The 57671-nt window shown below is 67.2% G+C and carries 47 protein-coding genes (2 of these 47 cut by a window edge); 24 read left to right on the top strand and 23 right to left on the bottom strand.

Annotated elements, in window-relative coordinates; all coding sequences use genetic code 11:
* On the bottom strand, positions 1 to 444 hold the 5' end (the start) of the coding sequence (locus ABZS69_RS46365; RefSeq protein ID WP_355384740.1) for a plasmid pRiA4b ORF-3 family protein. It extends 765 nt beyond the left edge of the window; 444 of the gene's 1209 nt are visible here — the first part of the coding sequence; it begins with the start codon at positions 442 to 444; its stop codon lies beyond the left edge, outside the window.
* Positions 445 to 666: 222 nt separating this feature from the next.
* On the opposite strand from ABZS69_RS46365, the gene ABZS69_RS46370 reads away from it, so the two are divergent.
* The gene (locus ABZS69_RS46370; protein WP_355384743.1) at positions 667 to 1836 is read left to right on the top strand and encodes a hypothetical protein; all 1170 of its coding nucleotides are present in this window, start codon (positions 667 to 669) and stop codon (positions 1834 to 1836) included.
* Positions 1837 to 1933: 97 nt separating this feature from the next.
* Here ABZS69_RS46370 and ABZS69_RS46375 read toward each other — a convergent pair whose 3' ends face one another.
* The 3 genes from ABZS69_RS46375 to ABZS69_RS46385 form a co-directional block, all read right to left on the bottom strand.
* The gene (locus tag ABZS69_RS46375) at positions 1934 to 2359 is read right to left on the bottom strand and encodes a hypothetical protein (protein WP_355384746.1); all 426 of its coding nucleotides are present in this window, start codon (positions 2357 to 2359) and stop codon (positions 1934 to 1936) included.
* Between the two features lie 621 nt (positions 2360 to 2980).
* The gene (locus ABZS69_RS46380; RefSeq protein ID WP_355384749.1) at positions 2981 to 3355 is read right to left on the bottom strand and encodes a transposase; all 375 of its coding nucleotides are present in this window, start codon (positions 3353 to 3355) and stop codon (positions 2981 to 2983) included.
* The gene (locus tag ABZS69_RS46385; RefSeq protein ID WP_355384752.1) at positions 3352 to 4428 is read right to left on the bottom strand and encodes a hypothetical protein; all 1077 of its coding nucleotides are present in this window, start codon (positions 4426 to 4428) and stop codon (positions 3352 to 3354) included. Before ABZS69_RS46385 ends, ABZS69_RS46380 begins: the two co-directional genes overlap by 4 nt.
* Before the next feature lie 474 nt (positions 4429 to 4902).
* Between ABZS69_RS46385 and ABZS69_RS46390 the strand changes: the two genes are divergently transcribed.
* A complete protein-coding gene (locus ABZS69_RS46390) occupies positions 4903 to 5226 on the top strand; it encodes a hypothetical protein (RefSeq protein WP_355384755.1) in 324 nt (107 codons plus the stop codon).
* 399 nt (positions 5227 to 5625) lie between these two features.
* Positions 5626 to 5937, top strand: coding sequence for a hypothetical protein (locus ABZS69_RS46395; protein ID WP_355384944.1), 312 nt, complete (start codon positions 5626 to 5628; stop codon positions 5935 to 5937).
* A 290-nt stretch (positions 5938 to 6227) separates the two neighbouring features.
* Here ABZS69_RS46395 and ABZS69_RS46400 read toward each other — a convergent pair whose 3' ends face one another.
* From ABZS69_RS46400 to ABZS69_RS46410, 3 genes are all read right to left on the bottom strand, one after another.
* Positions 6228 to 6680 (bottom strand): alpha-L-fucosidase, encoded by a 453-nt coding sequence (locus ABZS69_RS46400; protein WP_355384758.1) that lies wholly within the window; start codon positions 6678 to 6680, stop codon positions 6228 to 6230.
* Positions 6681 to 6691: 11 nt separating this feature from the next.
* Positions 6692 to 6910 carry a hypothetical protein gene (locus tag ABZS69_RS46405; protein WP_355384761.1) on the bottom strand — a complete coding sequence of 73 codons (219 nt, stop codon included), beginning with the start codon at positions 6908 to 6910 and terminating at the stop codon, positions 6692 to 6694.
* A gap of 87 nt (positions 6911 to 6997) precedes the next feature.
* Positions 6998 to 10432 carry a ThuA domain-containing protein gene (locus ABZS69_RS46410; RefSeq protein ID WP_355384767.1) on the bottom strand — a complete coding sequence of 1145 codons (3435 nt, stop codon included), beginning with the start codon at positions 10430 to 10432 and terminating at the stop codon, positions 6998 to 7000.
* Positions 10433 to 11033: 601 nt separating this feature from the next.
* Between ABZS69_RS46410 and ABZS69_RS46415 the strand changes: the two genes are divergently transcribed.
* The 4 genes from ABZS69_RS46415 to ABZS69_RS46430 all read left to right on the top strand — a co-directional run bounded on the left by ABZS69_RS46415 (position 11034) and on the right by ABZS69_RS46430 (position 18776).
* Complete coding sequence (locus ABZS69_RS46415; RefSeq protein WP_355384770.1) at positions 11034 to 15422, top strand: ThuA domain-containing protein; 4389 nt, start codon at positions 11034 to 11036, stop codon at positions 15420 to 15422.
* A 456-nt stretch (positions 15423 to 15878) separates the two neighbouring features.
* On the top strand, positions 15879 to 16349 hold the full coding sequence (locus ABZS69_RS46420) for a hypothetical protein (RefSeq protein WP_355384773.1): 471 nt from the start codon (positions 15879 to 15881) through the stop codon (positions 16347 to 16349).
* A 70-nt stretch (positions 16350 to 16419) separates the two neighbouring features.
* Positions 16420 to 17043, top strand: coding sequence for a CAP domain-containing protein (locus ABZS69_RS46425; RefSeq protein WP_355384776.1), 624 nt, complete (start codon positions 16420 to 16422; stop codon positions 17041 to 17043).
* Between the two features lie 203 nt (positions 17044 to 17246).
* Entirely contained in the window at positions 17247 to 18776 is a 1530-nt protein-coding gene (locus ABZS69_RS46430; protein WP_355384779.1) for a sigma-70 family RNA polymerase sigma factor, read from the top strand.
* A 134-nt stretch (positions 18777 to 18910) separates the two neighbouring features.
* Here ABZS69_RS46430 and ABZS69_RS46435 read toward each other — a convergent pair whose 3' ends face one another.
* The 7 genes from ABZS69_RS46435 to ABZS69_RS46465 form a co-directional block, all read right to left on the bottom strand.
* Positions 18911 to 23536, bottom strand: coding sequence for a ThuA domain-containing protein (locus tag ABZS69_RS46435; RefSeq protein WP_355384782.1), 4626 nt, complete (start codon positions 23534 to 23536; stop codon positions 18911 to 18913).
* A 95-nt stretch (positions 23537 to 23631) separates the two neighbouring features.
* On the bottom strand, positions 23632 to 24465 hold the full coding sequence (locus ABZS69_RS46440) for a sugar phosphate isomerase/epimerase family protein (RefSeq protein ID WP_355384947.1): 834 nt from the start codon (positions 24463 to 24465) through the stop codon (positions 23632 to 23634).
* A 75-nt stretch (positions 24466 to 24540) separates the two neighbouring features.
* The gene (locus ABZS69_RS46445) at positions 24541 to 25749 is read right to left on the bottom strand and encodes an ABC transporter substrate-binding protein (protein WP_355384785.1); all 1209 of its coding nucleotides are present in this window, start codon (positions 25747 to 25749) and stop codon (positions 24541 to 24543) included.
* Positions 25736 to 26686, bottom strand: coding sequence for an ABC transporter permease (locus ABZS69_RS46450; protein WP_355384788.1), 951 nt, complete (start codon positions 26684 to 26686; stop codon positions 25736 to 25738). Before ABZS69_RS46450 ends, ABZS69_RS46445 begins: the two co-directional genes overlap by 14 nt.
* The gene (locus ABZS69_RS46455; RefSeq protein WP_355384791.1) at positions 26683 to 27696 is read right to left on the bottom strand and encodes an ABC transporter permease; all 1014 of its coding nucleotides are present in this window, start codon (positions 27694 to 27696) and stop codon (positions 26683 to 26685) included. The genes ABZS69_RS46450 and ABZS69_RS46455 overlap by 4 nt, the downstream gene beginning before the upstream one ends.
* Positions 27697 to 29127, bottom strand: coding sequence for a sugar ABC transporter ATP-binding protein (locus ABZS69_RS46460; protein WP_355384950.1), 1431 nt, complete (start codon positions 29125 to 29127; stop codon positions 27697 to 27699). It lies immediately after the preceding gene.
* Positions 29128 to 29129: 2 nt separating this feature from the next.
* Positions 29130 to 30224 (bottom strand): Gfo/Idh/MocA family oxidoreductase, encoded by a 1095-nt coding sequence (locus ABZS69_RS46465; protein ID WP_355384793.1) that lies wholly within the window; start codon positions 30222 to 30224, stop codon positions 29130 to 29132.
* A gap of 130 nt (positions 30225 to 30354) precedes the next feature.
* On the opposite strand from ABZS69_RS46465, the gene ABZS69_RS46470 reads away from it, so the two are divergent.
* The 5 genes from ABZS69_RS46470 (at position 30355) to ABZS69_RS46490 (ending at position 34772) form a co-directional block, all read left to right on the top strand.
* Positions 30355 to 31536, top strand: a complete 1182-nt coding sequence (locus tag ABZS69_RS46470; protein WP_355384796.1) for an ROK family protein — start codon at positions 30355 to 30357, stop codon at positions 31534 to 31536.
* A 129-nt stretch (positions 31537 to 31665) separates the two neighbouring features.
* Positions 31666 to 32817 carry an inositol-3-phosphate synthase gene (locus ABZS69_RS46475; RefSeq protein WP_355384799.1) on the top strand — a complete coding sequence of 384 codons (1152 nt, stop codon included), beginning with the start codon at positions 31666 to 31668 and terminating at the stop codon, positions 32815 to 32817.
* Positions 32814 to 33674 carry an SCO3242 family prenyltransferase gene (locus ABZS69_RS46480; protein WP_355384802.1) on the top strand — a complete coding sequence of 287 codons (861 nt, stop codon included), beginning with the start codon at positions 32814 to 32816 and terminating at the stop codon, positions 33672 to 33674. Before ABZS69_RS46475 ends, ABZS69_RS46480 begins: the two co-directional genes overlap by 4 nt.
* A complete protein-coding gene (locus ABZS69_RS46485; protein WP_355384805.1) occupies positions 33613 to 34125 on the top strand; it encodes a TIM barrel protein in 513 nt (170 codons plus the stop codon). The genes ABZS69_RS46480 and ABZS69_RS46485 overlap by 62 nt, the downstream gene beginning before the upstream one ends.
* Before the next feature lie 416 nt (positions 34126 to 34541).
* A complete protein-coding gene (locus tag ABZS69_RS46490) occupies positions 34542 to 34772 on the top strand; it encodes a hypothetical protein (protein ID WP_355384808.1) in 231 nt (76 codons plus the stop codon).
* A 647-nt stretch (positions 34773 to 35419) separates the two neighbouring features.
* Here ABZS69_RS46490 and ABZS69_RS46495 read toward each other — a convergent pair.
* From ABZS69_RS46495 to ABZS69_RS46505, 3 genes are read right to left on the bottom strand one after another with little or no spacing between them, the layout of a single operon-like run.
* Positions 35420 to 36487: a LacI family DNA-binding transcriptional regulator gene (locus tag ABZS69_RS46495; protein WP_355384811.1), complete on the bottom strand. Its 1068-nt coding sequence runs from the start codon at positions 36485 to 36487 to the stop codon at positions 35420 to 35422.
* Between the two features lie 49 nt (positions 36488 to 36536).
* The gene (locus ABZS69_RS46500) at positions 36537 to 36872 is read right to left on the bottom strand and encodes a hypothetical protein (protein WP_355384814.1); all 336 of its coding nucleotides are present in this window, start codon (positions 36870 to 36872) and stop codon (positions 36537 to 36539) included.
* Between the two features lie 4 nt (positions 36873 to 36876).
* Entirely contained in the window at positions 36877 to 37935 is a 1059-nt protein-coding gene (locus tag ABZS69_RS46505; protein ID WP_355384817.1) for a DUF6772 family protein, read from the bottom strand.
* A 437-nt stretch (positions 37936 to 38372) separates the two neighbouring features.
* On the opposite strand from ABZS69_RS46505, the gene nikB reads away from it, so the two are divergent.
* The 9 genes from nikB to ABZS69_RS46550 all read left to right on the top strand — a co-directional run bounded on the left by nikB (position 38373) and on the right by ABZS69_RS46550 (position 47082).
* Positions 38373 to 39296, top strand: a complete 924-nt coding sequence (gene nikB, locus ABZS69_RS46510; protein WP_355384820.1) for a nickel ABC transporter permease — start codon at positions 38373 to 38375, stop codon at positions 39294 to 39296.
* Positions 39297 to 39298: 2 nt separating this feature from the next.
* Positions 39299 to 40228 (top strand): ABC transporter permease, encoded by a 930-nt coding sequence (locus ABZS69_RS46515; RefSeq protein ID WP_355384823.1) that lies wholly within the window; start codon positions 39299 to 39301, stop codon positions 40226 to 40228.
* An 80-nt stretch (positions 40229 to 40308) separates the two neighbouring features.
* On the top strand, positions 40309 to 41232 hold the full coding sequence (locus ABZS69_RS46520) for an ABC transporter ATP-binding protein (RefSeq protein WP_355384826.1): 924 nt from the start codon (positions 40309 to 40311) through the stop codon (positions 41230 to 41232).
* Positions 41216 to 42229: a dipeptide ABC transporter ATP-binding protein gene (locus ABZS69_RS46525; RefSeq protein ID WP_355384829.1), complete on the top strand. Its 1014-nt coding sequence runs from the start codon at positions 41216 to 41218 to the stop codon at positions 42227 to 42229. Before ABZS69_RS46520 ends, ABZS69_RS46525 begins: the two co-directional genes overlap by 17 nt.
* Positions 42226 to 42876: a histidine phosphatase family protein gene (locus tag ABZS69_RS46530; protein ID WP_355384832.1), complete on the top strand. Its 651-nt coding sequence runs from the start codon at positions 42226 to 42228 to the stop codon at positions 42874 to 42876. The genes ABZS69_RS46525 and ABZS69_RS46530 overlap by 4 nt, the downstream gene beginning before the upstream one ends.
* A 15-nt stretch (positions 42877 to 42891) precedes the next feature.
* The gene (locus tag ABZS69_RS46535) at positions 42892 to 43716 is read left to right on the top strand and encodes a hypothetical protein (RefSeq protein ID WP_355384835.1); all 825 of its coding nucleotides are present in this window, start codon (positions 42892 to 42894) and stop codon (positions 43714 to 43716) included.
* Complete coding sequence (locus tag ABZS69_RS46540) at positions 43713 to 45224, top strand: ABC transporter substrate-binding protein (protein ID WP_355384838.1); 1512 nt, start codon at positions 43713 to 43715, stop codon at positions 45222 to 45224. The genes ABZS69_RS46535 and ABZS69_RS46540 overlap by 4 nt, the downstream gene beginning before the upstream one ends.
* A gap of 101 nt (positions 45225 to 45325) precedes the next feature.
* The gene (locus tag ABZS69_RS46545; protein WP_355384840.1) at positions 45326 to 46477 is read left to right on the top strand and encodes a phospholipase D-like domain-containing protein; all 1152 of its coding nucleotides are present in this window, start codon (positions 45326 to 45328) and stop codon (positions 46475 to 46477) included.
* Positions 46478 to 46707: 230 nt separating this feature from the next.
* The gene (locus tag ABZS69_RS46550) at positions 46708 to 47082 is read left to right on the top strand and encodes a helix-turn-helix transcriptional regulator (RefSeq protein ID WP_355384843.1); all 375 of its coding nucleotides are present in this window, start codon (positions 46708 to 46710) and stop codon (positions 47080 to 47082) included.
* Between the two features lie 25 nt (positions 47083 to 47107).
* Here ABZS69_RS46550 and ABZS69_RS46555 read toward each other — a convergent pair whose 3' ends face one another.
* Together ABZS69_RS46555 and ABZS69_RS46560 are read right to left on the bottom strand one after the other, a co-directional pair.
* The gene (locus ABZS69_RS46555; RefSeq protein WP_192787173.1) at positions 47108 to 47698 is read right to left on the bottom strand and encodes an ATP-dependent Clp protease proteolytic subunit; all 591 of its coding nucleotides are present in this window, start codon (positions 47696 to 47698) and stop codon (positions 47108 to 47110) included.
* On the bottom strand, positions 47695 to 48321 hold the full coding sequence (locus ABZS69_RS46560) for an ATP-dependent Clp protease proteolytic subunit (protein ID WP_355384846.1): 627 nt from the start codon (positions 48319 to 48321) through the stop codon (positions 47695 to 47697). Before ABZS69_RS46560 ends, ABZS69_RS46555 begins: the two co-directional genes overlap by 4 nt.
* A 307-nt stretch (positions 48322 to 48628) precedes the next feature.
* On the opposite strand from ABZS69_RS46560, the gene ABZS69_RS46565 reads away from it, so the two are divergent.
* Positions 48629 to 49036: a UTRA domain-containing protein gene (locus ABZS69_RS46565; RefSeq protein WP_355384849.1), complete on the top strand. Its 408-nt coding sequence runs from the start codon at positions 48629 to 48631 to the stop codon at positions 49034 to 49036.
* Between the two features lie 527 nt (positions 49037 to 49563).
* Here the strand turns inward: ABZS69_RS46565 and ABZS69_RS46570 are convergent.
* A complete protein-coding gene (locus tag ABZS69_RS46570; RefSeq protein WP_355384852.1) occupies positions 49564 to 50685 on the bottom strand; it encodes a hypothetical protein in 1122 nt (373 codons plus the stop codon).
* Between the two features lie 917 nt (positions 50686 to 51602).
* Between ABZS69_RS46570 and ABZS69_RS46575 the strand changes: the two genes are divergently transcribed.
* Complete coding sequence (locus tag ABZS69_RS46575; protein WP_355384855.1) at positions 51603 to 52334, top strand: integrase core domain-containing protein; 732 nt, start codon at positions 51603 to 51605, stop codon at positions 52332 to 52334.
* A gap of 376 nt (positions 52335 to 52710) precedes the next feature.
* On the opposite strand, the gene ABZS69_RS46580 is transcribed toward ABZS69_RS46575, so the two are convergent.
* The 3 genes from ABZS69_RS46580 to ABZS69_RS46590 form a co-directional block, all read right to left on the bottom strand.
* Positions 52711 to 54021 carry an FAD-binding protein gene (locus ABZS69_RS46580; RefSeq protein WP_355384858.1) on the bottom strand — a complete coding sequence of 437 codons (1311 nt, stop codon included), beginning with the start codon at positions 54019 to 54021 and terminating at the stop codon, positions 52711 to 52713.
* 63 nt (positions 54022 to 54084) lie between these two features.
* Positions 54085 to 54513 carry a DUF4267 domain-containing protein gene (locus ABZS69_RS46585; protein WP_355384861.1) on the bottom strand — a complete coding sequence of 143 codons (429 nt, stop codon included), beginning with the start codon at positions 54511 to 54513 and terminating at the stop codon, positions 54085 to 54087.
* A 35-nt stretch (positions 54514 to 54548) separates the two neighbouring features.
* Positions 54549 to 55187 (bottom strand): hemerythrin domain-containing protein, encoded by a 639-nt coding sequence (locus ABZS69_RS46590; protein ID WP_355384864.1) that lies wholly within the window; start codon positions 55185 to 55187, stop codon positions 54549 to 54551.
* A gap of 117 nt (positions 55188 to 55304) precedes the next feature.
* Here ABZS69_RS46590 and ABZS69_RS46595 point away from each other — a divergent pair, with 117 nt between their 5' ends.
* Positions 55305 to 57671: the 5' portion of a BTAD domain-containing putative transcriptional regulator gene (locus ABZS69_RS46595; protein WP_355384867.1), read on the top strand. Its footprint extends 882 nt past the window's final position; only the first 2367 of its 3249 coding nucleotides appear in the window; the start codon lies at positions 55305 to 55307; its stop codon lies beyond the right edge, outside the window.

The raw sequence follows: 57671 nt of genomic DNA on the forward strand, positions 1-57671 counted from the left end.
ATCCGCGACGGGCACCGGTCCGCCGTGCAACCTACGCTGCAGCGCCCGCCAGATGAGCGCAAACTCCTCGCCGACCAGGGACGAGTACCAGTCGTTCTTGGGGAAGAGCGCCTGGCTCATCTTCCCCAACGCCATGAACGACGCCTCCCACAATCGCTTCGGGGCGTTCAGCAGTGGCGCCGCCTTCTTCACCGGCAGCAGTCGTCCCTTGACCGCCCTAACCAGCCCGGTCGCTTTGGCCCATTCCACGATCAGGTTCAATTCGGGCAGTTCGGTGCTGCTCTGCGTCCGGAACACCCGGTCGCCGATCTTGGGGTCGATCTCGTCGCCGGTCTTCAGCAGCGCCACCAGCGTCCGCGCGTCCGACAGCGTCAGTTTCCCTGTCTGGGTCAGCTTCCGGCCTTCGCCCACCCACTCGGTGAACGCTCGCAACTCCCCTTGCATGGCGTTCAGAGTATGGCGCGGCGTTCGGCCTCAGCCGCCCGCGCCGCGCGAACGAGCCCTTCCTGGCCCATGAGCACCCTAGGATCGGGTGCCGTGGCGAAGAAGCGTAAAGCGAAAGCAAACCCCACCCGGGGAGTCAGCGGTCATCCTGCCCGGCGCGCGCTGCAACTCGCCGCCCGTCAGCCCGCACCCGATCCTCGTGCCGGGCTGCTTGAGTCGCTGTTGGGGACCGCTGGGAATCAATGGTGGCCGGACTCCCAGAATGCGATCATCGAGCGCCTCGCCGACCTGCCCGCCCACTCGCCTCTGCGGCTGGAGAACGCCGTCGTCGACCTGGTCGGGGAGGAGCTATGGACACGTACGCAGACCGAGACCATGGGTTTCCACTGGGACCAGTACCTGGCCGCTCTGGCTGACCTCGTCCGCGACGAGATCCAGCTCGCCGCGCGCACCGGCGGGCAGGTGGGTGACCTGTGGCGGATGCTGCACGGGCTCGCCGCGATGACCCCGCCGTCCAGCGGGCAGATGCTGCGCCGCGATCCCGACCTCGCCGTTCGCGAAGCCGTCGAGGACACCACGGCGGCCTTGGCGAAGGCCGGCATCGCTCCCGGGTGGCCGAGTGACGTTCTCCGGGCCGCTCCAGCCGGGGAGCCACTGCTGCTGGCTGACGCGTACGGCTCGCGGTACGCGCTCCTGGCCCCCTTCGCCTGGGGCGGGCAGGACCCGCACTGGTACTGCTGGGACATCGACCACTGCACCGGAGACCGGGTCGTGCACGCCGGCGTCTTCGGCTCACCGCAGGAAGCGTTGGCTGAGTGGCGGGCCGCCGTCGGGACGCACGCGGCACCCGCCTTCGCCCAACCGGCTCCGTGCGACCAGGCCACCGCCCGCGACCTGCTGGATCCGCTGTGCCGTTCTGATCTCGTGGGCGCCCTGCTGATCGGCGGTGAGTCGAAACAGCTCATCGCCGAGCATTTCCGCCTGTGCCAGCGCGCCCGCTCGCTCTGCGAGTCGTTCGCCGTCGTTCCTGAGCCCCATCCTCAGCAGGACCTGAACCCGATCATCGACGACTTCGCCGCCTGGCTACGCGATCGAGGTGACCGCAGCCCCGAACGGGAAGATGTCGCCACGCTCGCCGACAGTTGGTCCCGCCTGTCCGGGCCCGGCTACTATGCCTGCTCCCCGCATCGGATCGAGCACGCCGTGATCCTCGTCGCGGACGGGTACATCGAGAAATACGCCGAGGCCATACTCGATCTGCTGCCGCAGTGGGTCGAATGGTGCATCGAGCGCACCGGCCTGACCGGCGAACTGGCAGAGCGATCCCGCCGGGCAGCCGCGAACAACCGGTGGGACGGATCCGACAACATGGACCTGCGCCGCATCGAATAGGGCGGGCCGTTGCGCTTTCCGCGTGATGTGGTTCAGGGACTGAGCGGCGGCAAGATGGTTGGTCAGGGCCTGATCGCCGAGGAGCAGAGACGCGTTCTCACGGGTTTGCGCCTTCCGGTTGAAAGTTGCGCGAGCGTGGGGTGCTGGCTGTCACGAGTGCGTTCAGCAGGCGGCCGAAGGCGCTCAGGCCGGCGCATTGGATCAGGCGAGCGTAGGTGATCGGCTCCGTGCCGGTGTGCAGTCTCTTGGGGAATCGGCGCATGTTCGAGCCATGCCGTAGGTCGGACTGGACAGTGAGGCCGTGAACAGCGTGCAGCGGGGTTACATCGGTTTCGGGGTGAATCATGACGGCGATCGTGTTGTGAGGGGTGCGTTGCCGGTCGAGGTAGCACGTGATGTGGCTGTCAGGATGACTTAGTTCGCAGTAGTACTTCACGAGGTGAGTGAGGGTGAAGCCCCGGTCGTCGGCGACATCGACGAGGCTCTGCTCGAAGTCCGTCAGGGGGTGCCTAGCGAGGTCCATTCGGCCTCCTCTCAACAGTCGCCAGGCTATCCATTATGGTCGTTCGGGTTCCTGGGGTGAGGGATGCCGCCGTGCTCGGCGCGTGCTCGTACGCCCCGTCACACGTCGTCAGGACCCGGCACTGCCTGACACGCAAAACGCGCTGAGGCGGCACGAACCATCACCCAAAGGCACAGGGCGGCACTTAAAGGTCTTGCTTCTAATCCGATGGCCGCAGTGCTCGCAACTCCGATGTCTGCGCTTTCGAGATGAGTCGAGACGAAGCTTGATCTAGTCTTTACGTTCGATCGCGCTGGCGGCCAACGCTTGATTTATCGAAAGCAGCGCGTTGTCAATGATTTGCTGAACATGTACAGAATGCCTTGTCTCGAACTTTGGTATGGCTCGCGCACGGATTCCGTGGACTTCGACTGCCTAATCCGACGGTCGCAGGTCCGAATCCTGCGGGACGCGCTTTGATCATGTTCTGGCCTGTGGTTATGCGGAATCGGACGCGTTCTAGAATTCTCGTCTAGCGGTTACGCGCTCCGTGCGTGCTCGCACGCACCAAATCCGCACACACCATGATCGACATCGGCCTTCTGGGGTGAAGGACCCTGCTGGTTAACTCGTTTCAGCCGGTCAGGGTTGGTTCGAGTCGGGCCAGCTGGCTGGTCCGTTTCGTTCCAGGGAGGGGCGGTTCCACCAGGCGTCCAGGCGGATCAGATTGACCGCAATGGCGCAGACGATGTGTTCGAGACGGACCTTCTTGATGCCGCGGTATCGGGCGCGGCGTAGGCCGGTGACGGCTTGATGGATGGTGGCCTCGATGCCGCACCGGAGGGCGTAGCGGTCGCGCCAGACGGGGGTGGTCTGTTCGGCGCGGGCGGCGTCGAGGGTTTCCTGGATCGCTCGTGGGTGCAGGGTGAGGTGGCGGCCGCTGCGCTGGGCGCTGGTGCACAAGGTCCGTACCGGGCAGGGGCGGCAGACGTTGAGCGGGAAGGCGGCCACGATCATCGGCTGTTGCTTTTGCTGGTGCCCAGAATGCTGAGCACGGAGGAGTTGTTCTTGCCGTAGGTGGGATCCTCGTAAGCGGTTCCCTGCTTGGTGGACGCGAACGGGAACTCGTCACACTGTTCCCACTTCGTCTTGTCGGGTTCTCCTGTCACCTGCCGGGGTCGCTGGTCGAAGAACTCGTCGCAGACCTTGTCCTTTGCCTTGATGTTGTCTTTGTATCTGTTCGTGTTGGTGTAGATCCGCTCGAGCGGCTTCCCTTCCGGAGTGGAGTGGCTGGCATTCCAGTTCCCCCGAATGCGTTTAGCTCCGTCCGTCTTGAGGGGCACGGTGTCCTGCGGTTTTGTGAATGCGAGGTTAATGTGCCTGGCCACGGCCCCGTTGTTCAAGTCGGTGGTGGACATGCGGTAAACGCGGCTAGAGCCGTAGAAAACGCAGCCACCGGCGTAGTTTCCGGCCACGGATCCCATCGGGATGTTGTCACAGCGCACCTGCGGTGCACTGTCCCGCAACTGCTGGTTCCCAGTGGTGAGCCAGGTACCCTCACCCCAGCCCGCGACCACTTGCTGGTCACCGTTCCCCGATGTCAGCGGGTTGTTGTAGATGAGCCACGGCATGATGGTGCAGCGACTCGGGCTTCCGTTCTCCGAGTGGAAGATGAAGACGTCGTCCCCATCGTCTATCCATTTCTTCATCCTCGCGGTACGGGTGAGCCCACCGTTGTCGCCGGAGGAGTAGATGGTGGAACAGGCTGTTGACCCGCCGGTGACCTCAAGTTCGAGCTTGAGCGTGTTGTCGAGGTCTTCGGGGTCGGTGTTGTCGAGGCCGAGAAGCGAGTTGAAGAAATCGTCGTCCTCGGTCCAGAAGTTGTCAACTCTGGTCCATACCTTGATGTCTCGGGGACCTCGTCCGCTGCCGGCCCCACCCACGACCGATAGGCCGCTGCTGTCACCGAGATAACTATGCATGACCACGGTCATGTCAAAGTTCAGGAAGTCGTCGACATTTTCTACGGTGACCTTGCAGTCGCATTTCTTGTCGCGTTTCTCCGTCTTCTCGTAGATGACGAACAGCATATGGCGGCTCCAGCAGCCCCATACGGAACGAGCTTGTCCCAGCCTCGGCCGGTGTTCCACGTTCCGCTCTCCCCGACCCGATTGTCGCGTTCGGCCTCGCACTGTTCGAGCGTCATGTGCTCGTAGTCGAAGCCTGCCGCCTGTGCCGTCGAAGCCCGAGCGTCGGCCTTGGCCGGTGTCTCGGGGGGTTGCGGGTTCACTAGTTGGTTCACTTGTGCCGCGGTCAGCGCCTGCTGGTAGACGCGTGTCTCGTCGAGACCCTCTCTGTCAGACTTTCGTGAGACCCGGGGACGAAGTAGTCTTCTGTGATTCAAAGAGGGCGAGAGCGGTATCTTTCGGACAGTGACAGTGACAGTGACCTTGACCGTGGCCGAGCTTCGCAGGGATCTCACCGATGATGGTGAGGTGGGCAAGGGTGACTGACCTCGATCGGATTGGCCGAAGCGGCGCTCGTTCACGCCGGAGTACAAGGCGATGGTCGAGGTCTACGGCGCGGCGACCGAGCCGGGAGCCAAGGGTGCGTTACTGCGCCGTGATGGGCTGTATCACTCCCACATCATCGAGTGGCGCAAGGCCCGCGATGCGGGCGCGTTGAACGCGCTGGCGGCCAAGCCGTCTGGCCCGAAGACGCGCAAGAGCGAGGCGGAAAAGGAGAACGAGCGGCTGCGGGCGCGGGCGGAGAAGGCCGAGCGGGAGCTGGCCAAGACCAAGACCGCGCTGGAGATCATGGGAACAGCGCACGCGCTCTTGGAACTGCTCTCCGAGAGCGCGGACAGCGACGCGCCGCCCAGAAAGTGATCGATGAGGCGTTCATCGCGCTGGAGCCCGTGCTCGGCGTGACTGCGGCGTGCGCCCTGTCAGGCAAGTCGCGGGCCACCGTGCACCGCCACCGCCATCCACGGACGGTGGTGCTCGGTCCGCGCCCGACGCCCACGCCGCATCCGGCGGCGCTGAGCGAGGAGGAGCGGGCGCGGGTGCTGGCTGTCTTACGCTCGCCGCGGTTCGTCGACAAGGCTCCGGCGCAGGTGTGGGCCACGCTGCTGGACGAGGGCGTTTACCTGTGCTCGATCTCCACCATGTACCGGCTGCTGCGCGAGTGCGGCGAGCTACGCGAACGCCGACGCCAGGCCACGCACGCGGCCCGGGTGCGGCCCGAACTGGTCGCCCGCGCGCCGTCGGAGGTCTTCACCTGGGGACATCACCAAGCTGAAGGGAGCGGTCAAGGGCGCCTACTACGACCTGTACGTCATGCTCGACAGCTACTCTCGCTACGTCGTGCACTGGGAGGTGCATGCCCGGGAGAGTGCGGAGTTGGCCGAGCAGTTCGTTGCCTCGGCCGTCCGCGCCAACGGCGGCCAGGCACCTGCGCATGTGCCCACCACAGCCGACGCCCGCACCGTCCGCCACGTGTCCTCCGGATCCGCCGGTGGGGCCGGTGCTGAGCGAGTTGTCGGTCACACCTTCCGAGCTGGTGTCGGGCACGCTGGTCGCCTCCGTACTCGATCCTAAACTCCAGGCATTCGTCGCGGACCCACAGGACCTGCCCGTCGAGGGTCGAAGTCGAGGTGGAGCACGACCCCGCAGCCCCCGCGCAAGGGACCGGCCAGATCTGGACCGGCGCGGTGGACAACGTCGAGTCCGCCACACAGGCGATGATCCAGATTCCCGCCGGGACGCTGTCCAACGAATGGCAGGTCCGCTGGCGGGCGCGCGCCACGGCCGGTGGCACGGCCTCGGAATGGACGGCGTGGCAGAACTTCGCGGTGATCGACGGCCTGGCGCCGCTGCCTATCGCGGAGCTAAAGGTGGATCCCTCGACGCAGAACAACGCGGTGACCTCGTCCCTCACCCCGGCCCTGCTCGCCCGGGTGGACGACCCGATGAGTGATGACGAAGTACTTCTGCCCCGCGGTCTTCGCCGCGCTGATGACGGCGTTGGCGTCGAAGTCGGACGGGTTGAACGTGGTGGCCTTCGTCTCGTACTCGACCCACGGGATGGCGCAGTTGCGCTTGATCCATTCCGCGTCGCGGCAGGCCGTGCCGTCGGGGCGCCGGTACTCGCCCCGGTAGGCGCTGTAGAGGCCGAAATGCATGAACATCCCGAAGTGCCCGTCCCGCCACCACTGCGTGCGTGCCGCCGTGAACACATCATCCGGCGCGTAATTGTCGCCGGGTTCCGCCCAGACGGGCTCAATGGTCAGCGCGAGGGCGGAGCAGAGGATCAGCGAGCTCAGCATGGATCGGAGTCGCATGGTCTACCTCCCTAACGGGGTTTGATGCACTTCGCTGTGCTCTCTTGCCTGGCGATGGAGCAGTACAGCTGCGGCAGCGTGTCCCCGTCGACGGTGCGCGCCGCGCCCGCGTACTCGGCGGTGTGGCTGAACGGCTTCGTTCGGGTCGCCCAGAATCGGCCGGTGTCCGACTGCCAGACACGCCAGCCGGCGACCGACGGGCTGGCGGCCGGTGTCTTGCTAGAGGCCATTGGCCGGGAATCAACTCCTGGTCAAGGGGACCCGTACGGCGTCAACAGCGCCGACGGGTCCCATCGATTACGGGCGAGACCGAAGAATCAGCCGACCTTGGTGAGACGGAACTTCTGGTTGTCGGCGTTGGTGCAGTTCCATTGGATGACGGCGCCGCCGTCGGCCTGGGAGACGCCGCTGACGTCGAGGCAGAGGCCGCTCGCCGCGGCGGTCACCTTGTAGGTCCCGTCGCTCGCGACGGGGAAGAACCGCTGGTGGACGAGATGGGCGTGGCCGGGCGGGTGGCAGGACCACTGGACCAGCTGGGTGCCGCCCGCGGTGGAGCCGTTGGGGACGTCCAGGCACTTGCCGCTCTTGACGTTCTTGAACTGGTAGCCGCCCGCGGCCACCGGGATGGCCTGCCATCTCTGCTCGGTGCCCGTGCCCGCGGTCATCTGCACGATCGGCGCGCCGTCGGCGGCGGAGGCGTCCTTGGGGGTGACGTTCTTGCCGCTGTGTTGTGCGGTGATGGTGTAGACACCGGCAGCGGGACCGCCCTGGGTCTCGCCCGCGAACTGGATGGCGTCGAGGTCGAAGCCGTTGTTCTGGCTGTTCTTGAAGACCGCGTAGACGGACTTGGTGCGGACGTCCGACTTCACCGGGACGGCGGCGGTCATCTGGTAGTTGTCCCATCCGCCGGTGTTGTGGACGGGTGCGGTGGCCAGCAGGGTTCCGGTGGGGGAGTCGGCGTGGAGTTCGATGTTGCCGCCGCCGGACGGGCTGGAGATGCGGAAGGCGGCGGAGGTGATGTTGTTGAGGTCCATCGGGGTGAAGGCGATCCAGTCGTTGTCGCTGATGTCGCCGATGCGCTTTCCGCTCTCGGCGCCCGCCTGGTCGATGACGCGGACCCCGGACATGGTGGTGAAGTACTCGGCCTGCTTGCGCTTGGGCTGCAGGACGGCCTTGGCGTATCCGGTCAGGGGGTTCTCGCCCTGGTCGGTGTAGTGGGCGTTGATGGCGTAGTAGAGGTTGGCGCCGGCGGGGTGGCCGCCGATGTCACTGGTAGGGATGGTGCCTTCGCAGCCGGGCTTGTCCACCGTCTCGTGCTCGTGGTCGTCGTGGCCGAGCGCGGGGTTGACCAGGACCTTCGAGCAGTCGATGGTGCCGCCGTCAGGGTCGGTGACCTTGACCTTGTACGGAATGTCCTGGCCGAATTCGATGAGCGTGCCGTTCAGGGGAGTCTCGATGGTCACCACCGGCTTGGAGTTGCCCACGGTGATCTCGACGTTGGCGAAACCTTCCTTGCCTGTGGAGTCCTTCACCCGTAGCTGGGCGGTGAAGCGTCCCTTGGCCTGGTACGTGTGCGACGCCTTGGCCGCGGTGGAGTCGACGGTGCCGTTGCCGTCGAAGTCCCAGGCGATGCTGATCGGGTCGCCGTCGGGATCGGAGCTGCCCGCGCTGTCGAACTCGACCGTCAGAGGTGCGGGTCCGTCCGTCTTCGACGCGGTCGCCTTGGCGATGGGGGCGCGGTCGCCGCCGGAGTAATCGATCCGGTAGAGGCCGGAGTCGCTGTTGCCGCCGCCGAACTGGCTACCCCACTCCAGCAGGTACATCGACCCGTTGGGGCCGAACGTCATGTCCATGGGCTTGGTGAACGAGCCGAGGAACGGGTCGATCTTGAGCACGTTGTCCTGGTCGTCCAGGTGGATGGTCTTCACGAAGTGCCGGGACCACTCGTAGAAGAAGTTCTTGCCGTCGAAGTAGGCGGGGAACTTCGTGGCGGAGGGGTTGGCGGCGTTGTACCGGTACACCGGTCCGGCCATCGGCGCGGCGCCGCCGCTCCCGAGTTCGGGGAAGGTCGGGGAGGTGCCGTAGCCGTACGACATGACAGGCTTCTGGATCGGCGGCAGCTCGGTCAGCCCGGTGTTGTTGGGGGAGTCGTTGACGGGCGCGGTGCAGTTGAACTTGGGGCCGATGACCTTGGTTTCGGGGTTGTAGGGGGCGTAGGGCTGGTTGTCGCCGTGGCAGAACGGCCAGCCGTAGTTGCCGGCCTTCTTGATGATGTTGTACTCGACCAGCCCTTCGGGCCCGCGGTCGGTCGTCGGGCCGCCGCGGTCGGGACCGTAGTCGGCCGCGTGCACGTATCCGGTCTTCTGGTCCACGGTGAAGCGGAAGGGGTTGCGGAATCCCATGGCATAGATCTCAGGCTTGGTCTTGGCCGTGCCAGGCGGGAAGAGGTTCCCGGTCGGGATGTCGTACGTCCCGTCCGCCTTCGGTTTGATGCGCAGGATCTTGCCGCGCAGGTCGTTGGTGTTGCCCGCGGTGCGGGCGGCGTCGAGCATCTGCTGCCCGGGACGCCAGTCGAGGGGTGCGTACCCCTGCCAGTCGGGCGACAGGTTCGGCGGGACGTCGTCACCGGTCCCCAGGTAGAGCGTCCCGTCCGGCCCGAACTCGACCGCGCCGCCGGTGTGGCCGGGCTCGGGATAGGTGCGCTGCCGGTACGCGGGCACCTCGAGGATCTTCTTCTCCGTGGCCAGGTCGATCTTGTCGCCGCTGACCGTGAAGCGGGAGAGGCGGTTGACGTCGGTGCTGCTGCTCTCCGGCGACCAGTAGACGTAGATCCACCCGTTCTGGGCGAAGTTCGGGTCGAGCTCCATGCCGACCAGGCCGTCCTCGCCGCCGGTGTAGGCGTTCAGCGTGGCGGCGGTGACCGTGGTGTGCGTGTCCGGCTTGAAGATCTTGATCTCGCCCTTGCGCTCCACGTAGAAAACCCGCCCATCGGGAGCGACGTCCAACTCCATCGGGTCGGCGGTGTTGTCGTCCAGCGTGATCTTTTCGAAACTGCTGGTCACCGTGCCGCCGCAGTCGCCCTCCACGGTGCCCGCGGCCCACTGGATGCCGCCGAGCACGTGCTGGCGAAAGAGGGACTCGGCGTAGGCGGCGGTGTCGTGGCCCATGGCGGTGGCCCAGACCTTGCCGCCCTCGGCCTTGCGGCACCAGGAGATGGGGTGGTCGGGTCCCATCTTGGAGGGCCCGGGGTCGTAGGTGGTCTCGTCGGCAGAGACCAGGACGTGCACGTTGCCGCGCGGGTTGGGCGAGAAGTTGTACCACTCCTCGGGGCGCTGCCAGCGCAGCGGCAGGTCCTTGGTGGAGGGGTGGACGCGGTCGGTCACCTTGGCGGTGCCCTGCAGCACGCCCGGAGAGTGGGCGGGCATGTGCGCGCCGCCGTTGACCAGGTCGTCCCACCAGGGGAACTCGCTCTCGATGCCCATGTCGAGGGTGTTGTGGATGCCGACGATGCCCTTGCCGGAGCGGACGTATTTCTGTACGGCCTGCCGCTGGGTGTCGTTCTCCCAGACCATGCCGGAGTTCTGCAGCATGATCAGCACGTCGAACGTGGCGAGGTTGGCGTCGTTGAAGGCGCTGGAGTCGTCGGTCTGGACGACCTCGAAGTGGTTGGCGGCTCCGAGATCTTTGATCATCTGGATGCCTGCGGGGATGGAGCCGTGGACGTAGCCGACGGCTTTGGTGAACAGCAGCACGCGGAAGGTGTCGTGCTGGGCGGTGGTGGCGACGGCCGTGCCTGAAGGTAATAACAGCAGGAACGGGGCGATCAGGGCAGCAAGAGCTCGACGCATGGGGGGTCTCCGGGATTCAGGGAGCTCTGGGGAGGGGCTGGCGGTAAAGCGGTGCCGATGATGGCGGATCGCCAGAGATCAGCCGGTTTCCGGCTTATATCCCTCATGTTGCCGGATGTTAAGACCGTCTTATGACGACAGTCAAGCAGAAGACGGAGTGACAGCGGCGTAACTCTGAAGCGTTCGGCGCGATTGGCGACGATCACCGCGAGGCGCACGCATGGTCCAAAAGATCTTGAAAAAGCGCGTAATGGCAGGCTGTGTGAGCACTCCCTTATTGCAGGAGAGGACTGTCCGCGCGGAGTGGGCGCCAGAGGGTACTTATGCGAAGAATCGGACGTTCGTGGCACATTTGCCGATCATCATTCAACTTTCGATTTTTCTCGGCGTAACACACTGGACTTCACTGCATCCTGTGTCTAAATTCAGGTGAAATTCGCCGCAACCTCCTCGTAACGAAGGGATCGCGTGCATGTTTCGCCGCACCTCCCGCTGGCTCGCTCGCTTGAGCGCCTTAGCCCTGGCCGTCTCCGGCATGACGGCCTTGGCCCTGCCGGCCCGAGCTCACGACGCCATCGATCCAGCCGACTACCAGACCGTGACACTGGCCAAAGGCGCCGCTGAAACGGGCGAACCCATGAGCCTCGCCGTGCTACCTGATCTGTCAGTCCTCCACACCTCGCGTGATGGGACACTCCGCCGTACCGACAAGGGCGGAAACACCCAGGTCATCGGCACGCTGCCGGTCTACAGCCACGACGAGGAGGGCCTGCAGGGAGTGGCTGCAGACCCGGGCTTCGCCACCAACAGGACGATCTACCTCTACTACGCGCACAAGCTTTCCACCCCGGCCGGTGACGCACCGGCCACGGGTACGGACTGGAGTGCCTGGCAGGGGGTGAACCGGCTGTCGCGTTTCACCTTGAAGGCCGACGGGACGCTCGATGTCGCGAGCGAGAAGAAGGTCCTGGACGTCACTGCGGATCGGGGCATGTGCTGCCACGTCGGCGGCGACATCGACTTCGATGCCCAGGGCAACCTCTACCTGTCGACAGGCGACGACACCAACCCCTTCGACTCCGCCGGCTACGCGCCCATCGACGAGCGGACCGACCGTAACCCCGCCTACGACGCCCAGCGCACCTCGGCCAACACCAACGATCTGCGGGGCAAGATCCTCCGGATCAAGGTGAATCCCGCCGACGGGTCCTACACCGTGCCGTCGGGCAACCTGTTCCCGCCGGGCACGGCGAAGACCCGGCCCGAGATCTACGCCATGGGCTTCCGTAATCCGTTCAGGATGAGCGTCGACAAGAAGACCGGGGTCGTCTACGTCGGCGACTACGGTCCGGACTCGGGCGGCACCAATCCCGATCGCGGGCCCTCAGGGCAGGTGGAGTTCAACAAGGTCAGCCAAGCGGGCAACTTCGGCTGGCCCTACTGCACGGGGACCAACACGCCCGCGGAGACCTACAACGAATACACCTTCCCCTCCGGGCCTTCGGGCGCCAAATACGACTGCGCAGGAGGCCCGGCCAACAACTCCTTCCGCAACACGGGCCTGGCCAAGCTGCCGGCCGCGCAACCGGCCTGGATCAGGTATGGCGGCGACGCGGGCAGCCCGCCCGAGTTCGGCACGGGGTCGGAGTCTCCGATGGGCGGCCCTGCCTACCGCTACGACCCGGATCTGCAGTCGGAGGTGAAGTTCCCGCAGGAACTGGACAACATGGTCTTCCTCGGCGAGTTCGGCCGTCGCTGGATCAAGGCCGTCAGCCTGGCCGACAACCACATCCTGAACTTCCCGTGGAGCGGCACCCAGGTGATGGACCTGGCCTTCGGCCCCGACGGCGCGCTCTACGTGCTGGACTACGGCACCGGCTATTTCAGCGGAGACGCGAACTCCGCTCTGTATCGCATCGAGTACATCAAGGGCCGCGACCGGAGCCCGACCGCCAAGGCGTCCGCGGACAAGACCTCGGGGCAGCCACCGCTGACCGTCGCCTTCTCCTCCGAAGGTTCGAGCGATCCCGACGGCCAGGCGCTGACTTACGCCTGGGACTTCGGCGACGGCGGCACCTCGACCCAGGCCAATCCCACGCACACCTACACCGCCAGAGGCGAGTTTCAAGCGACACTCACCGTGAAGGATCCGGCGGGAAACTCAGGCACGTCAAGCATGCCGATCACCGTGGGCAACACCGCGCCGACGATCGCTTTCCAGACGCCGCGCGAGGGCCAGCTGTTCGACTGGGGTGACACGGTGCCCTTCAAGGTCACCGTGACCGACCCGGAGGACGGCACGATCGACTGTGCGGCGGTCAAGGTGACCTACATCCTCGGACACGACAGCCATGGCCACGCCATCACCTCGAAGAACGGCTGCGAGGGCACGCTGACCATTCCCAAGGACGGTGAGCACGACAGCGCGGCCAACATCTTCGCCGTGTTCAACGCCTCCTACACCGACAAGGACAAGCTGACCGGCAGCAAGGAGCACATCCTGCAGCCCAGGCACCGGCAGGCCGAGCACTACGCAGCCGCCTCGTCGGGCGTTCAGCAAGAGAACAAGCCGACGGCCGCCGAGGGCGGCAAGACGGTCGGATCCATCGAGAACGGCGACTGGATCTCCTTCAAGCCCTACGAGCTGAGCGGCGCCAAGTCGGCACACTTCCGGGTCTCCTCAGCAGGTGCGGGCGGAAACATCGAGATCCGTACCGGCTCGCAGAGCGGGCCGCTGGTGGGCAAGGTGGCAGTGCCGAAGACCGGCGGCTGGGAGACCTTCACGGACGTGGAGACCGCACTGACCGGCGTCACCACCACGACCGACAGCCTGTTCCTGGTGTTCACCGGAGGCTCGGGCGCGCTGTTCGACGTCGACTCCTTCATCTTGTCGCCCGAGGCCGTGACGCAACCCGTCACCGGAACGATCGGCGGGCCCGGCGGCGGCTGCGTCGACGTCGCGGGAGCGAACACCGCCGACTCCACCAAGGTGCAGATGTACGAATGCAACGGCACGGATGCCCAGAAGTGGATAATCGACAGCACCGTCGGCACGATCAAGGCGCTGGGCAAATGCCTGGATGTCAGGGGAGCCGTCACCGCCGACGGCACCGAGGTACAGATCTACACCTGCAACAACACCAACGCCCAGAAGTGGACCGTGGACGGCACTGCCGGCACGATCAAGGCGCTCGGCAAATGCCTGGACGCCACCGACCGGGCGCAGCTGGTCATCCGCACCTGCGATGGGGGCGCCGACCAGAAGTTCAGCCCGCCCGGCAGCTCGTCCGCCGACGGCGGTGACGTGCTGATCTTCAGCCGCACGACGGGATTCCGGCACGACTCCATCGCGGCCGGCATCCAAGCGATCAAGAACATGGGCTTCAAAGCGACTGCCACCGAGGACCCAGGCGCCTTCACGACGGCGAACCTGGCCTCGTACAAGGCGGTGGTCTTCCTCAACACCACCGGTGACGTGCTGAACGCCGACCAGCAGGCCGCCTTCGAGTCCTACATCAAGGCGGGCGGCGGGTACGTGGGCGTGCACGCGGCAGCCGACACCGAGTACGACTGGCCGTTCTACGGCGAGCTCGTCGGAGCCTGGTTCTCCAGCCACCCGGCGATCCAGCAGGCCAAGATCAAGGTCGAGGATCGGGCGAACCCGGCCACCGCTCACCTGGACACCACCTGGGCCAGGACCGACGAGTGGTACGACTACAAGTCCAACCCCCGCGCCACGGCGCACGTCCTGGCCACGCTGGACGAGTCGTCCTACAGTGGCGGGAAGATGGGCGCCGACCATCCGATCTCCTGGTGTAAGGCCTACCAGGGCGGGCGCTCCTTCTACACCGGTCTCGGCCACACCGCCGAGACCTACTCGGAGCAGGCCTTCCTGCAGCACCTCAAGGGCGGCATCGCGTACGCCATGGGGACCGCACAGGCCGACTGCCGTCCGGAGACCGGTTACACCACCCTCTACAACGGCTCGACCACCGGCTGGGAGCAGGCCGGACCCGGCAACTTCACCAACGCCGACGCCACGCTGACCTCCACGGGCGGCATGGGCCTGTACTGGTACAAGGCCAAGGAATTCACCAAGGGCTACTCACTCAAGGCCGACTGGAAGCTGACCGGAGACGACAACTCCGGGATCTTCATCGGATTCCCACCCTCCACCGATCCCTGGTCGGCGGTCAACAACGGCTACGAGATCCAGATCGACGCCACCGACTCGACCGACAAGACCACCGGCGCCATCTACGGCTTCAAGTCGGCCGACACCGCCGCACGCGACAAGGCGCTCAACCCGCCCGGCCAGTGGAACACCTTCGAGATCAGGGTCGAGGGCGAACGCGTCCAGGTGCTGCTCAACGGCGTCAAGATCAACGATTTCACCAACACCGATTCGGCACGCTCGCTCAAGGACGGGCACATCGGCCTGCAGAACCACGGCAACGGCGACACCGTCTCCTTCCGCAACATCCGCGTCAAGGAACTAGGCACGCCCACCGGCGACACCGTCATCCAGGCGGAGAACTGGTCCCAGGCCAACGGTGTCCAGACCTACCCGCACGCTCCGGCACACGGCGGGATCGTGCTCGGCTACGTCAACCCTGGTGACTGGGCGGCCTACGACGAGGTGGACCTCACCGGCGTCACCTCCTTCACCGCCCGCATCGCCTCAGTCAACCCGACGGGGGGCTTCGAGATCCGCACGGACTCGCCGACCGGCCCGATCCTGGGCCGCGTGACCGTGCCCAACACGGGCGGATGGGAGTCCTACCAGGACGTCTCGACCCCGCTGACCAACGTGCCCGGCAAGACCGTCAAGCTCTACCTCACCTTCGACGGCTCGAGTTTGGACGTGGACGACTTCACGCTTCGCCGCGACTGACTCCGCGACGGAGCCGGCGCAGGCTGACGCGCGGCGCCCCTGACGGTGGCATTCGGTCCCGAGTGCGCCGGCAGGGGCGCAAGCCTCCTCCGGGATGGCACGCCGTTTGCATCGCATCCTCGCTGCCGGTGGCGTCCTCGCGACCGTCGGCCTTCTGCCCTCGGCACTCATCGCCCCGGCTCAGGCCGCCCCTGAAGGGACCCCGCATCCGGGGAGCCGGTCGCCGCCCAGGACGCCTTCGATGTTGTCTCGTTCTGGCTGCGAAGCAACGGCAAGGCCCTCAAGGACTCCGAGGAGTACCACCCGGACTACAAGGTCAACACCCGCACCGCTCGCCTGAAGTCCACGGGTGCTCCCGCGAGCGACGGCAAGCCGGGTGCCATCCCCGCGATCGGCGACGAGCGGACGAAGGCCGCCAAGTCCAAGAACATCAATCTGCCCAAGACCGTGGGCAAGGTGTTCTTCGTCCGTGACGGCAAGCCGTACTGGTGCTCGGCCACTTCTGTACAGTCCAAGTACCGCAACCTGGTCGCCACCGCCGGCCACTGCGCCTACGACACCGACGACGACGGCCATGTCCTCGACCGCTGGGTCTTCGTCCCGGGCTACTACCAGGGCAGGGCCCCGTGGGGTATCTACGCAGCCAAGCAGGCCTTCACCCACTACGACTTCGACGTCTACGAGGACTTCGACCGCGACTATGCGTTCGTCTCGGTCTACAACGGACTCAAGGTCAAGCTGGTCGGCAAGGGCAGCAAGGCAGAGTACGACGCCTATCTCGGTCCGAAGTGGGCCTACAACGGCGAGTGGCGCTACGCCGTCCTGGAGGACGCCGGTCGTCTGGGTGACGCCGTCGGAGGTCAGGGCATGGCCTACAACATCAAGCCAGGCCAGAAGATCTTCGCGTTCGGTTACCCGGCCCGGTGAGCACCCCGACGGCGACAAGCCCTACACCGGCGTCAGCCCCAAGTGGCTCTACGGCAACACCACCAAAACAGTGGTCGACGCCACTCTGAAGATCGAAGAGCAGATCGTTCTCAAGGGCGCGGCCACCTACGGCTTCGACGGAGAGACGTACGGCGTCTACACCGCCGCCGCCAACGTCTGGTCCGGCAGCATCCTGCCCAAGGACCCGAAGGTGCCGGACCCGAGGCCCACCAAGGGGTCCCCCACGACTGCGGCACCCTCACCCAACTCCACCAAGACGCCCCCGCCGTCATCGGGACCCGTCGGCACGGCAGAGGAGAACGAGGTCGTCCGCCTGACCAACGCCGAGCGGGCCAAGGGCGGCTGCAAGCCGCTCACCCACGATCCGCAACTGCGCGCCGCCGCCTTCGGCCACTCCGACGACATGGCCAAGAAAAACTACTTCAGCCACGAATCAAAGGACGGCCGCAGCTTCACGGACCGCATCAGGGCGGCCGGGTTCACGGGAGGATCCGGCTGGGCGGAGAACATCGCCAAGGGCCAGTCGTCCGCGGCCTCGGTGGTCCAGAGCTGGATGAACAGCCCTGGCCACCGCAACAACATCATGAACTGCGGCTACACCCTGATCGGTGTCGGCCTGGCCAAGAACTCCGGCGGGACGAACCACTGGACGCAGGTGTTCGCCGCCAAGTAGTCCTGCCTGAGCGAGGCGCGTAGGTGGCTCATCTCACCGTCTCCGGCCTCATCCTGCTCGTGGGGCCGAAAAATTTCAGAAGTCGCGTAACCCGCGGGCGCGACGCAACTCACTCCTAATAGTGAAAGGAGCTCGGGCGAGAAGGTCATGGCCAGGTACGCCGGCGCGTCGTATCCGGGAGGGATGCACAAATTCTTGATCAGATGACGGAAGGTCGTATGTGCGAGGACGCGGAACTGACCCAGCGGGTCAGGGCCGGTGACAGCCATGCTGTCGCGGAGCTGTACGAGCGGCACCACGCGGCCGTCCTCGCCTTCGCCCGCCGTCTGTCCGCGGATCCGCAGGCCGCCGAGGACCTGGCCAGCGAGGCGTTCACCCGAACCTTACGGACCGTCCGCACGGGTGCGGGCGGTCCGTCCGGCGGGTCGCGTCCCTATCTGTATGCCGTGGTGCGTAACACGGCGGCCGAGTGGGCGCGGACCGACCAGCGTCTGGTCCTGATGGGCGAGTTCAGGGCTGAGGAGTTCGCCGATCTGCTCGTGACAGAGCCCGAGGTTCCCGACGACCTCGTCGTCCGGGCCTACCGCTCGCTGCCGCCGCGCTGGCAGACCGTACTGTGGCACACCCTGATCGAAGAGGAGGAGCCCGAGCGGGTCGCACGGATCCTCGGCATCACTCCCGGAAATGTGAGCGTGCTGGCCTTCCGCGCACGCGAAGGGCTGCGTAAGGCATACCTGGCCGCTCATGTTGTGGCCGGCTCGCCCGAGTGCCAAAGTTTCGCCGACCGGATGGCGACGGTTGTCCGCAAGCCTAGCAGTCGCATTCCCCGGGCGCTGCGTGCGCATCTCGACGTCTGCCCAAGCTGCGCACGGGCATTCGCCGAGCTGCGCGACCTCAACTCCACACTGCGGGCCGCGCTGCCGATCGTGCTGCTGCCGCTCGCCGTAGGGAAGGCCACCGCATCGAAGGGGGCCGCCATCGGGATGACGGGCTGGGCGATCCCGGTGACCGCTGCGGTAGCGGTGGTCGCCGCTACCGCAGCAGTCGTCTTGACCCTGCCGCCGGATCCCCATCTCCCAGCGGCATCACCCCCACAGGCCTCCGCCGCGTCGACGTGGAGGGCGGTACCGTCATCCACACCCACACCGAAGTCCACCTCCAAGCAGAAAGACACTCTGAAGCCGACCGCGGGCTCCACGGTCAGGACGGCCCCACGCACGCGGATCACCGACGTGGACCGATGCACCAGGCGGGCAGGCGGCCAGGTCACGGCGCGGTCGTGCACCACCCCACGCCATCCCCGGAAGACCGCCACAGCCCCGCCCGGGCCCACGACATTGGACATCGACCCGGTCACCACGAGCGCCCTGCGCAACGTCGGCACCCGGCTCTGCCTCGACGTCCCCGAGGGCAGCCGCAACAACGTCGGGCAGATCTGGGTCTACAGCTGTAACGGCACGAGCGCCCAGCTGTGGACCAGAACGCCCTCCGGGCAGATCACCGTCTACGACGGCCAGAAGTGCCTGGATGCCCTGGAGCAGGGCAAGACCGACGGCACCGCGGTCGGCATTCGCGACTGCCAGGGAGGAGACAACCAGAAGTGGACCTTGAACGCTGATGGCACGATCCGCGGAGTCGGCTCAGGCCTGTGCCTGGACGTGGACGTACCCACCTCCCGGGTCCAGCTCTGGTCCTGCCACGACGGCGACAACCAGAGGTGGCAGGCGGTCTAGCGAAGTCGCGGCCGGGGGCCTGTACCGCGCCGGGAGGTCGTCTTCGCGCCCATCCGGCGCGTCGCTCGTGAGAGCATGCCCGTGCCGCTGCCCCGCTCGTAGCGGGGCAGCGGCCTATTAAGGGTGTTCGGTTGTCAGCCGCCGATGACCGAGATCATCTTGTCGGCGTCGCGGGTGAGCACCTGGCGTACGTCGGCGCGCGGGACGAGCTTCCCGTCCGCGACGAGTTTCTTGAATTCGGCGAGGAGCCGCACCGCTGTTTCGTCCTTGCCGGAGGCCTCGGCCTTACGGGCCTGGGTCAGTTTCCTCGTCAGCTTGTCGTGCGCGCCCGCCGACAGCCAGCTGGTGGCCCGGAATCGGTCGAGCAGGTTCTGCATGTCCCGTAGCGAGGTGGTGACGTTGAATCGCACCGACGTGGTCACCGCGTTGCCGGCGTTGTCCGTTGACGTCACTGCGACCGTGTGCTTGGCCAGCGCCTGGGTGAACAGTGGCAGCACCGAGCCCGAGGTGTGCGGGGCGCCGTCGAGGGTGCCGGTCGTGGTGCGGACGCCCGAGGTGGCGTCCACGGCCTCCCAGGTGATCACCACGTCCTGGGAATCGCCGTACACCTCGTCGTCGGCTACGCCCGATACAAGGAGGATGGGCTTGGTGCCGTCGATCTTCAGCACCGCAGCCTTCTCCTCCTCGCGATTGCCCGCCGTGTCGGTCGTGCGGTAGCGCAGTTCGTGCTCACCGTCACCGTCGACCACCACGGGCGTTCCTGCGTAGGCCTTCCAGCCGCCGCCGTCGAGCGAGTACTCGATGAGTTTGACGCCGGAGTGGGCGTCCTGCGCGGCCAGCTCGACCGGGACCGAGTCCTTGCTCCATCCGCTCTCGTTCGGCGGGGCGAACGAGGCGGTGGTCTGCGGAGCGGTCGTGTCGATCTTGAACGCGAGAGAGCGGGCCTGCTCGACGTTGCCCGCGCCGTCCCGCGAGCGGTACTCGAGGGTGCGCGCCCCGTCACCGCTCACCGCGAACGGCATGCTGTACGCGGTCCAGGCTCCACCGTCGACGCGGTACTCGGTGGCGGCCACGCCGCTGCCGTTCTCCTCGTCCACCGCGGTCAGGGTGACCTCGACGGGAGCGGCGGTGTACCAGCCGTCCTTGCCGTTCGGCTCGGCCGGGTTCTGCTTCGCCGTGGTGGTCGGCGCGGTCTGGTCGGCTGGGCCACCGCCCACCTTGGTGAGGCGGAAGGTCTGGTTCGGCGTGGCCGAGCAGTTCCATTGGATCACCGCGGCGCCGTCGGCCTGGGAGACGCCGTTGATGTCGACGCACAGCCCGGTCTTGGCGGAGACGATCTGGAAGAGTCCTTCGCCGCCGCCGGTCGGAATCACGGTGAAGTACTGGTTGGGCGCGTCCCCGCTGCCGCTGGCGTGGCAGGTCCACTGGACCAGCTGGGTGCCGGGTGTGGCCGTGCCGCCCGGAATGTCGGCGCACTTGCCGCTGCCGACGTTCTTGAGCTGGTAGCCGCCGGGCGCGGTCATCAGTTCCCACCGCTGGATGGGGTCTTCGGCGGCGCCCATCTGGACGAGTTTGGCATTGTCCGCGGTCGACGCGTTCTCAGTGGTCACGTTCTTGCCGCTGTGCTGGGCGGTGACCTTGTAGACGCCCGGCTCGATCGCGGGAGGCGGAGCCTCGCCCACGAACTGGACGGCGTCCAGGTCGAAGGCGTTGTTGGCGGAGTTCTTGAACACCACGTAGAGCGTCGAGGTGGTCGCGTTCGCCGCCACCGGGACGGTCTGGGTCTGCTGGTAGTTGTTCCAGCCCCCGGTGTTGGGGACGGCGGCGCTGGCCAGTAGCCGGCCGGTGGGGGACTCGGCGCGCAGCTCGATCAGCCCGCCGCCGGTTGGGCTGGACAGGCGGTAGTTCACGCCCTTGACGGCGTGCAGGTTCATCGGGGTGAACGAGATCCAGTCGTTGTTGCTGATGTCGCCGATGCGCTTGCCGCTCTCGGCCCCCGGTTGGTCGATGACGCGCACGCCGGTCTGGGCGTCGAAGAACTCGGCCTGCTTGCGCATCGGCTGCAGGACTGCCTTGGCACGGCCGGTGAGCGGCATTTCCTGCGAGCCGTCGGTGTAGTGGGCGTTGAGGACGTAGAACAGGTTGGCGCCGTCGGGGTGGCCGCCGAGGTCGCCGGTGTTGACGACGCCCTCGCAGCCGGGGATCTCCACGGTCTCGTGCTCGTGGTCGTCATGGCCGAGCGCCGGGTTGACGAAGACCTTGGCGCAGTCGATCTCGCCGTCCTCGGGGTCGGTGACCTTGATCTTGTACGGCACGTCCTGGCCGAACTGGATCGGCGTGCCGTTCAGCGGGGTCTCGATGGTCACCGTGGGCCGGCTGTTGCCGGCGGTGATCTCGATGTTGGTGAAGCCCTCCTTACCGGTGCTGTCGGTGACCTTGAGCTGGGCGGTGAACCGGCCTGGGGTCTCGTACACGTGGGTGGCCTTGACCTGGGTGGAGTCGACGGTGCCGTCGCCGTCGAAGTCCCAGGCGTAGGTGAGGGAATCGCCGTCGGGGTCGTAGCTGCCGGAGGCGTCGAACTCGACGGTCAGCGGGGTGACGCCGTCGACCCGCGAGGAGGTCGCCTTCGCCACCGGCGAGCGGGCGCCGGCCGCGTAGTCGATCCGGTAGAGGCCGGAGTCGTTGTTGCCGCCGCCGAAGTCGGTGCCCCACTCCAGCAGGTACATCGCGCCGTCCGGGCCGAAGGTCATGTCCATCGGCTTGAGGAAGGGCGTGGTCCCCAGGAAGCTGTTGATCTTGAGGACTTGGTCGTTGGAGTCGAGGTGGATCTCCTTGATGTAGTGGCGCGACCACTCGTAGAAGAAGTTGACGCCGTCGAAGTAGGGCGGGAACTTGGTCTTCGAAGGGTTGTCCGCGTCGTAGCGGTAGACGGGGCCGCTCATCGGCGCCGAGCCGCCCGAGCCGAGCTCGGGGAAGGTCGGGGAGGTGCTGTAGCCGTACCACATGATCGGCTTCTCGATCGGCGGCAGCTCGGTCAGGCCGGTGTTGTTCGGTGACTCGTTGACGGGGGCGGCGCAGTTGAACTTGGCGCCGATCTCCTTGGTGTCCGGGTTGTACGGCGCGTACGCCTGGTTGTCACCGTGGCAGAACGGCCAGCCGAAGTTGCCCGGCTTCTTGATGACGTTGTATTCCACCAGGCCCTCGGGGCCACGGTCGGTGGTGGGGCCGCCCCGGTCCGGGCCGTAGTCGGCCACGTGCAGGTAACCCGTCTTGGCGTCGACGGTGAATCGGAAGGGGTTGCGGAAGCCCATGGCGTAGATCTCGGGACGGGTCTTCGCGGTGCCCTGCGGGAAGAGGTTGCCCTCGGGAATGTCGTAGCCGCCGTCGGCCTTCGGCTTGATCCGCAGGATCTTACCGCGCAGGTCGTTGGTGTTGCCCGCGGTGCGGGCGGCGTCCAGCATGTGCTGACCGGGCCGCCAGTCGAGCGGCGCGTAGCCCTGCCAGTCGGGCGACAGGTTCGGAGGGACGTCGTCGCCGACGCTCAGGTAGATGCTGCCGTCGGGGCCGAACTCGACCGCGCCGCCGGTGTGGCCTGGCTCGGGATAGGTCCGGGCGCGATAGGCGGGGATTTCGATGATCTTCTTCTCGGTGCTCAGGTCGATGGTGTCGCCCTGCACGGTGAACCGGGACAGCCGGTTGACGTCTTGGGCACTGTCGGCAGGCGACCAGTAGACATAGATCCACCCGTTCTGGGCGAATTTCGGGTCGAGCTCCATGCCGACCAGGCCGTCCTCGCCACCGGTGTAGACGTTGAGGGTGGCGGCGGTGACGGTCATGTGGGTGTCGGGCTTGTAGATCTTCACCTCGCCCTGGCGCTGGACGTAGAACACCCGCCCGTCGGAGGCGACGTCCAGCTCCATCGGGTTGCTGGTGTTGTCGTCCAGGGCGACCTTCTCGAAGCTGCTCCATACGGTGCCGCCGCAGTCGCCCGGTTGGGCGCCGGCCGCCCACTCGACGCCGCCGAGAACGTGCTCGCGGAACTCCGGCTCGGCATAGGCGGCCGACTCGTGTCCCATGGCGGTGGCCCACACCCGGGCGCCTTCGGCCTGGCGGCACCAGGAGATCGGGTGGTCAGGACCCATGGCGGAGGGGCCGGGGTTGTAGGTCGTCTCGTCCGCGGCGACCAGGACGTGCACGTCGCCGCGCGGGTTGGGTGCGAAGTTGTACCATTCCTCCGCGCGCTGCCACCGCTGCGGGAGTTTCTTGGTGGAGGGGTGCACGCGGTCGACGACCTTGGCCAGCCCTTGGAGTGTGCCGGGCGAGTGCGCCGGCATGTGGGCGCCGCCGTTGATCAACTCGTCCCACCAGGGGAACTCGTTCTCGATGCCCATGTCGAGCGCGTTGTGGATGGCCACGACGCCCTTGCCCGACCGGACGAACTTCTGCAGCGCCTGTCGCTGGGCGTCGTTCTCCCAGACCATGCCGGAGTTCTGCATCATGATCAGGGCGTCGAACGTGGCCAGGTCGGTGTCGTTGAACACCGAGGAGTCGGCGCTCTGCACCACCTCGAAGTCATGGGCCGCGGCCAACTCGTTCACCATCTGGATGCCGGCCGGGATGGAGGCGTGCACGTATCCCGCTGCTTTGGTGAACAGCAGGGCACGGAAGCTGTGGAGGGTGGCACTGGTCGCGTGGGCGGGAGCCGACGCCAGCGCCAGCAACAAGGCTGGGAGTAAGAGGGCAGCGAGAAATCGTCGCATGGCGAATCTCCTGGGGGGTGTGGCGACACCTCGGAACGAGGTGAAGGAACGCTGCTGCGAAGGCGCGCGCCACTGGGGGCGCACGCCGACGCGCGTCAGAGGGTGCGCAGGTAGGCGAGGCCGTCAGTGGCCAGCGTGTCCTGGCTTTCGGCGAGTGGCCGCCAGATGGAGGCCGCGGTGGCGATGGTCTGGTTGTGCGCGGTGAACGATTCGATGACGAGCGGCCCGTCATAGCCGGCGTCGTGCAGCGCTTGGGTGAAGTCCGGCCAGTCGAATCGGTCGGCGCCCGGCGTGCCGCGGTCGGTCCCGCACACCTGCACGTGCGCGATCCGGTCCGCCGCGACCCGCACCGCTTGGGCGGGGTCCTTCTCCTCGATGTTCATGTGGTAGGTGTCGAGTGCCAGGTGGCATTCTTCAGGCAGCGCCTCCAGTGCTTGTCCGACGGTGTTGATGAGGCTGGTCTCGTATCGGTTGAGCGGTTCGACCGCGAGCTTGATCCCGCGGTCGGCCGCGTAGTCCAGGACGGGCCGCAGCCCCTCACGCAACTCGGCGTAGACCTGCCGGCGCTCGTCCGGCGACAGTCGCCAGGTACGGCCGACCGAGGCGTACGCCGGCCCCCCGATCACGGGGGAGCCGACGGTCACCGCCACGTCGACGCAGTGCCGCAGATAGTCCTGGGTGTCGCGGACGGTCTGCGGGGAGGCGGCCACGAGCTCCCGCCCGGGCGGCATGACCAGCACCACGGAGGCGGCCAGCCCTTGCTCGGCCAGCACCGCCGCGGCCTTGCCCGGGTCCCAGTCACCGGGCTGCTCGACCGGCAGCTCGATGACGTCGAAGCCCCACCCCGCGATGCGGGGCGCGAGGCGCGCCAGGTCGTCGTCGGTCAGCGGGGAGACCCAGACCCAGGTGTTCACTCCGATGGAGAACAATGGCATCCCTCTTCGTCGTCGAATGGGCGGAAGGAGCTGGTCAGCTCTTCGCCGTGGGTTCTCGCGAGGAACCGGTCAGCTCTTCTTCCCGCCCCAGGTCTCCGGGAATCCGGGCAGGGATTCGCACCCGCACAGCGCGTAGTGCAGCGGCGGCATGTTCGGCTTCAGGTAGGTCGCCAGGTTCTCCGAGGTGACCTTCGGCTGCGGCAGGTTCCACATCTTGGGCACCTCCTCGCCCTTGAGGATCTTCAGCGCGGCGATGATCGGGGTGCGCCACTGGTAGGTCGGGTACGTGGGCGCGACAGCGGTGAGGTTGGAATCCTTCCACTTCTGCAGGAAGTCCTGCTGGTCCTCGCCGTTGATCGGCGGTACCGGCAGGCCCGCGTCCTCGAACGCCTCGATCGCCGCCACCGCCGTGGCGCCCGCGTCCATCCAGACGCCGTCGATCTTGCCGTACCGCTGGATGTAGTCGCTGACGATGCTCTTGGTCTTGGCGGCGTCGCCGTCGCTGAACTCCACCCCCACGACCTGGACCTTGCTCTTGTCGAAGACCACCTTCGCCGCCGACCAGCGGGTCTCCAGCACGTCCACGCCGGGCAGGATGCGCAGCGCCAGCACCTTCCCGCCGGCCGGCACCTTCTCGACGAGGAACTCGGCGGCGTCGGCGCCGAAGGCGTAGCCGCCGATGGGCTTGATGAACGTCACCGGGCAGTCCGTCTCCACTCCCCGGTCGAACACGATCACCGGCACCTTCCCGCACGCCGCCGTCACGGCCGGGGTGAGCGTGGCGGTCGTGTTCGGCGAGACGATCAGCGCGTCGCAACCCTTGGCCTGCAACTCGGCGATGTCGGAGATCTGCTTGTCGTCCTTGCCCTCGGCATCCAGCGCGGTGAACTTGGTGATCTCCTTGTGCAGGCCGGCCTCAGCCTGCATCGTCTTCCAGCCGACCTGGCGCCAGGGGTTGTTGACCGCCGCGTTGGAGAAGCACAGGTGGTATGGCCCGTCCTTCTTGTACTTCGCCGTGTCCGTCATCTTCGGGGCGATGGCCTGCTCCCACGGCTTGTCGGAGGGACCCTCCGGGGTCTGGGTGCGCATGGCCAGCTGGGCGTCGAAGTCCGCCTGCACGAAGAACTTCGACTGCTCGCCGGTGCCCGAGCCCTGGGCACTCTGACTGGCGCTCGGGGCGGACGCGGCGGGTTGAGTCGTGGCCGTCGGCTTGTCTGTGGTGCAGCCGGCGAGGGCGAGAACGGCTAACACGGCGACTGCGGCCTTACGACGCGGCATGTGCGTCTCCTCTTCGGGGGGTGAACTTCCAGGGAAGTCGGATGGCTCCCGCCGCGACCGCGGCGATGATGATGACGCCCTGCACGGTGAACTCCAGCGCTCCCGAGATCCCATACAGGTTGAGCAGCGTGAACAGGGCCTCCAGGGTGAAGGCGCCGGCCATGGCGGCCAGCACGGAGCCGCGGCCGCCGCCGAGCACCACGCCGCCGAGGACGACCGCGGTGATGGCCGAGAACTCCAGCCCCTGACCCACCTGCGCCGATACTCCGGCGAAACCGCCGAGCAGGATCGCCGCGACGGCCGCGGCCAGACCGGACAGCATGAAGGCGAAGATCTTGGCCCGGTCGACCCGGACTCCCGACAGCGACGCGGCGCGCTCGTTGTCGCCGGTGGCCATCAGCGTTTTGCCAAAGTCGGCGCGCATGAGCCAGATCGCCGCCGCCCCCATGGCCAGCAGGATCAGCACCGACCACGGCACCGGTCCGAGACTGCCGCGGCCGAAGGTCCTGAAGCCCTCAGAGAGGGCGCCGCGCGGTGCGCCGCCGGTCCACAGGAACACCGCTCCGGACAGGATGAGCAGCATGCCGAGCGTCACAATGAACGACGGCACCCGCAATGTGGTGGTGACCACGCCGTTGACCAGCCCGACGAGCAACCCGATGACGATCAGCAGGGCGATGACCGGCCAGGTCGCCGGTTCCTCGCCGTCGATGAGCCGCGCGGCGATCACCACTTCGGCCGTCACGAGCGAGCCGACCGACAGGTCGAACTCGCCTGAGACGATGACGAAATACTGTCCCGCGGCCAGGATCACCAGCGGCGCGGCCCGCTTGAGGAACGCCAGGAACCCGGCGGGCTCCAGGAAATGGGGATTGGCGGTGGCGATCGCGGCCAGCAGCACCACGAGGACCACGAGGATGGGAAGTGCCCGCTTCATGCCGACCGTCCCTTGATACGCCGGGCGTAAACGGCCACCGCGATGACGATGACCACGCCGCGGACCACGTCCTTGACGAAAGAGTTGACCTCGAGCTGGTTGAAGATGGTGTCCAGGACGGCCAGCAGCAGGACCCCGCCCACGGTTCCGGCGACGCCGCCCTTGCCTCCGGCCAGCGCGGTCCCACCGAGGACGACCGCGGCGATGGACTCCAGGTCGTAGCCGCCATCGGTGCCCACCGTGGGCGCGCCGGCGCCGAGCCGGCTGGCCAGCAGCAGACCCGCGACGCCGGCACAGACGGAGCAGAGCACGTGCGTGAGCACGATGACCCGGCCCGTGCGGATCCCGGACAGCCGGGCGACCTCCTCGTTGCCGCCGACGGCGTAGATGCGGTAGCCCAGCCGGGTCCTGCTCAACAGGAACCAGGCTACGAGGGCCACGCTCGCCCAGAGCAGGGCGGAGATGGGGATCGGCCCGATGCGGGAGTAGCCGAGGATCTGGAACGACTCGGGCACCTTGCCCGCCGGGCCGTCGTACAGGTGGTCGACGATGCCCCTGATGATCAAGGCGACGCCGAGCGTGGCGATGAAGGCATGGACCTGGAGCCTGGTGATGACCAGCCCATTGATCAGCCCCACCAGCGCGCTGACGCCCAGCACTGCGGCGACCGCCGGCACGATGTTGCCGTCCTGGCCCGCCATGATCTCCGCCGCGATCAGCGAGGTCAGGCTGATCAGGTACGCCACGGACAGGTCGAGCGATCCGGCCAGAATGGCCAGTGTCTGCCCGATCGCCACGATGCCGAGGGCCGCCGAACGCTGCTGGATCCCGACGACGCTCTCCGTGGTCAGGAACTGGCCGCCGTCGAGTGCGACGAGGACCCAGCCGACTGCGATCAGGCCGAACAGCGCGAGGAACACCACGTGCGTGGGCTCACGTAACCGGGCCGCCAGGCCGCCTCGTGCCTCGCTGCCGAGGGCGGGACGGCGACTGCGTGAGAGGGTGTTCATTCAGGCCACCTCTCCCGCGGCCAGTCGCATGATGGCCTCCTCGGAGGCCCCGGCCGGCAGCGTGCCGGCGATGCGGCCGTCCCGCAGGACGACGATGCGATCACTCATGCCGATGAGCTCGGGCAGCTCGGAAGAGATCATCATGATGGCCATGCCGTCGTTGGCCAGCTCGCGCATCAGGTCGTGGATGGCGGCCTTGGCGCCGACGTCGACACCTCTGGTCGGTTCGTCGAACAGCAGCACGCGTGGCGCCATGGTCATCCATTTGGCGAGCACGACCTTCTGCTGGTTGCCCCCGGACAGGTAGCGGACCTCCTGCTCCTGACGCGGAGGTGAGAGGCGTACGCGTTCGAGCAGGTCGCGGATGCCGTCGCGGCCCTTGGCGCTCGTCGCGCGGGCGACGAGCAGGGCGTTGTCGCGCACGGACTGGCGCAAGGCGAGCCCTTCGGCCTTGCGGTCCTCGGTCACCAGCCCGATGCCCATGGCCACGCCCTCCCGGACCGAGCGGGGGCGCGCCGGGGTCATCTCGCCCGTGGTGAACGGCTCCGCACCGAAGATCGCCTTAGCGAGTTCCGACCGGCCGGCCCCCTGCAGGCCCGCGATGCCGACGATCTCCCCGGCACTCAGCTCCAGATCGATGTCGCGGAGCTTGCGGTTGCCCGCTCCGCGCAGGCTGAGCCGTACCTCGCCGGTCGCGGCCGACCGTGGCGGAAAATAGGTGCCGAGGTCGCGCCCCACCATCAGGCGGATCAGCTCGTCGGACGACACCTCGCCGATCGGGACCGTCGTGACGAGCTTGCCGTCCTTGAGCACGGTGACCCGGTCGGCCAGGTCGAACACCTCGCGTAATCGGTGGGAGATGTACACGACGGCGACGCCACGCTCCCTCAGCCGCCCGATCAGCCGGTAGAGCAGCTCGACCTCGTGCTCGGCGAGTGCCGCGCTGGGCTCGTCCATGACGACGAGCCGGGCGTTCACCGACAGCGCCTTGACAATCTCCACGACCTGCTGCTGGGCCACCGACAAGCGTTTGACGGCATCGCGCGGGCCGAAGGAGTTCTCGCCGAGCTCGTCGAGGAGCCGGGCGGTCGCTGTTTCCATGGCGGCCCGGTCGACCAGGCCGCGCCGGACCGGCTCGCGCCCGAGAAAGACGTTCTCGGCGACGGTGCGCTCGGGCAGCAGGTTGAACTCCTGGTAGATGATCGCGATGCCGGAGCGCTGCGCGTCCAGGGGGTGACCGAAGGAAACCGGCCGACCGTCGATCTCGACGGTGCCCTCGTCCGGCGCATGCACCCCGCAGATGATCTTCATGAGGGTGGACTTGCCGGCTCCGTTCTCGCCGACGACGGCGTGCACCTCGCCGGCCGCCACGTCCAGGTCGACGCCGGACAGCACCCGTACGCCCAGGAAGCCCTTGCCGATGCCGCGCATGCTCAGCACTCGGTCCACCCCCCGGTCCGCGCCGAGGTCAGGACGGCCTCGCAGATGGCGGCGGCTCGGGCGCCGTCCGCGAACACAGGCAACCCGTCACGATGCTCGTCACGGAGCGCGGCGTAGGTGTCGGCGACGAAGGCGTCGAAGCAGTCATGGTAGCCCTGAGGGTGTCCGGCCGGGAGCGGCGAATACGGCTGGGCCGCCTCGGAAAGGATCGCCGGGTCGCGCAGGAGCGTCCGCGATCCGCTGCGGTCGCCGACCCAGAGAAGCTCGGGCTGCTCCTGGTCGAACGCGAGGCTCGCCTCGGTGCCTGAGATCTCCAGGAACAGGCGGTTCTTGCGGCCCGGGGAGACCTGGCTCGTGGCCAGCGTGCCGACGGCGCCGGAGGCGGTGCGGAACTGGACGGTCGCCACGTCCTCCGTCACGACGGGCGCGTTGGTCGCCCGACTGGACTGGACGATGGCGGTCTGCGCGCAGACGCTGACGATGCGGTCGGCGGTGACGAACTCCGCCAGGTCGCACCAGTGGGAGCCGATGTCGGCGAATGTCCGGCTGGGCCCGCCGAGCTCGGGGTCCACCCGCCAGTTGTCGTCGTCCGGGCGGAGCAGCCAATCCTGCAGATAGCTTCCCTGGATCAAGCTGATCCTGCCGATGTCACCGCGGGCGACCCGTTCCCGCGCCTCCCGCACCATGGCGTGGAAGCGGTACACGAATGGCACCGTCGCGACCAGTCCCGCCTCGGCCGCCCGGCCCGCCATGAGCGCGGCGGTCATCGCGTCGCCGGCCAGCGGTTTCTCGCAGACGACGGCCAGCCCGGCCGACAGTGCTTTTAGGACGAAGGGGGCGTGGAGATGGTTGGGGGTGCAGATATGCACCAGATCGATCTCGCCCGACTCGATGAGCTCGTCGGCGGAGGCGAAGACCCTGGCAGCACCCAGTCCGGCCTCCTGCGCCTTCTCTAATCGCGATCCGGCCACCCCGGCGATCGTTGCCCCGGCCATGCGCGCGGCGCGGGCATGCACCCGGCCCATGAAACCGGTGCCGACGATCCCTACACGCGGAGCATCATCCGGTTTCCGGCTTATGTCCTTCATGTTGCCGGATGCTAGATCGCACTTATGCCGACGGTCAAGCAAAAGTTGAAGTGTAAATGGCATAACGGCGCATAAGGGATCATAGAAAGTGTGCATCTATCGACGAAATGGAGCGCTGTTGCCTGAGAGCATGCTGACCGGCACAAGCAGCCCGGCGGCCGGAGCGGGGGCTCTGCTCTCGCTCCTGCGCGACGGGCAGGCCCGCACCCGCGCTGAACTGGTCGAGCTCACCGGCCTGGCACGGTCCACGGTGTCCCTGCGCCTCGACGCCTTGCTGAGTCAGCGCTGGGTGGTGCCGGCCGACGACGTGATCTCCTCTGGCGGCCGTCCGGCGACGGCGTTCGCCTTCAACAAGAGTGCGCGGATCGTGCTCGCGGCTGACCTGGGTGCGACGCACGCCAGGCTCGCCGTGACCGACCTGGCGGCCACGATGCTGGCCGAGCAGGAAGTGGAGATGCCCATCGCCCGCGGTCCGGAGGCCGTGTTGACCTGGCTCGTGGACACCTTCTGCGAGCTCCTCACCGAGTGCGACTGCCGTCTCGCCGACGTGTGCGGAGTCGGCGTCGGCCTGCCGGGTCCCGTGGAGCATGACACCGGCAAGCCGGTCAACCCGCCGATCATGCCCGGCTGGGACGGTTTTCCGGTGCCCGACTGGCTCGGCGCTCGACTTGGTGTCCCTGTGCTGGTCGACAATGACGTGAACATGATGGCGCTGGGTGAATACTGGGCCGGGCGGTCCGGGGCCGAGCACCTCATCTACGTCAAGATCGGCACCGGCATCGGCTGTGGCATCATCAGCGGCCGCAGCCTGCACCGCGGTGCGCAAGGCGCGGCGGGGGACATCGGCCACATCCGGGTGCCCTCGTCCGAGGAGAACGTGGTGTGCCGCTGTGGCAACGTCGGCTGCCTGGAGGCCGTGGCGGGCGGCGCGGCGCTGGCCGCACGCCTGCACGCGGCGGGCCACGAGACCGCCGACAGTCGCGACGTCGTGCGCCTGGTGCGTGCGGGCAACACCGAGGCCATCCAGCTGGTCCGGCAGGCAGGGCGGGAGGTCGGCGTCGTCCTGGCCTCCATTGTGAACTTCTTCAACCCGGCCGTGATCTTGATCGGCGGTGACCTCGCAGGAGCGGGCGAGCACCTGCTCGCCGGGCTTCGAGAGGTGATTTACAGCAGGTCCCTGCCCCTCGCCACCCAGCATCTGAGCATTCGTGTCAGCGAGCTCGGCGACCGGGCGGGGGTGGTCGGCGCGGCGGTGATGATGATCGAGCACATGTTGTCGCCGGAGGCCGTGGACCAGGCGTTGTCGGCCTGACGGCACCAGTTAGGGCGAGAGTCGGCAGACTTATGCTTGACCGTCGATAAAAGGGCTCTTACGATCCGCGTAATCCCATACCGGTATGTCAACTCCATACCGGTATATGCGGAATGAACAGGAGCTCCTATGCGCAAGGTCGGTGTCTGGTTCATCGGAGCACGCGGATCCGTGGCGACCACCGCGACCATCGGTGCCGCCGCAGTCAGGGCGGGCGCTTTACCGGCCCAGGGATGCGTCACCGAGTCTCCGGACTTTCCCGGAGGTCTGGTTCCGATCGCCGGCTTGCTCTTCGGCGGCCACGACATCACTGAAGTCCCCTTACGGAAGCGCGCCGAACAGCTGAGCAAGGCGGGAGTGGTGCCGGCGGGCCTGCCCGGACTGCTCGACCAGGATCTCGACGCCGCCGACGCGGAGATCAGACCGGGTCATGTCCCCGGCGACAACACCCAGGCGACAGCCGCGGCCCGCCTGGCCGACGACATCGCCGACTTCCGCGATCGGCACCGGCTCGCCCGGGTGGTCGTTGTCAACGTCTCATCGACCGAGCCTCCCGCCGCCCCACGCCCGGAGTTCCAGAGTCTGGCCGACCTCGAAGAGCGGCTCGCCGCGGGCGATGAGGTGCTGCCGACGAGCTCCCTCTACGCCTACGCCGCGTTTCGCGCCGGCTGCGGCTACGTGGAGTTCACCCCGTCGACCGGGCCTGTCCTGCCGGCCTTGGCCGAGCTCGCGGAGCTGCGGGCCGTCCCGTATGCCGGGCGCGACGGGAAGACCGGCGAGACCCTGGTCAAGAGCGCCCTCGCACCCATGTTCGCGCAGAGGTCGCTGCGGGTCCGCTCGTGGTCCGGGCTCAACCTGCTCGGCGGGGGAGACGGCGCCACCCTCGCCGACCCGGCCGCCCGATCGAGCAAGGCGCTCTCGAAGGACCGTGCCGTCGCCGGGATCCTCGGCACGCCCGTCGAAGGAGAGACGCACATTGACTACGTCGAGGATCTCGGGGAGTGGAAGACCGCCTGGGATCATGTGACCTTCGAGGGCTTCCTCGGCGTGCGCATGAGCCTCCAGTTCACCTGGCAGGGTTGCGACTCGGCGCTCGCCGCGCCGCTCGTCCTGGATCTGGCCCGGCTGGTGGCTCGCGCGCACGAGCGCGGGCGGTACGGCGTGCTGGCAGACCTCGGCTTCTTCTTCAAGGACCCGCTGGGCACGGACGAGCATGCGCTCGCCGCCCAGTACTCCCGGCTGCGCGCGTTCGCCGCGGACCTGGCCGGGGATGCCTCGTGAAGGCGCTGCTCGAACTGGTCCGGGCTCCCGCCGCGCTGTCGGTGCCGGGGGACATGATGGCCGGGGCCGCCGCCGCAGGGCGGAGCTCTGCGCCTGGCCTAGCCCTCACCTCGGTGCTCATCTACTGGGCGGGCATGGCGCTGAACGACTGGGCCGACCGCGAGGCCGACGCCGTCGAACGGCCGGAGCGCCCCATCCCCTCGGGCCGGGTACGCCCGGGCACCGCGCTCGGCATCGCGGCCGGGCTGACCGGCGCGGGTCTGATCGTCGCCGCGGCGTCCGGCGGTCGCCGCGCCCTGGGAGTGGCCGGGTTACTGGCCGGTGCCGTGTGGGCGTACGACCTGGGACTCAAACGGACCCCGCTGGGACCGGCCACGATGGCGAGTTGCCGCGCACTGGACGTGCTGCTCGGCGCGGGCCCACAGGTCAGGGCCGCCGCCCCGATGGCGTTGGCGATCGGCGCCCACACCTACGGGATCAGCATCCTCGGCAGAGCCGAAGTGACCGGGGCGACGGTGAAGACAGTGCGCGGCGCGCTCGCCGCCAGTACCGCTGCGGCAGGGCTGGCGGCCGGGTCCTGCCTGTGTAACAGTTCCTCTTCGAAGGACGCCGCCGCGCGGGCGAGCGCCGCACTTCTCCTCGCCGGCCATCTCACCGCGACCATCCCGGCCCAGGCCGGGTTACGCGCCCGCCCCGATCCCGAGCAGGTACGCAAGGCCGTCCGGGCGAGCATCCTCGGCCTGATCCCCCTGCAGGCGGCGGCGGTCGCGGGCAGCGGACGGCTGGCGGCCGCGGGTGCGTTACTCGGCGCGCTGCCCGCGGGCAGGTGGCTCGCGGCCCGGATGGCCACGTCATGACCCGGATCGGCGTGAAAGCTCCGGCCCTGAACTGGGCCTATTGCACCAACGGATTTTCCGGCCATCGACTCCACGAGGCTCTCGTCATCCTGTCCGAGCTGGGCTACACGGGTGCCGCCATCGCCGCGTCGGATTCCTCAACCAGGCTGTGCGGATCGCCGCCGACCTGGGCGCTCCCGTGGTGCACCTGTGGAGCGGGATCAAGCCCGAGGACCTGCAAGAGGAAGCGGCGTGGGCCCGGCTGGCGCGCCAGTGCGAAGGGCTCCTCGCCACGGCCGACCGCCTCGGCGTCATGCTCGGGTTCGAGCCCGAACCCGGAATGCTCGTGGAAGACCTGGCCGGATTCGAGCGGCTGCATGCCATGCTCGGCGGCCACCCCCGCTTCGGGCTCACCCTCGACGTCGGGCACTGCCGCTGCCTGGAGCGGGACGATCCGCCCGCCGCCAGCTAGGGCTCGCACTCGATCGGGGACCTCAGGTCAAGTATTCGGGGAATGGGGAGAAGCTCATTTTTCGATTGCTGCCCGGGTTTCCTTGTGAGGCTGGGCCGGCCGCAACCGGATCAGTCGTTGCTTCCGACGCAATAGATCTCGACGTTCTCGGGTTGCCCGGCGAAAATCATCGCGTGGACGTCTTTCCATCACCTGGCACTTCGACTCCGGCGGAGCAGCGCCTTCTCGGCCTCCAGCGACGGAGAGCCGGCAGCTGAGTCTCCATATTCGGGTGTCCTGGGCGGGCAGGGCCCGGGTACGTTCGATGAGATGTTCTGGCCACCGCGCACGAACTGCTCGCGCGAGGAGCGGCCGCCGAGGCGCTCGCCGTGCTGGAGGAGGCGATCGTGATGGTGCGGTAGGCCCGTCGCGCCGTCTTGCTCAAGCCGGTCGACGGCGCCCGGCTCGCATCGTTCGACTTCGACGGCTATCTCGCGGAGCTCCACTGCCGCCGGGCGAGGGTGCGCCTCGCGGACGATGAACTGGACGCCGCCCACTGCGACCTGTCCACCGCCTGTCTACTCGTTCCCCGGCATGAGCTGGCCGGGCCGCTCCTCGTGGAGGCCTACGAGCGGATGGGGCGGATCGAGCTGCGATTCCCCGGCTGAGCCGCATGTACCGTGCCGACTCCAGACTGGGGCTGGCGATGTTGTCGCTGGTTGCGAACGCGTATGCAAGCGCTGTCTCGGCGGCCACGGTCGCGCCGGCGTTCGCCGCGTTGCGCGAGCGCGATCCCGAGGGGCTGTCGCCGCCCTCGGCCGGTGGCAGGAGACCACCTATGATGACGCCCCGCCGGATCCCGCGGCACTGGAGGCCTGTCTGGATTCGGCACGGACTTCCCGCTGAGTGACTCGAATTCGACACTGAACCCGATCTTGGCCTGTTCCGGCTTGTCATCGTAGGCGCTGAGCCGCCGTCCCTCCGAATAGGGTCCGAATTCACCCGGACGCGCAGCTGAGCCCTTCCTCCCGACGGACGAAGGGCTCTGCGCTGGAAGCGATTCGAGTTCTCGAGCCCACAGGGGAGCGTGGAAAGACGGCGAACTGGCCGCCATCCACGGAATCGAGAACGTCAGCAGCTTCCGTGTTCAACATCACATAGAGGGTATGGCTGGCGTTCAACCATCTCCTGCTGATTCCCACCCCAGTGACCCGTCCGATGAGGACCAATGACGAAGTGATGCTCTCGGCCACATCAACGGGACCCAGCGCTCCTGGATGTGGTGAAGCGTTTCCAGTGACCGGGCAGGATTGGTTCAGATCAGGGTCCTGGCGAAGGTGGTGCGATTGGTCGACTCCCGCTCCACCAGCGTGGGTGCGATCAACTGCTTCAGCGGGCGGGCGCTCCGGCCGCCCGCGATCTCCTCGAGCAGCAGGTCGACCGCGATGTCGCCGACTTCCTCGGCGGGCAGCCGGACAGTGGTCAGCGGTGGCGACAGGAACGCGGAGAAGGGGTAATCGCCGAAACCGATCACCATCATGTCGTCCGGCACCTTGAGCCCGCACTCCTCCAGGGCACGGTACAGGCCGAGCGCGAAGTAGTCGTTGCCGACCACGACCGCGTCCGGCAGCCTGGCCCGGCGCAACATCCGGCGCGCCACCTGGTAGGCCTGCTGTGGCTGCCATGGCAGGGCGGCCTGCTCGTGCCGGCGGGTGGGCACCCGCATGATGCTGCCGCGCGGCACGGACAGGCCGGCCTCGGCCATGGCCCGGCGGAAGCCGGCGATCCGGTCGGAGATGGTGGTGATCGGCAGGTCCTCCTCCAGCACCACGATCGAGCGGGCGCCACGGGAGATCGCGTGCGCGGTGGCGTGGTAGCCGCCGAGCTCGTTGTCGGTGCCGACAAAGCGGTAACCCAGATCAGGCAGGTCCCGGTTGAGCAGCACGGTGGGCACACCGACCGTGCCGAGCCGCCGCCACGGATCGGCGCTCGCCTGAACCGGGACGACTATCGACCCACTCACCGAGGATCGCAGCAGCGACTCCACGGCGCGCGTCTCGTACTCCTCCGATTCGCCGGTCACCATCAGCAACAGCGAATAACCGTGATTCCGGGCGCGCAACTCGATGCTGGAGATCAGCTGCGCGTAGAACGGGTTGGACGGGTTGGTGATGACCAGGCCGAAGGTCATCGCGGAGCCCAGGACAAGAGACCTGGCCACCGAGTTCGGCACGTAGCCGACCCGCTCCGCCTCGGCGCGGACCAGTGCCCTGGTCTTCTCCCCGATGCCGTCCTTTCCAGAGAGGGCACGCGAGACGGTGTTGACCGACAGGTTCAACGTCGCGGCGATGTCCCGCAAGGTGTGACGCCGAGGCCCAGCCATCCGAGTGCTCCTCTCTCGCTCGCTCCCGGTAACAACTTTTGGCCGCTCCTCAGCTCTTGACAGTGAGATAGATCCGCAGTTTCGCTGACGGACTATTGCCCGCCACTGTGCCACGCAACCGCAGCCATTGGCCGAACTGACCGACCGGCCAGGTCACCAGGCCGGGGCCGGTGACGACATGCTCGTGGCCGTCGAGGTCGCACCAGGTCAGGCCGTCCGGCGAGATCTGCGTGACCAGCCGTACCGTGAGGTCGTCGCCGGACGCCGCAAGGGTGTGCACGAAGAAGCGCGCCTCGCCGGCCCACGCCACCTCGTACGGTTCCGTAGCGAAGTCGGAAACGAACGTCGTGTCCCGCTCGAGGACCGCCGTCTGCACCTGCCGCATAACGTCACCACTCCGTGGAAATGAGAACCGAATCGAGGAACAGGAAGTTACGGACCGTCGAGTGGGTCCGCACCGAGAAGTAGAAGTTCAGCAGATTCTCCAGCGAGTCGTAGCGCTCCTTGTACGGCGGGACCGGCACCGCGGACATGTCCATGATCCGATCGTTGACCTGCAGCTCGACGTTACGCCTGGCGCCCGTGTCGATGACCCAGCGCAGGTAGTGCCAGTTGACCTTCGTGGGCACCTCGTTGTAGCAGAGTTCCTGGGGCTCGCCGAACGGATGCCAGTCCTTCGGGTCGGGTGCGGTGAAGTCGGCCCCGTAGGCCAGCTTGACCTTGCCCTCGAGGTGCTCACGCGGCGTCGGTTCCGGCACGATCGGGTACACCCACTGCCGGGACAGCTTGTTGTCCAGCGTGGTGTTCAGGTAGCGGGCCACCGTGTGGTAGCGCAGACCGCCGTCGCCGCACAGGTCGGTCGCCACGGTGAAGCAGCCGAACTGCGCCTCTGACGGGTGCAGGTTGCCGTCCCAGGTGACGTCTCCGAACTGGTCACCCGCGCTGCCGTCGATGGTCGCCTCGGCCTTGAAGGTGAAGTAGGCCTCGATCTGCAGCAGGCCGCGCCCGCTCATGGTGAGCCGCCGGATGGCGGTGGCGGTGTGCCCCTGGTAGGCCCGGGTGGCCAGCTTGAGCGCATACGACCCGGTCATGGCGCCATGGGAACCGATATCGAAGAACGAGCAGTTCGAGAGCTGCGGCGGGCGGAAGTCACGCATGTGATCATCAACTGTGGAGAGATCGCCATTGCCGTTGTAATTGCCCAGCAGTTCGGTCCAGCCGTGGGTGCCGGAGTTGAAGTCGTCGTAGGTCAGAATACGCCGAAGCGGCGAAAATTTCGACAACCTCGGGTCTGCCGACAAAATGGCGGCGCGAAGTTCTGCGGCCAGGTCGGGCCGCTCCGTCGTGGTCATGCCGAATGCTCCTGAAAAGGGTTTAGGCAATGCCGATTGGCGAATGTCTACGCCAGCTGATCGACCGGAGTATGTCATACGGTCGCAGCCGAACATTAACGTTAATGTTCAGCGACCGTCAACCCCCAAGGTAGCTACCGCCGTCGGTCCCGGGCGTCGTGGCGTGCCGTGCCGGCATGCTGTTTTCACTGGTCAGGCGCACTGAAATCGCGCCCGCCCAGCAGGAGATGTCGGCCAGACCCTTGACGATCAGGGCCCGCCGACCTAGCATCAGCCGGGCAATCGAATTAACGTTAATGTTCCAGGCAGTTAACACGTCGCTCCGACAGCGGCCGACGGCTCGCCTTCGCCTGCGGATCACCTCCGAGACCGGCTCACCTCCAAGACCGGCCGGTTCGGATGCCGGCCCGTCTCCAACACCAAAGCCCCCAGCACCAAGCCGTCACCGCCAGACGCTTACGGCGTCATGGCTCAACCTGGAGTTGCCTGTCGATGCTGAAACGGGATGCCGACCGACAGCGATCGGACCGGCCATGACCGCGTACCTCTTCCGCCGCACGCTGTTCGCCGTCTTCGTGTTGTGGGGCGCCGTAACCGTTGTGTTCCTGGTGCTCCGATTGGTTCCCGGCGATCCGGCCCAGCTCATTCTCGGCTCCGATGCCACCCAGGATGAGATCGCGCGGCTGCGCGAGCAGATGGGCCTGAACCGCCCGCTGGTGGTGCAGTACGGGATCTATCTCGGCGATGTGGTCCGGTTTGATTTCGGCGATTCCTACCGCTACCACAGTGACGCCATGGGCCTGGTGCTGGACAGGTTCCCGCTCACCCTCCAGCTCGCCGTCGTGGCGATGGTCATCGGCCTGGTGGTCGGGATCTCACTCGGCGTGGTCGGCGCGCTGCGGGTGAACCGCCTGGCCGACCGCGTGGTCTCGGTGTTCGCGCTGCTCTCGCAGTCCATGCCGTCGTTCTGGATCGGGATCATGTTGATCCTGGTGTTCGCCAGGCAGCTGCACTGGCTGGCCAGCGGGGGTCACGGTGGACTCGACCGGCTGATCCTGCCGGGGATCACCCTCGCCCTGCCACTGATCGCGATCCTGACCCGGCTGACCCGTAGCGGCCTGCTCGACGTCGTGCATGAGAACTACATCCAGACCGCGCGGGCCAAGGGCCTGTCCGAGCGGTTGGTCATCTTCCTGCACGCCATCCGCAACGCGCTCATCCCGATCGTGACGGTGGCCGGCATCGAGTTCGGCAAGCTGCTCGGCAGCGCGGTCATCGTCGAGACGGTCTTCTCCTGGCCCGGCATGGGGCGGCTGCTCATCGACTCCATCTCGGCCCGTGACTACAACGTGGTGCAGGGCGCGATCCTGCTGATCGCCGGCGGATTCGTCCTGATCAACCTGGTCGTGGACGTCCTGTACGGCTACCTCGACCCGCGCATTCGGCTGGGACGGTGACCATGGACAGGCCAACTGAGCAACTGCTGCCACAGAACGACAGCAAAGCGGCCGACAACCCGACGCCCAGCGACCCCCCAGTGGCAGGCAGGACACGGGTCAAGATCGGGCGGCTGCGCATCATCGCCTCGTTGTCGGTGATCGCCCTTTACGTGGTCGCCGCGGTGATCGGGCCGATCCTGCTCAAGTACGACCCGGTCGCCACCGACCTCGGCTCCCGGCTGAAGCCGCCCGGCACCTTGTTGCCGAGCGGGCACACCGCCATCTTCGGCACCGACCAGGTCGGTCAGGACGTGCTCGCCCAGATGCTGCAGGGCGCGCGGGTGTCGATAACCGTCGGTTTGGCGACCCTGGTGCTGGCCGGTGTCATCGGCGTCGCCGCCGGCATCGCCGCCGGGTACTTCGGCGGCTGGCTGGACACGGTGCTCATGCGGCTGGCGGACGTCCAGCTCACCTTCCCGTCGATCCTGCTGGCCATCTTCATCGCGTCGATCCTCGGGCCCAGCGTGGTGAACGTCGTCATCGTCCTTTCCATCTCCAACTGGGTGACGTTCGCCCGGGTCACCCGCAGCCAGGTGCTCGGGCTCAAGAGCCGGGAGTTCGTCGACGCCACCCGTACCCTCGGCGCACGGACCTGGCACCTGGTGACCCGCAGCATCCTGCCGTCCATGATCGCGCCGATCCTGGTGGTCGCGACCGTGGAGTTGGGGCACGTGATCCTGGCCGAGGCGTCCTTGAGCTTCCTCGGCCTCGGCACCCCGGCCAGCACGCCGAGCTGGGGCATGACCATCGCCAACGGCCGGGACTACCTGTCCAACGCCTGGTGGATCTCCACGATCCCCGGCATCGGCCTGGCCATCCTGGTGATCGGCTTCGGCGTGCTGGGTGACGCGCTGCGCGACCGGTTCGATCCGCGGCTGAGGAGCATGTGATGGACGACCCACTGTTGTCGGTGCAGGACCTGACGGTACGATTCCGCACTCGGGCGGGGGCCGTCACCGCCGTCGACCGGGTGAGCTTCGACCTGGCCGAAGGGGAGACCCTGGCCATACTGGGCGAGACCGGCAGTGGCAAGAGCGTCACCGCCCAGGCCCTGATGGGGCTGGTTCCGCGACCGGCGGGACAGGTGGCCGGCGGCCGGATCGTCTATGACGGCACGGATCTGCTGGCCCGCCCGCGGTCCGACACCCGTCGACTCAACGGGACCGACCTGGCCATGGTGTTCCAGGACCCGCTAAGCTCCCTCAACCCGGTCTTCCGGGTCGGCGCGCAGATCGGCGAATTGTTCCGGCGCCGTCGTGGCGCCTCCCGTTCCGAGGCGCGACGCAAGGCGATCGAGCTGATGGACCGGGTGGGTATCCCGGCGGCCGCGCGCAGGGTCGACGACTATCCCCACCAGTTCTCCGGCGGCATGCGGCAGCGGGTGATGATCGCGATGGCGATCGCCCTTCAGCCCCGTGTGCTCATCGCCGACGAACCCACCACCGCCCTGGACGTCACGGTCCAGGCACAGGTCATGGCGTTGCTCGCCGAACTCAAGGCGGAACACCGCATGGCGATGATCCTCATCAGCCACGACCTTGGCGTGGTGGCCGGCGTCGCCGACCGGGTCATGCTCATGTATGCGGGTCGGGTGGTGGAGACCGGCGGGCTGCGCGAGGTCTACGAAACGACCGCGCATCCGTACACCCGCGGCCTGATGGCCTCGATCCCGGCGCTGGACGGCCCGCGCGAACGGCTGGTGCCCATCAAGGGTTCGCCGCCGGACCTCATGCGGCTGACCGCAAGTTGCCCGTTCCAGCCCCGTTGCGAGTTCGCCACCGACATCTGTGGCACCGAGCGGCCGGAGCTCATGCCGGTGCCCGCCCGGCCCGAGTCGCACCGCGCCGCCTGTCACCACACGAAGGAGGTCGCCGCCGATGTCGTCCCCGGCTGACCCGCTGCTGTCGGTAAGAGACCTGCACACCAGCTTCCCGATCCGCTCCGCCTTGCTGCGGCGAAAGGCGGGCGCCGTCCAGGCCGTCTCGGGTGTCTCGTTCGACCTGCCCGCGGGCCGGACGCTGGGCCTGGTCGGCGAGTCGGGCTCGGGCAAGACGACGCTGGCGCGAACCGTTATCGGCCTGGAACCGCCGGAGTCCGGTCAAGTGCTCTTCGATGGCCAGGACCTGCTGACCCTGCCGGGGGCGGACCTGCGGCAGGCGCGCCGGAAGATCCAGATGGTCTTCCAGGATCCGTACGCGTCGCTGAATCCCCGGCTCACCGTCGAACAGATCATCAGCGAGGCCTGGCTCATCAACCCCGGTGTGGTGCCCCGCGACCGGTGGGCCACCGAGGTGAAGGACCTGCTGGCCAGGGTCGGGCTGAACCCGGATCATGCCGACCGGTACCCGCACCAGTTCTCCGGCGGGCAGCGCCAGCGCGTCGGTATCGCCCGGGCGCTGGCGCTCCGGCCGCGGCTGGTGATCTGCGACGAGGCGGTGTCGGCACTGGACGTCTCGGTGCAGGCGCAGGTCCTGAACCTGCTCGCCGACCTGCAGGTGGAACTGGGCCTCAGCTTCCTGTTCATCGCCCACGACCTGTCCGTGGTGCGGCACATCAGTGACGAGGTGGCGGTGATGTACCTCGGGAAGGTGGTGGAGATGGGGACGACGGAGCAGATATTCGCCGCGCCGGTGCACCCGTACACGCAGGCGTTGTTGTCCGCGGTGCCGGTGCCCCGCCCCTGGGCCTCGCCACAACGGCGGCAGATCATCCTCGCCGGCGACATTCCGTCGCCCGTGTCGCCGCCGTCCGGCTGCCGGTTCCGTACCCGGTGCTGGAAGGCACAGGATCGGTGCGTCACGGAGGAGCCCGCGCTCGCCGATCGGCTGGGCGATCACTCTTCCGCATGTCACTTCCCCGAGTTGCCGGTCTCTTCGGCAGGTTCGAAATGAGCGGCAGGGTCCGCCTGGTCCTCGTCCGCCACGGCGAGTCGGTGTGGAACGTCGAGGAGCGCTACCAGGGACAGGCCGACTCGGGGCTCACCGCGGCCGGTCTCGAGCAGGCCGAGGTGGCCGCGGCCGAGCTCCTGGTCCGCTTCGGAACGCCCGATCTGGTCGTCTCGAGCGATCTGCCGCGGGCCAGGGATACGGCGAGTGCGTACCTGCGCCACCTTGACCTCGATGCCGTGCTGGATGCCCGGTTGCGCGAGGCCGACATCGGCACCTGGGTCGGCCGGACCTTCACCGAGATCGCCGAGGAGCACCCGGATGATCTCGCGGCGGTCGGTCGCGGGGTCGATGTGCGGCGCGGCGGGGGCGAGACGTTCGCCGAGATGCGCCGGCGGGTGTGGGCGGCGCTCGTCGATGCCGGGAACATGGCGGCCGGCGGCGCGACGGTCGTCGTGTTCACCCACGGTGGCCCGATTCGGGTGGCCGCCGCCGCCGCACTGCGCCTGCCGTCGCCCGGTCACCTCAATTTCGCCCCGCCGGTGAACGCCTCGTTGACGGTCATCGGCTACGCGGGCGGACAGCAGAACAACTCGGTGGTCGAGTACAACTCGCCGACCGCACGGGCCGCTGACGCCGCGCGCACCGACTGAATCGAGAGGACCAGCATGCTGACCGGATCGTTCACCTTCGTCGTGATGACCTACAACCTGTGGGGTGACTGGCATCTGGAGCAGCGAGAGCCGGCGATCCATGACCTGTTCTCCACCCGGCCCCCCGATCTCCTGGCGACCCAGGAACTTCGTCCTCGCTCGCGCGCGGTGGTGGACGAGGCGCTGCCCGGACACGAACGGGTGCACGACGACTTCCCCGGATGGGGAGCGCAGAGCAATCTGTGGTGGCGGCGGGAACTGTTCGATCTCGTGGAGTACGGGACCCGAGACGTCGGCATCCTCGATGCCAACGCCAGGTTGTTCTGGGTGCGGCTGCAGCCCAGAGCCGGCGACGCACGGCCGCTGGTGTTCTCCACCGCACACCTGACGTGGCCGGGCCACGCACAGGAGCGGGCGGATGGCCGCAACCTGCGAACCGGACAGGCGGAGCGGGTGGTCACGGCGCTGGATGAAATCGCCGGCGACGCGGCCTGCCTGTTCACGGTGGACATCAACGACATCGGGCAGCCGTTGTGGGTGCTCGGCAACGGCGGCTTTCTCGATTCGTTCACCGCGTTGGGACGCACGTCGCCGGTCACCCACCCCGTGGAGCCACTGCCGTTCGTCGCCGACCGCGGAACGCGCCTCTCCCCGCTGGGGTCCCCGTCCAAGGCCATCGACTGGATCTTCTCCCGAGGCCCGATCGCCACCCGGGCCAGCGAGGTCGTCGAGTTCTTCTCGGCAGGGAACGCCCCGTCGGACCACAAGCCCGTCGCGGCGACCTTCACCCTGCCATCGGCCGCGGCATCAGCTCAAATTAATCAAGGAGAGAGGCAATGATCGCACGATCCCGGGCCATGGGCTGCCTCGCCGCAGTCGCCCTTGTGATGGGCCTCGCGGCCTGCGGCGGCTCCGGCGGCTCGGCCGGCTCCGAGACCGAGGGCCAGGTGCTGCGCTACGCGCCACAACTGTTCCCCGTATCGCTTGATGTCCAGCAGTTCCCTGCGGAAGAGGCCGTCCAGACCACCGTCCAGCAGGGGCTTGAGACGCTCACTGTCATGAAGGACGGCCAGGCGGCCCCGAAGCTGGCCACGTCATGGGAGAGCCCTGACGAGAAGACGTGGGTGTTCCACCTCCGCGACGGGGTGACCTTCAGCGATGGGAGCGCCTTCACCGCCAAGGACGTCAAGGGGTCCGTGGAGCGGCTGAAGAGCCTCAAGGGGGCGCTGGACCCGTTGCTCGCCTCGGTCACCGGCATTGACGCCACCGACGACCACACGGTGACGTTCCACACTTCGGCACCGCTGGGCACCCTGCCCAGCACCCTGTCCCTGGTGTTCATCGGCCAGGGCGACAAGGTCACCAGCGATGCGTACTGGCAGAAGCCGATCGGCACCGGACCGTTCAAGTTCGACTCGTTCAGCCCCGACGACAGAGTGGTGCTCAGCCGCAACGACACATACTGGGGCACCAAGGCCAAGGTGGCGAAGCTCGAGGTCCTCAACATGCCGGAGATCTCGGCCCGGATCACCGCGCTGAACAACGACGAGGTGGACGTGCTCGCGTCGATCCCGCCGGACCAGGTGGCCGAGGTGTCCGGCGTGGACGGAATCAAGTACGGGGTCGGCCCGAGCTTCAACTACTACTTCATCTGGTTCAACCAGAACAACAAGCCGTTCGACAATGTCAAGGTACGCCAGGCCATGTTGCATGCGATCGACATCAAGAGCGTCGTCGGCGACCTGTTCGGAGACCTCGGCGCAGCGGCCCAATCGCCGGTCACCCAGGCGGTCTTCGGGTCGACCCAGCTGGAGCCGTACTCCTACGACCCGGCTCTGGCAAAGCAACTGCTCACCGAGGCCGGATATCCCAACGGCATCGACACCACGATCCAGTGGCCGCTGGCAGGCGGGCCGAACATCAAGGCCATGGCGCAGGCGTTCATCTCGTCCTGGGAAAAGGTCGGCATCAAGGTGCAGCCGCAGGAGAAGGAGCGGGCGACCTGGCTCAAGGACTTCGGCGCGCTGAACTGGGACATGAACCTGCAGACCAACACCACCGGCACCGGCGACGCCGACTTCACTCTGAACCGGCTGTACACCTGTGCGGCGAAGCGGATGGGCTACTGCAACAAGGATCTGGACTCGATCCTGGCCAAGGCGCGCGGGTCGCTGGACCAGAACGAGCGCAAGACGCTGTACGCGCAGGCCGACAAGATCATCTGGGATGACGCGGTCGGCATCTTCCCCGTGGATCTGAAGAACAACTACGCCGTCCGTGACAACGTCAAGGGATTGGAGATGCCGGTCAACGGGCGGCCGGACTTCTCGCAAGTGTCCGTCGGATAGCTGCTGGAGCCGTTCATCCAACCCCCCTTCTTTTTGCAGGAGACACTCCATTGCCTCGAATCCGCTCCCTCCGCCCTGTCGTACTTGTCGGTCTTGCCGCCTTGGCCACCTTGTATGGGGCCCCCACCGCTCAGGCCTCCCTCCCGGAGCCCGCCCGCAGCGCCTGCCGTAACGCCACCGAGGTACCGGTCGAGACCGGCGCCGCCTTCAACGACCCTGTCGCCGGCGCCCCGACCGCGGTCGTGGAACGGATCTGCTCGCTGATCAAGCAGGCCCCGGCCGGGTCGTCGATCGAGATCGCCGAGTTCGTCGTATCAGGCGATGCCGGCGCCGATTACGCGACGGTGCTGCTCGACGCGTACCGCCGTGGCGTCCGGATACGCATGGTCATGGACGGCTATCAGGTCAACAACCCCGCCGCCCAAGGGCTGATCCGCACCCTCGGAACCGACAAGTCGGCCCCCTCATGGGTGCACGTTTGCAGCCACATGAGCCCGGAAGGGAACACCACCTCCTGCCAGGGCACCAAGGGCATGCACAACAAGTTCTCGCTCTACTCGGAGACCGGCGGTCAGCACGACGTCGTCGTACAGGCCTCGAACAACATCACCGACGTCAACTCCACCAGCTACTGGAACAACCTGGTCGTGCTGCCCGGCAACCGTAAGCTCTTCGAGGGATACGGAAAGTACTTCGACGACCTCGCCGCCGAGGTGCAGAACCCCGACTACGACACCACCGTCACCACCGGCATGCGGGGTGGCCAGGTCACCGCCCAGTTCTATCCGGTCGCCGACCGAGACCCGATCGCCCGGCGACTCAGCCAGGTCGGCTGCAAGACCGAGGGCCGCACCCGGGTCGAGATCGGCCAGTCCGAGTGGGACGCCACCCGCCTCGCGATCGTCGACGAGCTCGCGGCGCTGGTGGCCGCGGGATGCCAGGTACGCGTCGTGCACGGTCTGGCCGACGACGCGGTCACCGCCGCGCTGGACTCCGCCGGCGTGCAGCGGAGGGTGCTCGACGGCTCGACCCCGGCCGGCCGCATCCACTCCAAGTACATCGTGGTCACCGACCCAACCGGCCGCGGTTCCGGGCAGGGCTGGGTGATGACCGGCAGTCACAACTTCAACGCCACCTCGCTGCTACGCAACGACGAGGCGATGGTCGAACTCTCGGAGCACGGCATCCTCAAGGCGTACGGCGCCAACTTCGCACGGCTGTGGGAAGTCGGCGCGGTCGCGGGAAAGCAGTAGTGAACGAGGATGACCAACGGCACCGGCACGAAAGCCGGCGCCGTTCCTCATAAGCCGGTAGTCACACGAGGCCGCGGCTGGTCACCAACGTCACCCGAGCGCTCGCCGCCGCGGTGACCCCGTGGTGAGCGCGCAGGTGCGCCTGAGGCCGAACGGAGGAGGCAGGGACTGGTTCCGCTCTGCGCGAAGCCGGCGGAACTCGACAGCGCTGTCTACCTATGGTGTGGAGTATGGCCTCTTCCATCCCGCAGCCATCTTCCATCTCGCCGCTACGTCCAGCGAGCGATCGGACCGCCCTCAAGCCCTCTCCGGCTCGCGAGCCGCTGTGGCGGCAGGTGCTCGGTGAGTGTCTGAGGGGCCTTCGTCAACAGCGGGGCGAGAAGTTGAGTGAGACGGCGGGTCGCGCCGGAGTCTCGCCGCAATATCTCTCCGAGATGGAAAGAGGCGTCAAGGAGCCGTCGAGTGAAATGATCGCCGCGGTCGCCGGCGCGCTGGATGTGACCCTGGTCGATCTGACTCTTGCTGTCGCAGAGAGTTTGCGGTCTGCTCAGCCCAGCGGGTCGAGGGGTGCTGTCTGCTCGGCGGCGTATGCTCTGGCCGCTTAGCGGCTTGCCGGGGTTGTTCTCGGGTCTATGAGTGCTCCTCGATGATCTGATCGAGGAGCCCGTACTCCAAGGCCGCGGTCGCGGTGAACACGCGATCGTGATCGGTGTCGGCGCGTAGGGTCTCGATCGTCTGGCCGGTGTGCCGTGACAGGATGCGCTCGATGTCTGCCCGGACTCGTACAACCTCGTCGGCCTGCAAGATGAGGTCGGGGATTGTTCCGCGCCCCTGAGCGGCTGGTTGGTGCAGGATCACGCGTGCGTGGGGGAGAGCGGCACGTTTTCCCTCGGCACCCGCGGCGAGAAGGACGGCGCCGACCGCGACGGCTTGTCCGACGCAGGTTGTCGAAACCCGCGGGCGGATATGGCGCATGGTGTCGTATATCGCGAGCATCGCACTCGGATCACCACCTTCGCAGTTGATATAGAACTGTATTTCGGCATCGGGGTTGTCCGACTCCAGAAAAATCAGCTGCGCGATGAGCGCGTTGGCGACGCCCGCGTCGATCGCGGTGCCCAGATAAACGATTCGCTCGGTGAGCAGGTGCGAGTAGACATCCATGATCCGCTCGCCACGGGGATTCTGCGCGATGACGTTCGGTATCGTATATGTGGTCACTTGCCGACTCCTTCGGTGACGCCGAATCCGGGCCGCGGGCGATTGTGAGGCGCGACTTCGTCGAAGGTCTGCACGATCGCATCTATGAAACCGTAGTCGAGCGCCTCTTGCGCCGTGTACCAACGATCGTGCAGAGAATCCTCGAATATGCGCTCGACAGGCTGGCCCGTGTCCTCGGCGATAAGACCGAGCACCGTGTCACGAGTATGCCGGAGGTCGCCGGCCTGCAGTTCGATGTCGACCGCGGTGCCACCGATTCCCGCCGAGCCCTGGTGCATCAGGACGCGTGCGTGCGGCAGGGCGCGGCGCTTGCCTCGGGTCCCCGATGACAGCAGGAATTGCCCGGCGCTGTAAGCAATGCCCAGCACGAGGGTCGATACGTCACAGGGAATGAGGCGAATGATGTCGCGAATCGCCAGCATCGAGGGGACCGAGCCGCCCGGGGAGTGAATCCACAATGCGATATCGGTCGACGCGTCCTGGGTGGCGAGTGCTATCAGTTGCGTGGCCAGCAGTGTCCCGTTGTCGTCGTCGAGAGGGCCGTCGAGAACGAGAACACGCTGCTCGTAAAGCTCGCGTCTCATCCGCTGGTTGAACAGGGGAAGTGTCGATTCTTCGCTCATGCGTCCATCATGTGAGGCGATTCGCATCGGCGTCGACACGATCCGCCTGCGGCAGATCTGCTCTGAGCAGCGTGAGCTCCTGAGCAGGGGCGTATGGTCGCGCTCCGCAGGGCGCTCGGGTCGGCTTCAGGCGGCGAAGGTGTTGGCGAGGGTGAGGTAGGCCAGGCGAAGGAGCACGGCCGACCATCCTGCCGCACTTGGTTCCGTGTCCTGATGGCCGGAACTGGTGCACGCCAGGCGAAGTCCAGCATGGCCGTGACCTGAGCGGATGTAATTATCGGCAGGCGCATGGCTGTCCGGAATCACGGTGGCCTCTCGGACGACTTCTGAAGCGGTGCAGGCTTCAATAGGGCGCGCGGTGATTACCCGTCATCGACGTGCCACCACCGGCGGCACCGTGGTCCGCCTCGACGAGGCGATCTACCCCCTTGAGCTCGTCAGTGTCATCCCGCTCGCGAAGCGCGGCCAGGTCCTGCGCGGCGTCCACCGCGGCCTCACCGACGCCGGCCTGGAGTCGCACTCCATCGTGCATCGCGTGATCGCCGTTCGCCAGGCTACCGACGTGGAGGCCAAGGTCCTGAAACTCGAGCGGCGAGCACTTGTCCTCACCTATGACCAGGTGATCGCCGATCGGCAGGGGCGCCTCGTCGAACTGCTGCGGTTCGTCGCCAACCCGACGCGGATCAGGTTCGTGGAGGAGCAGGTAGTCCTGTAAATGGCACTGCGGCGCATCTCTTAAGACTCCACAGGCTGGCTGAACCATGAAACCGAGTTCAAGTCTTTCGTGAAGGGAATGTTCGCCCAATCTCTGAGAATGGCTGGTTCGGATTCCATCGCGAAGATGTATACTACAAAGCCTTTGGGCTCTTCTCTGCGCAAGACCCGATCATTAGGGATCCATGGATATGGATTCCGATCCTCGCTGGCGCTTTCAGTGCAAAAGGCTCCGATTGTGGCGGTCTCGATCCGCTGAAATTGGACACATCGCTTGTATGTGCCAGCCTTGGCACGAGGAAAAGAATCCGTTCCTATGATCCGATAACCTGCAGGCACGCCCAGCGGCACGAGCAGCGGCCCTCCATACTCGTCCACTGCCCGCTCGATTGACTCGCGGGATATGTGACTGTACGCACCATCATTTCCGCACGACGAAACAGCCAAGGCTCCACACGTCAACACAACAAGCAGCCAGTAAGCGTTGTATGCGGCACGTGTGAAGCCTTGGCTCATGATGGGCTCATCCTAGCCTTGCGGTGAGCGATCCGGCCTTGCGCGATTTCTTTCCTGGTTTTCTACCTCGCATATGTAGGTCCCACCTGTCCCGCATTCGAAGACTTCACCACTTGCCTGGTCAACCAGTTGCAGCCAGGCATATTGCCACCATTTGAGGGTGACATTAGCATTGGTCTTGAGCCCGAGGGCGAAACCCAGCTCGTAGGCGCCATCTTTCAGCCACGATCCCTGGTCTACCTCTATGGAGTAGTCCGAAGGCCGGTCCGTATCCACCTTAACAGTATATTCGTCGCAGTCGACGAACTTGATCGGAATCTCTAGGCCTACTGCCCCTATGCTGGCCGTCGCGGTGTACTCGGTTGTGTCACAGTCCCCCTCGAAATCTATGGCGGGAGAGTAGTCCTGCCACTGGCCGCCCACATATACGGGGTGGCTGGCGGTTTCCTCGTCATAGGCGGTGGATTCGAGTCTTGCGTTGCCTATCTCGAAGTCGCTTGTTCCGCTCAGATTCTCGTTGGGAGTGGCGACGCCTTTGTTGGTATACCCGTGCCAGTCGGCGGACTTGCTGTCATCCTCGACACTCTGGGATTGCCACATGGAGTGAAGCTTCCCCAGCCATTCGTTACCACGCTTGATGGTTAGCAGGAAGTCCCCGCCATCGTTCGGATTCCAGGTTGCGGTAGTGCCAACGCCGTTACCGGACACTGCATCCGCTGGTGCACCTTCTGCTACGGCGAGTACCGCTGGGCCATCTTCCACCAGTCGGACTCGCTCGAGGTCGTAGCCCTTGGGCACAGTGGCGATGACGCTGCGCTGAATGCCGTCCTCGGTCCTTTGCGCAGGCACTGTCATTTCGAACACGTCCAAGTCGGCTGCATCGTAACGCCGACCTTCTGCAGCGGTGTCCTTGATGAATGTATCTTGTGCTTCCTTCAGTGCAGCAGGAAGCGACTTCTGCCGGCTTCGGGCAGCACGCGCCTGGTCGCGTGTAGTCTCGATTGAATCACCGGTCCAGGTTACGTCGATGGGCGTGCGCCTCGCGGCTGCCTTGGGCTGCGCTGCTGCAGGTGTCGCCAGCCACTGGATCGGTAACAGGATCGCTACGAGAGCTCCCCACACTCGGTTACGCATTGCACCCTTTCAGTGCATCGCGAGATGTGCCGCAGGCAAGACAACTTGACGGGTGGACTTGTCTGCGGCTTTACATCCTCGGGAAGCTGTCGCGCATGAAGACTTCCTTCAAGGGCTTGACAGCGCGCCCAACATCAGCTTCTGATGCGATTTGCCTGAATCGCATTCGCCCGCGTTGAACTGCTCGGAGTAATCTGGCGGCGTCACTTCCCGGCCATGACCTGCGCAATCTTGAACAATCGTGCGATGGTGCGGCACATTGAGCGGCCGGCTCTCAGAATCGCAGAAAGCATTCGAATCGAAGGCAGCAGTTCGACGCAAATTACTCCAGCAAGCGGAAGCGAGCCAAGACCTGCTGCACCTGCTTGCTGAGCATCTGCCGCCAGCACGCTCCTCACCGCTTCCGATTCACCATGCCCCACCGGGTTCGCCGTGCACGACAAGCTGCCTAAGGCCACTGAACGGGAGCCTTAGGTCACGCGTACGCGCGAAAACGGTGCTGGGCCTGTAGGTGCCGAAATTGTGTCAGAGGGTTTGATCTGGGGGTTTGCTGTGTTCGATGGCTCGGCTGCGGCAGGATCGCGGGATGGCTCTGCGGCTGCTGTACTTGATCGTCTTACCGGTGTTCGGCTGGATCGCGCTGCTCGCCCGATCACAGGCGTCCAAGGACGCAGAGATCCTGGTACTGCGGCATCAGTGGCTGTGCTCCGCCGCCAGATCGCCGCTCCCGGCCGTCGTGGGCGGACCGGGCGATCTTTTCCGCGCTCGTGCGACTCCTGCCTCGATGTCGCCGATGCCAGCTGTTCGTCATACCGCGGACGCTGCTGCGCTGGCACGCCGACTTGGTGAAGCGATGCTGGACCTATCCCAAGCATGGGCCGGGAGGGCCACCGATCCGACCCGCCATTCGAGCCCTGGTGCTGCGCCTGGCCGCCGAAAATCCGGATTGGGGATACCGGCGCATCGCTGGGCAGATTGCCGGCCTGGGCCGGAAGGTGTCCCCGGCCGCCGTATGGGCGATCTTGAAGAGGGTCGGCTTTGATCCAGCGCCCCAGTGCAGCGGTCCGACCTGGGCTCAGTTCCTCAAGGCCCAGGCGTCGGGGATCTTGGCCTGCGACTTCTTCAGTGTTGAGACGGTCATGCTCGCGCGGCTGTACTGCTTCGCCGTGGTCGAGCACGCCACCCGGTGGGTCCACGTGCTGGGGGTCACGGCGAACCCAACCGCCGGCTGGGTCGCCCAGCAAGCCCGCAACCTGATACTCGACCTGGGCGATCGGACCGGCGACTTCCGATTCTTGATCAGAGACCGGGACAGCAAGTTCACCAGGCTGTTCGATGAAGTGTTCACGACCGAGGGCATCCGCGTGGTGCTCACCGCACCACAGACTCCTCGGATGAACGCGATCATGGAGCGGTGGGTCGGTAGCGTACGCCGCGAACTACTCGACCGAATCCTCATCATGAACGAACGCCACCTGCGCAAAGTCCTCGCCGAGTACGAGACCTCCTTCAATATGCATCGTCCGAACCGAGCTCTCAAACAGGCCAACCCTCTGCGGGAGCTACCCGATCCGGTCGACGCCGACATCAATGTCTCCCGACGGGACCGCCTCGGCGGCCTCCTGCATGAATACGCCCAGGTCGCATGAGGAGACGCAATATTCGGCACCCACACCGTGCAACTGCGTGAGCTGGGACTGACGCCCTGATAGGGTCTGCGCCGATTCGATGCTGGCGCTGATCAAGGCGATGCCGGGCAAGATCAGCCTGAAGTCGGATGCTGCGTGAGATCGACAAGCTGGCCGCGAGCCGCGCGATCGGCTGCCCGAGAACCTGTTCGCGGACGTGGCACCGAAGGTGCTGGCGTCCTGGCGGGCGCGGGCGCGGGCTGCGGTCGAGTCGCCGTCGCAGCTGCGGAGCCGTGCGCGCAGTTCGCAGGCGTCCGCGGTGACGTTCTGTCACGCGGGTTCGGTGCGGCCCCGCCGCCCCGGTGAGCGGAGGGGCCGTGACCTGCTGGGAACCGATCTATCCGAGCACCGGGTAGTTGGCGCGGAACACGTTGTGCGGGTCACGGGCCCGCTTGATCTCCCGCAGCCGCGCGAGCGCGCTGCCGGAGAAGGACTTCGCCGCCGTGTCACCGGGGGACAGCACGGTGTACGGCTTGCGGCCGCTGATGTAGGCCTCCAGGTCGGCCACGACCTCGGCCTGCTTGGCGCGCGTCGCATCGGCCGCGTGCGGCAGGCCGAGACCCAGCAGGCCGAGCAGGTACGGCTCAGCCACCGCGCCGCTCGCACCGGCCCCGCCGCCCGGCTCGGCGAGCTCCCCGCCCAGGTGCCTGATCTGCACGTTGATGAGCGGTTCGACCGGCTTGGCCAGCAGGAGCTCCACCGCGTCCGCGTCCAGGCCGGTGAGCAGCTCCGCACGAGCGATGGATGGGGCCGGATCGGTGGGCTCGGCGGCGATGTCACCCAGGTCGGCAACCGGGACGACGCCGCGGCTGTCGGAGATCGCGCCCTCGATCTTGTCGATGCGCACCAGCAGGTCCTCCCCCTGAGCCGCCTCACCCAGGTAGGCCAGATCCAGCGTCACCATCGGCGACGCGCCGGGGGGCTGGAGCCGGTTGATCCAGACACTGAGTTCACGCGGCGCCTCGGCGGTGATCTCCAGGAACGCGTCGTACACCTCCCTGGTCCGGTGCTCCGGCCAGATCACGCGCCCGCCGTACAGGACCGGCGCGGGATACAGCTCGAGTTCGAGGGCGGTCACCACCGCGAAGTCCCCGCCACCGCCGCGCAGCGCCCAGAACAGCTCGGGATCGGACTCGGCGGTCACCCGGCCCGGCTCGCCATCGGCGTCCACGATGTCGACAGCCCGCACGCTGTCGGAGGCGAAGCCGTACTTGCGGCTGAACCAGCCGACCCCGCCGCCCAGGGTGTAGCCGGTCACGCTGACCCCCGGCGCGCTGCCGGCCAGGCCGGTCAGACCCAGCGGACCGGCCGCCGCCAGCACCTGCCCCCACTTCACGCCCGCGCCCACCCGGACCACGCGCTCCTGCGCGCGTACCTCCACCTCGTTCAGCAGGCCGGTACGCAGCAGGATCAGGCCTTCCGCATCACCGGAGGCGCCATGCCCGCTCGGCTGCGTGGTCACCGTCATACCCGCCCGCCGCGCGTAACGCACGAGCGCAGCCACGTCATCAGCGTCCGCGGCCTCCGCCACGGCCGCCACCGGCTGCCTGACGGTCAGATTCCACGCGGTGGCCGCCTGCTCAAAGCCGTCGTCATCGGGCAGGAGCACGCGCCCCTTGAGGACACCGCGCAGATCGTTGATCGTCAACGTCGTCTCCCTTTTCGAGTTCTCAGAAAATGCGAAGGAATACCGTGCTGCACTGAGGGGACGTCAGGCGGGCTGCGCGGCGGGCGCTGGGGTGGCGGTCTCTTGGGACTTGCGCGCCTTGCTGGTCTCGCGGAGGATCAGCAACCCCGTGACCGCGATCAGCGCCGAGGTCAGGCCGTGGATGCCGAACGCGGCGGCCGTGGAGCCATGGTGGGCCAGGACGTTGACCATGTCGCCGAACGGGGCGACGGCCACCATCAGCAGGACCCAGCCCAGGGCGCGGCGGTGGCCCGTCACCAGCAGGATGCCCATGGCCAGGCCCATCGCGATTTCGCGGCTGCCCTTCACGATAGGGAAGCCGCTGTCGCCAGAGGGCCAGTTCGGCAGACCCGGGAAGGACGTCTCGAGGGGCAGGACGAAGGACAACCCGAGGTAGAGGGTGAACAGGACGACGGCGGTGGCCAGGACGGTGTTGAGCTTCTTCAGCGACATGGTTGTTCTCCTTTGATGTTCAGACTGGGCAGGGTTCAGCCGCGGACACGGCGGATGTGGCGGGCGTAGCGGGGGCGGCCGATGACGTGCCAGATGACGCGGACGGGGGTGGCGAGGCCGCTGAGGACGATGGCGCGCTCGGCCGGGTTCGCGTCTTCCAGAACGGCGCCGAAGAGCGTGAGCAGGGTGAGCTTGGGGGTGTTTTTCACCAGGTGGTCGCACAGGGAGGCCCACTCCTGTTGTGTGATGTGCTTGGCCGCGAGCGGGAGGAGGGTGGTTTCCTCGTCGTCGAGGTGTTCCAGCAGGACCGCGCGGTGCTCGGAGAGGGCGGCTACGAGGGTGTGGCGTTCGTCGGCGCCCGCGGTGGCCTCCCAGGCGGGGACCGCGACGTCCAGCCTGGTCAGGGTGGCTGCGATGCGTTCGTGCTGGGCCTGCATGCGCAGGACGATGTCGGCCTCCAGGTCCACCCGGGAAAGGAGCGGCGGCCACAGCAGCTCGTCCTCGCCCTGGTGATGGTTGTGCAGGCCCATGCGGTAGTCGCGGAAGTGGTCGGCGATCACCTTGGCGCGAGCGGTGTCACCCGGGGTGACGGCCGCGACGAGCTCCATCAGCAGCCGTGACTCGCGGCGGAGCACGCGGTGGACGATCTCCATGTCCTGGGTGTTGACGCTCATCTGTTCCTGCCTCTGCTGGATCGCGACCGGGGCGGTTGCGATGTGTTCAGGCTGCTCCCGGGTATTTGGAGGGGACTTGGAGCCGATTTGGAACCGTCCACGTATGATGTGCGGATCATGGTCTTCATCCGGGTGCTGGGCTCGTTCGCGGCCGAGGTGAACGGTGAGACCGTCCACCTCGGCGGGCCGCGGCAGCGGGGCGTGCTGGCGTTGCTGGTGGCGGCGCGTGGGCAGGTCGTGCCGGTCGACCGGATGATCGAAGATCTGTGGCGCGGGGAGCCGCCCGCGCGGGCGCTGATGTCCCTGCAGGCGTATGTGTCCAACCTGCGTCGATTGCTGGAGCCCGGGCGCCCGCCGCGCACGCCGGCCCGGCTGCTGGTGAGCGCGTCGCCCGGCTATGCGCTGCGGCTGCCGCCGGAGTCGGTGGACGCATGGCGGTTCGAGGACCTGCTCGGCCAGGCCCGTACGGACACCGACCTACGCGCCGCGCAGGCACGGCTCGCCGAGGCGTTGGGGCTGTGGCAGGGGCCGGCGTTCGCCGAGGTCGCCGACGAGCCGTGGGCCGCCGCCGAGACGGCCCGGCTGAACGAGCTGCGCCTGGTCGCCACCGAGCTGCACGTCGCGGCGAGTCTGCGGATCGGCGACCCCGTCCCGGTGGTTCCCGAGGCCGAGCGGCTCACCCGCGACGAGCCCCTCCGCGAGGAGGGCTGGCGGCTGCACGCCCTGGCACTGTGGAGCAGCGGCCGCCAAGCCGACGCACTGGCGACGCTCCGCCGCGCCCGCGGCATCTTCGCCGAGGAGCTCGGGCTCGACCCTGGCCCGGACCTGGCGGCGTTGGAGGAGGCGATCCTCACCCAGCGCACAGACGTCCTGCGTGCGACCATGCCCCTGCCACCGCAGACGCCTCCGCTACCGCTGACCGCCCCGCGGCCGCAGACGGCCCCTCTCCCGGGGACGGCTCCAATCATCGAGGCGCCGTTCGTCGGACGCGAGGCAGAGCTGTCAGCACTGGTCGCGGCCGCTGCCGAGGCCGACACCGACGGAGCCCGCATCGCCCTTGTCACCGGCGAGGCCGGGCTCGGCAAGTCGACGCTCCTGGAACACCTCGGCAGGCGGCTCGAACGTGACGGATGGCTGGTCGCCATCGGCCGCTGCCCCGAGGTCGACAGCGCGCCACCCGCGTGGGCCTGGACTGAGGCGCTGAGAGCCGTCGTCGCGTCCACCTCCCCGGGCGAGTTCGCGGGGGACCTCGCGCCGCTGCTCACCGACACCGAGCCGGCGAACGCCGACGCCACCGCGGGACGGTTCCGCCTGCGCCAAGCCGTGTGGAAGTGGCTCGCGACGGTCGCCACGGAACGCCCGGTCGCCGTCGTGCTGGACGACCTGCACTGGGCGGACGCCACCACGCTGGAACTGCTCGGCGGCGGCCTCGGCATGCGGGCCCCGATCCTGGTCGTCGCCGCGTACCGCGCGGACGAGAGCGGGCACCTCACCGAAACGCTGGCCTCCCTCGCGCGCGCCGCACCCCTCCGCCTAGCGCTGCCGGGGCTAAACGACGAGGCCGTCGCGGAGCTCGTACGGGCCGAATGCGAAGCCGACGAGGAGACCATCGCAGGGATCGCCGAGCGCACCGGCGGCAACCCGTTCTACGTGCGCGAAAGCGCCCGGCTGCTGAACGGCGAAGGCGCACTGGTCGCCCTCTCCGAGGTCCCCGAAGGCGTACGGGACGTCCTGCGCCGCCGGCTCGCGCGCCTGCCCGAGGGAGGCGTGTCCGTCCTCCGGCTCGCCGCGGTCGCAGGCCGGGAAAGCTCAGTGGACGCCCTCGTCAAGGCCGCCGACACCGACGAGGACGGGGTGATGGACGCCTTGGACGCGGGCGTCATCGCCGGGCTCCTCGACGAGCCCGGCCCAGGCCTCATCCGCTTCGTCCACGCCCTCGTCAGGGACACGCTCATCGCCGACGTCAGCAGATTGCGTGCAACCCGGATGCACACCCGGATCGCCGCCGCTCTTGAAGGCACCGACGACATCGCGGCGCTGGCCCATCACTACGCGCGCGCCGGCTCACCGAAGGCCGTCGGCTACTGCGTCCAGGCCGCCGAGCGTGCCGAGGCCCGCTACGCCCACGACGTGGCGGCCGATCTCCTGACCGACGCCGTCACCAACTCGACCGGACCGGACGAACGCGTCGAATTGCTCGGCAGGCTGCTGCGCGCGCAGATCCGGGCGGGAGCCGTTGCAGCCGCCCGCGAGACACGCCGTGAAGCCGTGGAGTACGCAGAGTCCCTGGGCCGCGACGACCTGATGATCGCCGCATTCACCGCGTGGACAGAGCCGACCGCCTGGCAGGCCCGTACGTACGGCACAGTAGACCGGCCCATCGTCGACCGCCTGAGCCGCCTGCTGAAGTGTGACCTGACCCCTTCGGCGCGGTCCCGGCTCCTGACGGCGTACGCGCACGAACTGGTCGGCGAGGACGACCCG

The organism is Nonomuraea sp. NPDC005650 (assembly GCF_040605375.1).
Classification (GTDB): Bacteria; Actinomycetota; Actinomycetes; order Streptosporangiales; family Streptosporangiaceae; genus Nonomuraea.

What these genes read in the sequence shown, in the direction of transcription:
- ABZS69_RS46505 (WP_355384817.1), bottom strand. Translation starts at nt 37,935, where the DNA reads ATGTTCGGCTGCGACCGTATGACATACTCCGGTCGATCAGCTGGCGTA.
- ABZS69_RS46535 (WP_355384835.1), top strand. Translation starts at nt 42,892, where the DNA reads ATGCTGACCGGATCGTTCACCTTCGTCGTGATGACCTACAACCTGTGG.
- nikB (WP_355384820.1), top strand. Translation starts at nt 38,373, where the DNA reads ATGACCGCGTACCTCTTCCGCCGCACGCTGTTCGCCGTCTTCGTGTTG.
- ABZS69_RS46380 (WP_355384749.1), bottom strand. Translation starts at nt 3,355, where the DNA reads ATGATCGTGGCCGCCTTCCCGCTCAACGTCTGCCGCCCCTGCCCGGTA.
- ABZS69_RS46540 (WP_355384838.1), top strand. Translation starts at nt 43,713, where the DNA reads ATGATCGCACGATCCCGGGCCATGGGCTGCCTCGCCGCAGTCGCCCTT.
- ABZS69_RS46550 (WP_355384843.1), top strand. Translation starts at nt 46,708, where the DNA reads ATGGCCTCTTCCATCCCGCAGCCATCTTCCATCTCGCCGCTACGTCCA.
- ABZS69_RS46500 (WP_355384814.1), bottom strand. Translation starts at nt 36,872, where the DNA reads ATGCGGCAGGTGCAGACGGCGGTCCTCGAGCGGGACACGACGTTCGTT.
- ABZS69_RS46495 (WP_355384811.1), bottom strand. Translation starts at nt 36,487, where the DNA reads ATGGCTGGGCCTCGGCGTCACACCTTGCGGGACATCGCCGCGACGTTG.
- ABZS69_RS46590 (WP_355384864.1), bottom strand. Translation starts at nt 55,187, where the DNA reads ATGAGCGTCAACACCCAGGACATGGAGATCGTCCACCGCGTGCTCCGC.
- ABZS69_RS46515 (WP_355384823.1), top strand. Translation starts at nt 39,299, where the DNA reads ATGGACAGGCCAACTGAGCAACTGCTGCCACAGAACGACAGCAAAGCG.
- ABZS69_RS46400 (WP_355384758.1), bottom strand. Translation starts at nt 6,680, where the DNA reads ATGCGACTCCGATCCATGCTGAGCTCGCTGATCCTCTGCTCCGCCCTC.
- ABZS69_RS46390 (WP_355384755.1), top strand. Translation starts at nt 4,903, where the DNA reads ATGGTCGAGGTCTACGGCGCGGCGACCGAGCCGGGAGCCAAGGGTGCG.
- ABZS69_RS46430 (WP_355384779.1), top strand. Translation starts at nt 17,247, where the DNA reads ATGACGGAAGGTCGTATGTGCGAGGACGCGGAACTGACCCAGCGGGTC.
- ABZS69_RS46435 (WP_355384782.1), bottom strand. Translation starts at nt 23,536, where the DNA reads ATGCGACGATTTCTCGCTGCCCTCTTACTCCCAGCCTTGTTGCTGGCG.
- ABZS69_RS46375 (WP_355384746.1), bottom strand. Translation starts at nt 2,359, where the DNA reads ATGGACCTCGCTAGGCACCCCCTGACGGACTTCGAGCAGAGCCTCGTC.
- ABZS69_RS46450 (WP_355384788.1), bottom strand. Translation starts at nt 26,686, where the DNA reads ATGAAGCGGGCACTTCCCATCCTCGTGGTCCTCGTGGTGCTGCTGGCC.
- ABZS69_RS46405 (WP_355384761.1), bottom strand. Translation starts at nt 6,910, where the DNA reads ATGGCCTCTAGCAAGACACCGGCCGCCAGCCCGTCGGTCGCCGGCTGG.
- ABZS69_RS46385 (WP_355384752.1), bottom strand. Translation starts at nt 4,428, where the DNA reads ATGCTGTTCGTCATCTACGAGAAGACGGAGAAACGCGACAAGAAATGC.
- ABZS69_RS46460 (WP_355384950.1), bottom strand. Translation starts at nt 29,127, where the DNA reads ATGCGCGGCATCGGCAAGGGCTTCCTGGGCGTACGGGTGCTGTCCGGC.
- ABZS69_RS46455 (WP_355384791.1), bottom strand. Translation starts at nt 27,696, where the DNA reads ATGAACACCCTCTCACGCAGTCGCCGTCCCGCCCTCGGCAGCGAGGCA.
- ABZS69_RS46585 (WP_355384861.1), bottom strand. Translation starts at nt 54,513, where the DNA reads ATGTCGCTGAAGAAGCTCAACACCGTCCTGGCCACCGCCGTCGTCCTG.
- ABZS69_RS46570 (WP_355384852.1), bottom strand. Translation starts at nt 50,685, where the DNA reads ATGCGTAACCGAGTGTGGGGAGCTCTCGTAGCGATCCTGTTACCGATC.
- ABZS69_RS46560 (WP_355384846.1), bottom strand. Translation starts at nt 48,321, where the DNA reads ATGAGCGAAGAATCGACACTTCCCCTGTTCAACCAGCGGATGAGACGC.
- ABZS69_RS46465 (WP_355384793.1), bottom strand. Translation starts at nt 30,224, where the DNA reads ATGAAGGACATAAGCCGGAAACCGGATGATGCTCCGCGTGTAGGGATC.
- ABZS69_RS46475 (WP_355384799.1), top strand. Translation starts at nt 31,666, where the DNA reads ATGCGCAAGGTCGGTGTCTGGTTCATCGGAGCACGCGGATCCGTGGCG.
- ABZS69_RS46445 (WP_355384785.1), bottom strand. Translation starts at nt 25,749, where the DNA reads ATGCCGCGTCGTAAGGCCGCAGTCGCCGTGTTAGCCGTTCTCGCCCTC.
- ABZS69_RS46470 (WP_355384796.1), top strand. Translation starts at nt 30,355, where the DNA reads ATGCTGACCGGCACAAGCAGCCCGGCGGCCGGAGCGGGGGCTCTGCTC.
- ABZS69_RS46530 (WP_355384832.1), top strand. Translation starts at nt 42,226, where the DNA reads ATGAGCGGCAGGGTCCGCCTGGTCCTCGTCCGCCACGGCGAGTCGGTG.
- ABZS69_RS46525 (WP_355384829.1), top strand. Translation starts at nt 41,216, where the DNA reads ATGTCGTCCCCGGCTGACCCGCTGCTGTCGGTAAGAGACCTGCACACC.